At 51.1% G+C, this 46,974-nt stretch carries 34 protein-coding genes; 18 read left to right on the forward strand and 16 right to left on the reverse strand.

The genetic code is table 11. The annotated features are described in order from the left end of the window. The first annotated feature begins 60 nt into the window (after positions 1 to 60). The gene (locus QEH52_RS07225; protein ID WP_308949427.1) at positions 61 to 1,035 is read left to right on the forward strand and encodes a vWA domain-containing protein; all 975 of its coding nucleotides are present in this window, start codon (positions 61 to 63) and stop codon (positions 1,033 to 1,035) included. Between the two features lie 78 nt (positions 1,036 to 1,113). On the opposite strand, the gene QEH52_RS07230 is transcribed toward QEH52_RS07225, so the two are convergent. Genes QEH52_RS07230 through QEH52_RS07245 form a run of 4 tightly spaced genes read right to left on the reverse strand, consistent with a single transcriptional unit; the run spans position 1,114 to position 5,429 of the window. Further along, complete coding sequence (locus tag QEH52_RS07230) at positions 1,114 to 2,304, reverse strand: Gfo/Idh/MocA family protein (RefSeq protein ID WP_308949428.1); 1,191 nt, start codon at positions 2,302 to 2,304, stop codon at positions 1,114 to 1,116. Between the two features lie 29 nt (positions 2,305 to 2,333). Continuing rightward, entirely contained in the window at positions 2,334 to 3,110 is a 777-nt protein-coding gene (locus QEH52_RS07235; protein WP_308949429.1) for a helix-turn-helix domain-containing protein, read from the reverse strand. Further along, the gene (locus QEH52_RS07240) at positions 3,110 to 4,627 is read right to left on the reverse strand and encodes a sulfatase family protein (RefSeq protein WP_308949430.1); all 1,518 of its coding nucleotides are present in this window, start codon (positions 4,625 to 4,627) and stop codon (positions 3,110 to 3,112) included. Before QEH52_RS07240 ends, QEH52_RS07235 begins: the two co-directional genes overlap by 1 nt. 58 nt (positions 4,628 to 4,685) lie before the next feature. Further along, positions 4,686 to 5,429, reverse strand: coding sequence for a DNRLRE domain-containing protein (locus tag QEH52_RS07245; RefSeq protein ID WP_308949431.1), 744 nt, complete (start codon positions 5,427 to 5,429; stop codon positions 4,686 to 4,688). Positions 5,430 to 5,774: 345 nt separating this feature from the next. Here QEH52_RS07245 and QEH52_RS07250 point away from each other — a divergent pair, with 345 nt between their 5' ends. Then, positions 5,775 to 8,957, forward strand: a complete 3,183-nt coding sequence (locus tag QEH52_RS07250) for a CBM96 family carbohydrate-binding protein (RefSeq protein ID WP_308949432.1) — start codon at positions 5,775 to 5,777, stop codon at positions 8,955 to 8,957. Positions 8,958 to 9,172: 215 nt separating this feature from the next. On the opposite strand, the gene QEH52_RS07255 is transcribed toward QEH52_RS07250, so the two are convergent. From QEH52_RS07255 to QEH52_RS07265, 3 genes are all read right to left on the reverse strand, one after another. Then, a complete protein-coding gene (locus tag QEH52_RS07255; protein ID WP_308949433.1) occupies positions 9,173 to 10,582 on the reverse strand; it encodes a sulfatase-like hydrolase/transferase in 1,410 nt (469 codons plus the stop codon). Between the two features lie 289 nt (positions 10,583 to 10,871). Then, on the reverse strand, positions 10,872 to 12,356 hold the full coding sequence (locus QEH52_RS07260; RefSeq protein ID WP_308949434.1) for a right-handed parallel beta-helix repeat-containing protein: 1,485 nt from the start codon (positions 12,354 to 12,356) through the stop codon (positions 10,872 to 10,874). 456 nt (positions 12,357 to 12,812) lie between these two features. Next, a complete protein-coding gene (locus tag QEH52_RS07265; RefSeq protein ID WP_308949435.1) occupies positions 12,813 to 13,097 on the reverse strand; it encodes a hypothetical protein in 285 nt (94 codons plus the stop codon). Positions 13,098 to 13,517: 420 nt separating this feature from the next. Here QEH52_RS07265 and QEH52_RS07270 point away from each other — a divergent pair, with 420 nt between their 5' ends. The 4 genes from QEH52_RS07270 (at position 13,518) to QEH52_RS07285 (ending at position 18,372) form a co-directional block, all read left to right on the forward strand. Beyond that, positions 13,518 to 14,246, forward strand: a complete 729-nt coding sequence (locus tag QEH52_RS07270; RefSeq protein ID WP_308949436.1) for a DNRLRE domain-containing protein — start codon at positions 13,518 to 13,520, stop codon at positions 14,244 to 14,246. Between the two features lie 123 nt (positions 14,247 to 14,369). After that, positions 14,370 to 15,347 (forward strand): PEP-CTERM sorting domain-containing protein, encoded by a 978-nt coding sequence (locus tag QEH52_RS07275; protein WP_308949437.1) that lies wholly within the window; start codon positions 14,370 to 14,372, stop codon positions 15,345 to 15,347. A 448-nt stretch (positions 15,348 to 15,795) separates the two neighbouring features. After that, on the forward strand, positions 15,796 to 17,289 hold the full coding sequence (locus QEH52_RS07280; protein WP_308949438.1) for a coiled-coil domain-containing protein: 1,494 nt from the start codon (positions 15,796 to 15,798) through the stop codon (positions 17,287 to 17,289). 285 nt (positions 17,290 to 17,574) lie between these two features. Next, complete coding sequence (locus QEH52_RS07285) at positions 17,575 to 18,372, forward strand: hypothetical protein (RefSeq protein ID WP_308949439.1); 798 nt, start codon at positions 17,575 to 17,577, stop codon at positions 18,370 to 18,372. A 252-nt stretch (positions 18,373 to 18,624) separates the two neighbouring features. Here QEH52_RS07285 and QEH52_RS07290 read toward each other — a convergent pair whose 3' ends face one another. The 4 genes from QEH52_RS07290 to QEH52_RS07305 all read right to left on the reverse strand — a co-directional run bounded on the left by QEH52_RS07290 (position 18,625) and on the right by QEH52_RS07305 (position 21,729). Beyond that, the gene (locus tag QEH52_RS07290) at positions 18,625 to 18,750 is read right to left on the reverse strand and encodes a hypothetical protein (protein WP_308949440.1); all 126 of its coding nucleotides are present in this window, start codon (positions 18,748 to 18,750) and stop codon (positions 18,625 to 18,627) included. A gap of 592 nt (positions 18,751 to 19,342) precedes the next feature. Further along, the gene (locus QEH52_RS07295; RefSeq protein ID WP_308949441.1) at positions 19,343 to 20,155 is read right to left on the reverse strand and encodes a PEP-CTERM sorting domain-containing protein; all 813 of its coding nucleotides are present in this window, start codon (positions 20,153 to 20,155) and stop codon (positions 19,343 to 19,345) included. 360 nt (positions 20,156 to 20,515) lie between these two features. Continuing rightward, positions 20,516 to 21,199, reverse strand: coding sequence for a DNRLRE domain-containing protein (locus tag QEH52_RS07300; RefSeq protein ID WP_308949442.1), 684 nt, complete (start codon positions 21,197 to 21,199; stop codon positions 20,516 to 20,518). 158 nt (positions 21,200 to 21,357) lie between these two features. Then, positions 21,358 to 21,729: a hypothetical protein gene (locus QEH52_RS07305; protein ID WP_308949443.1), complete on the reverse strand. Its 372-nt coding sequence runs from the start codon at positions 21,727 to 21,729 to the stop codon at positions 21,358 to 21,360. 82 nt (positions 21,730 to 21,811) lie between these two features. Between QEH52_RS07305 and QEH52_RS07310 the strand changes: the two genes are divergently transcribed. Beyond that, on the forward strand, positions 21,812 to 22,054 hold the full coding sequence (locus tag QEH52_RS07310; RefSeq protein WP_308949444.1) for an FAD-dependent oxidoreductase: 243 nt from the start codon (positions 21,812 to 21,814) through the stop codon (positions 22,052 to 22,054). A 6-nt stretch (positions 22,055 to 22,060) separates the two neighbouring features. Here the strand turns inward: QEH52_RS07310 and QEH52_RS07315 are convergent, their stop codons facing one another. Together QEH52_RS07315 and QEH52_RS07320 are read right to left on the reverse strand one after the other, a co-directional pair. Then, on the reverse strand, positions 22,061 to 24,469 hold the full coding sequence (locus QEH52_RS07315) for a sulfatase-like hydrolase/transferase (protein ID WP_308949445.1): 2,409 nt from the start codon (positions 24,467 to 24,469) through the stop codon (positions 22,061 to 22,063). 102 nt (positions 24,470 to 24,571) lie between these two features. Beyond that, complete coding sequence (locus QEH52_RS07320; RefSeq protein ID WP_308949446.1) at positions 24,572 to 25,279, reverse strand: hypothetical protein; 708 nt, start codon at positions 25,277 to 25,279, stop codon at positions 24,572 to 24,574. 100 nt (positions 25,280 to 25,379) lie between these two features. Between QEH52_RS07320 and QEH52_RS07325 the strand changes: the two genes are divergently transcribed. Further along, positions 25,380 to 26,399 (forward strand): LacI family DNA-binding transcriptional regulator, encoded by a 1,020-nt coding sequence (locus QEH52_RS07325; protein ID WP_308949447.1) that lies wholly within the window; start codon positions 25,380 to 25,382, stop codon positions 26,397 to 26,399. A gap of 46 nt (positions 26,400 to 26,445) precedes the next feature. Continuing rightward, a complete protein-coding gene (locus QEH52_RS07330; protein WP_308949448.1) occupies positions 26,446 to 27,675 on the forward strand; it encodes a sulfatase-like hydrolase/transferase in 1,230 nt (409 codons plus the stop codon). Here QEH52_RS07330 and QEH52_RS07335 read toward each other — a convergent pair. Further along, on the reverse strand, positions 27,672 to 29,114 hold the full coding sequence (locus QEH52_RS07335; RefSeq protein ID WP_308949449.1) for a right-handed parallel beta-helix repeat-containing protein: 1,443 nt from the start codon (positions 29,112 to 29,114) through the stop codon (positions 27,672 to 27,674). The genes QEH52_RS07330 and QEH52_RS07335 overlap by 4 nt on opposite strands. 102 nt (positions 29,115 to 29,216) lie before the next feature. Here QEH52_RS07335 and QEH52_RS07340 point away from each other — a divergent pair, with 102 nt between their 5' ends. From QEH52_RS07340 to QEH52_RS07350, 3 genes are all read left to right on the forward strand, one after another. After that, on the forward strand, positions 29,217 to 30,074 hold the full coding sequence (locus QEH52_RS07340; RefSeq protein ID WP_308949450.1) for a PEP-CTERM sorting domain-containing protein: 858 nt from the start codon (positions 29,217 to 29,219) through the stop codon (positions 30,072 to 30,074). Between the two features lie 84 nt (positions 30,075 to 30,158). Beyond that, complete coding sequence (locus tag QEH52_RS07345; RefSeq protein WP_308949451.1) at positions 30,159 to 30,809, forward strand: PEP-CTERM sorting domain-containing protein; 651 nt, start codon at positions 30,159 to 30,161, stop codon at positions 30,807 to 30,809. A 99-nt stretch (positions 30,810 to 30,908) separates the two neighbouring features. Then, the gene (locus tag QEH52_RS07350) at positions 30,909 to 34,652 is read left to right on the forward strand and encodes a polysaccharide lyase family 8 super-sandwich domain-containing protein (RefSeq protein ID WP_308949452.1); all 3,744 of its coding nucleotides are present in this window, start codon (positions 30,909 to 30,911) and stop codon (positions 34,650 to 34,652) included. A gap of 88 nt (positions 34,653 to 34,740) precedes the next feature. On the opposite strand, the gene QEH52_RS07355 is transcribed toward QEH52_RS07350, so the two are convergent. Further along, the gene (locus tag QEH52_RS07355; RefSeq protein ID WP_308949453.1) at positions 34,741 to 35,898 is read right to left on the reverse strand and encodes a glycosyl hydrolase family 28 protein; all 1,158 of its coding nucleotides are present in this window, start codon (positions 35,896 to 35,898) and stop codon (positions 34,741 to 34,743) included. Positions 35,899 to 36,143: 245 nt separating this feature from the next. On the opposite strand from QEH52_RS07355, the gene QEH52_RS07360 reads away from it, so the two are divergent. From QEH52_RS07360 to QEH52_RS07385, 6 genes are all read left to right on the forward strand, one after another. After that, a complete protein-coding gene (locus QEH52_RS07360) occupies positions 36,144 to 39,881 on the forward strand; it encodes a hypothetical protein (protein ID WP_308949454.1) in 3,738 nt (1,245 codons plus the stop codon). Positions 39,882 to 39,894: 13 nt separating this feature from the next. Then, positions 39,895 to 40,578, forward strand: coding sequence for a hypothetical protein (locus QEH52_RS07365; RefSeq protein ID WP_308949455.1), 684 nt, complete (start codon positions 39,895 to 39,897; stop codon positions 40,576 to 40,578). A 4-nt stretch (positions 40,579 to 40,582) separates the two neighbouring features. Then, complete coding sequence (locus tag QEH52_RS07370; protein WP_308949456.1) at positions 40,583 to 42,391, forward strand: glycoside hydrolase family 2 protein; 1,809 nt, start codon at positions 40,583 to 40,585, stop codon at positions 42,389 to 42,391. 64 nt (positions 42,392 to 42,455) lie between these two features. Continuing rightward, complete coding sequence (locus QEH52_RS07375) at positions 42,456 to 43,325, forward strand: tetratricopeptide repeat protein (protein ID WP_308949457.1); 870 nt, start codon at positions 42,456 to 42,458, stop codon at positions 43,323 to 43,325. Positions 43,326 to 43,342: 17 nt separating this feature from the next. After that, positions 43,343 to 45,184: an ABC transporter substrate-binding protein gene (locus QEH52_RS07380; RefSeq protein ID WP_308949458.1), complete on the forward strand. Its 1,842-nt coding sequence runs from the start codon at positions 43,343 to 43,345 to the stop codon at positions 45,182 to 45,184. A 129-nt stretch (positions 45,185 to 45,313) separates the two neighbouring features. Then, positions 45,314 to 46,042: a PEP-CTERM sorting domain-containing protein gene (locus tag QEH52_RS07385; protein ID WP_308949459.1), complete on the forward strand. Its 729-nt coding sequence runs from the start codon at positions 45,314 to 45,316 to the stop codon at positions 46,040 to 46,042. 122 nt (positions 46,043 to 46,164) lie between these two features. On the opposite strand, the gene QEH52_RS07390 is transcribed toward QEH52_RS07385, so the two are convergent. Beyond that, positions 46,165 to 46,878 (reverse strand): 3-keto-disaccharide hydrolase, encoded by a 714-nt coding sequence (locus QEH52_RS07390; RefSeq protein WP_308949460.1) that lies wholly within the window; start codon positions 46,876 to 46,878, stop codon positions 46,165 to 46,167. Positions 46,879 to 46,974: the final 96 nt, after the last annotated feature.

The following is a 46,974-nucleotide window of genomic DNA, read 5'->3' on the forward strand; positions in this document are numbered from 1 at the left end:
AGGGGCTCTATGCTTAGATTCGCAATCACCTCTTCATACTCAACCGATGAGCATTGAAAAATGAACATTAGCAATACCTATACCCGTAACAAAGCCCTTTTCACCGTTGTCGCTGTCAGCCTTGCTTTGCATGTTCTTGGGCTGCTTGGCTTTGGCGCCTTTAAAATCGTTGAAAACATCACCCGCGAAGAGCAGACCTTTGAAGCGCCACAGATCGTGGAAGTGCCACAAGAGCAGCCCGAATATCAAGTCAATTTGGAGCAGCGCAACCGCTCGAGTGCGCCGCCACGCCCAAATCCGATCGTGGTGGATGCTCCAGATGTCACCATTCCCGCGCTCAATATCGACGTGAACATTGCGAATGCTTCGAGCTACGGTCGTGGCTCAGGAGGTTTCGGAACCGGAGGTGGTGTGGCTGAAATGCGTGAAATGGTGGTTGCGGATCTCGACTTTTTTGGCGCTAAAATGCAGTCTGACGCTCAGCGCATTCTTTTCATTATTGATATGTCCGGCAGTATGGTGATGGAAGGGCGCGGTGTGGATGGATACAAGGTGGTGGTCGATGAGATGGTCGCCACTTTAAAGCCCCTGATTGGTGTGGGCACATTCAATGTGTTAGCCTTTGCCAAAGATGTCGAAAAATTCCGTGGCTCGACGTTCAAGTCGGTGACCGAAGATAGTATCAAAACCGCGCAAAAATGGCTGATGGATCGTGACCCTGCTGAAGCGACCGATCGCAAGCAGGCAAAGAGCTATGATGTGTTTAAAACCTATAAAAAAGGGCGCAACCTAGGCACACGCGCTGACCTCGCTCTCGAGGCAGGCTTCAAGATGAAGCCCAATATGATCATCTTTCTCTCCGATGGCGATCCTACCAAGATGGAAGCGAAGGAAGTGCTCAAGCTGGTGAATGAGGAGTTACAATCCGATCCCAAAGTGCCGATCAATGCCGTATCTTATAAAAGCACCAAGGGGCGCAAGTTCCTCAAGCAGCTAGCCGCCAACAGCGGAGGCACCTATACGGAAGTCAAATAAGAGCTATACGCCGTAAGTGATTCGGACGTACCGTAGCCTCCGAAGTGATTCGGATGATCATCGGCGTGTCCGCCGATATTACGGAATTGTGACGGTGCTGCTGGTGCGGGCCCAAGAGAGTTCGCCCAGCTCGGAAAAGAGCTTTTGCTGCTCGAAGCTTTTGTGTATCGCCTCGGGTAAGCTAGGCACGTAGAGCAAGCTTTGGTCGTCCTCCAGTTCTTGCTTCACTATGTCGGCATCGTCAAAGTTCGTGACCTTTACTTTTTGAAGCGCCTCGACGCATAGCGTCAGCGCGGTGGCTGATTCTACACTGCAGATCGATTCGCGCGAACTCTTTGCGCGACACTGCCGGATACAAAATGCGAGTTTGCGCATACGATTGGCATCTGGATTGCCGTAATTTTTCGTGCGGCCGTCTGCAAATGTTGCGATAATGTCGCCCAGGTTTGAATAGTCGATTTCCGCGTGCTCGAAGATGTACTTGAATACGGGGCCATCGTCTTTTGGCACCGCGTGAGTGGTGTAGAATAAGATGTCGGCTGCTGCTGCAGTTTTGATGCGACAACAGGCGGTGTCGTAATTTTCGATCGGGTTGGCGCGGTAGCACTCCGCGCTTACAGATTTGGGGCGAGTGGATTGGTTCATCTCTTCGCCGAGAATGTAGAGCATGTTGTTTAGGTAGTGCGCAGTGGCATTGCCTACGGGGCTGTCATTGACGGTTTGGCCCTGCTTGTTTAGGATGCAGCCGGCCCAATTGTTACGACTGTAATAGGCACTGTTTCGACTCCATTCCACACGGGTCATTAAAGTTTTTGCAGCCCCGAAGACGCCGTCAATGATGTCTTTTTTGAGGTCCTGAATCGCCTCACTGAAGCACCATTGGTAACCAATTTCCAGTAAGCGCCCCGTTTCATCGCGTGTTTGCCGCATTTGCTCGGCATCTTCCACTGTGGCGGCGATGGGCTTTTCGCACAACACGTCGATGCCTGCTTTCATGAGCGCGCAGCTTTGCTCGGCATGGAACGAGATTGGCGAGGACACAATGGCTAAGTCGACCTCAATGCCAGAGGCTAAGAAATCCTGAATCGATGGGAATATTGGCATCCCCTGTGCCATTAGCTCGGGCCCTAGAGGCGCCTTTTCGGGCATCGGGTCGACGATTGCGGTCAGCGTCCCTTCCGACTGTTCCGAAATGCTTTGTAGGTATCGATTCCCGTAGCCGCCAATGCCGACCATGAGAAGTTTGATGTTTGAAGAGCTGTCTTTCATGCAAAAAAGGAGTGGGTGTTTTATCTAAATCAGGAGCTTGAGCTTGAATTCTGCGGGGATGCTGTTGAGCCTGACAAACGCATGGCTGCCTCAGATAAGGCCGAGATTAAGCAGTCCGATTTACTGTGAAACGCATCGACCGTTAGGCAATAGAATATTGCGCCTACTTGTTGCTCGTGTTCGAAGAATTTTGCCGCTCGGCAAATGCCGGGTCGTGCTTGTGAGCGATCAATATAGACGCCGGAAAGTTGCTGCATCTCGCTTTGTATTTTTTTAAAGCTATATTTGGCTGGGAAGCGACTATAGCTGCTTTGCAGACAGGCCTTGCGCTGCGCGGCTGGTAAGGCACTCAACACCGCCACGGCTGCAGCGTGGTCGGCTTCAAAATGTAGTCGCTCGCCAGCTCCCAGCACTTGGATCCCTTCATTGATCGTGCGGGAACATTGGGTGCGCAGACAATTATCGTGCAGCAGTACGACCGCGGCGGATTCCTGCGCCAGTTCGGCGAGCTGATCGATTTCTTTGATCGCTAAAGTGGCGAGGTCTGGTTTTTTTTCGCTAAGATAAGGGCTCCAGTCACGTAGCTTGGCAGTGATGCTGTAACCGAGTTCCGCATCGCGATGCAGATAGCCATAAGTTTCCAAAGCCTTCAGAATGCGTGATAAACTAGAGTCCTGAATGCCTGAGAGTCGCTCGCGGAGTTCGTTATAGCGCAGGGGCCCTTGACTGCGAACGATCTGGTCCAATATGTGTAGACTGCGATCTAGAGCCGGAAGCGCCGATTTTGTGCTGGCTTGCTTCGGCATTATGCGGGGGCAATGCGAGGCATACTCAACACTTCTTTGGCCATCTCCGCTTGTAAGAAGCGTTGCAGTAACCGGATCTTAATGTCGGCGTAGGCAGGATCGTTAAAGCGGTTTTCAAACTCACCAGGATCATTCTTTAAGTCGTAGAGTTCGCCATCGTCGAAGGTTCGGAAGACGGTGAGCTTATAGTCGGCTTCGACATAGGTCTTGTGTTCGCAAATGCCTGGTTCGTGATTATTTTCCACGATACACCAATCACGGACCTTGTCTTTTTGTCCCGCCCAGACGGGGCTTTGGTCGAGGCCAGTCATACGTTGTGGCTTTTCGATGCCAGCGGCGGCTAGGAAACTTACGGGCAGATCGACTAGACTTTGTAAGGCTTCAGTACGCGTGCCTTCTGGAATGTGTCCAGGCCAAGCAGCGATCATCGGAACTTTGACACCATCTTCGTAGTGATAGGGCCCTTTGGCTATGAGCCCGTGCTGACCAAAGTAGTGGCCGTGGTCGGTGGTGAATACGACTAAGGTGTTGTCTGTCAGACCGAGCTCATCTAACTTGTCTAAAGTCTTGCCAATGTAGTGGTCCATGCAGGAGACCATGCCGTAATAAATAGCCATGTCCTTGCGCTTCCTTGATTCTGAGCGTAAGTGGCTTTGCACGCCATGCATCCATTTGCCATCACCAAGACCATACGCAGCAAGGTCAGGGTTTTTCATCTGTGTGATCTTGTGAAAAATGGTGTTTTTTTCGTGTTCGCCCTCGCGCCCTGTAGGCAAGCTGAGGCTGTCGGGATCATACATGCTCGCCCAAGGCTCTGGGACGGTGTAAGGTGGGTGTGGATCGAAGTAACTCGACCACAGGAAGAAGGGCGTCTCGTTTTGCGCGTAGTCTTCTAAGATCGCGTTGGTTCGCTCGCTGATCCAGGTGTTGTAGTGGTATTCCTCGGGAATATTCCATGCCCCATACTGCCTGCCGCCAGTGCCGGTCGGGGCTTGGAAGCATTTGCGCCAATCTTTAAAGCCTTTCTCTTCCATCCAGATGGCATAGTGCTGACCGGCGTGGGCTTCGTCGGTGTGGTTGCGCGCCAACTCGAATCGATCAAAACCATAGAAGGGGCCGTCGTAAGACTTCCAGAATTCAAGGTCTTGTAATATCGGGTAGGACTCTAGCGAGGGATACTCTTCGGTGGATTGGAGAGGCTGGAAGTGCGCTTTGCCCACTAATGCACTTTGGTAGCCCGCATCGTGCCAAGCGTCGTTCATGGTGGGCACCTTCTCGTCGAGTTTGGTGCCTAAGGTGTGCGCGCCGTGCTGGCTTGGATACTGTCCAGTCAAAATGCTGGCGCGTGTGGGGGTGCAGGTCGGGTTGGGGCAATAAGCGCGATCAAAGATCATGCCGCGTGCGGCCAGGCGATCTAAGTTTGGCGTCTGAATTTCTGGGTTGTTGTAGCCCATCGTCATCCAGTGTTGTTGATCACTGGTGATGAGCAGTATGTTGGGGCCTTGGGATGGTGTCATGCTAGCATTTATGATATTAAATATCTTTTATGCAAGTAGAACTTGAGCCTGATGCAGTTTATACTCGCTGGCGCCGGCGAGTCACCAAGAGGGATGCGCCTAGGCCCATCAACAGTGCAGCTGCGCTGGGCTCGGGGATTTGAGTGAATTCAAGTGTGGGGCGGTAGCTTATAGTCGAATTCTCCTTCGAGCCGAAGCCATATTGAGTCGTGTCGGTCCAAGAGATCATGAGGGTGACTGTGTTGTCTGCTTGGACGTAATCTCCTAACTCTGAGATCGTGATCGTGTAGCTTTTTCCGACATCCGAGCCGTATTGATTGCCCGCCGTATAGATCAATGAAGTCGTTGTTGCATCAAATCCAGTGTCTATGTTGGTCGTGCGATCATTACCTGGTGCATTGCTCCAAGTGAGCGCAGTTTCGTCCCAATCAGTGCCGAGTTCACCAGTAGGGGCAGTGAAGCCCGCGTTGAGACCGTAGAAATAAAATGTGCGATTCCCGTTTTGGTTGGCTGAACGATAGCTGATGGTCGGCGTGAAGGTCGCTGCTGCACTTAGGTCCGCATTCAGACCTGTCAGATCAAATTTGAAATAAGCTTTGCGGACATGATCGTTGTTTGCTGCGTTATCTCTGCGAACATAGAGATCTTCGCTGATACCACCATCTTGCACAGTTGTGGATTGGCCCTCGCGGATATAGCCATCGTCTGAGGTGGTGATGGTGAGACCATGAGATATGCTGGAGGCGGCGAGTAGCAATGCGGGGACTGTCAGGCTGGTACGAATTTGGCTTGGTGTTTGCATTTTATTTCAGGGGGTTGAGGTTAGACTTTTAAAACAATTATTCTTTTACACAATTTTTCCACCCTGTGCTAATTGAACGTATTCAATAATCTGATTCATTATTTCTATTGAATAGATTCATTTGGAACGAGCTAGGAAGGGCTGCTAATTTGTCTCATAAGTAGTATGCCACGCTTCGCGATGGCTGGGATCTTCCCCATAAGTATTCATCCCCAACAATATACCCCTATGCTTGATGCTATGAAAATATGGCGAGCTTGCGCTCGTCTAAGTGTATCCCGTGTGCTGTTATCGGCAGCTGCGTCTTTATCTATTATTCATTCTCTGCAGGCCGCTGACTATTATATGACCCCGAGTGGATCGGGCGATGGTTCCGGCTCTGATTTCTCAAACGCGCTGGCGAAAGGAAATTTATCCGCGACCTTGAATACCACTATGGTGGCGGGCGATACGCTCTACGTTGGATCGGGTAATTATACCAATACCCGAATCTATATTAACTCCGATGGTACTGCAGCTTTGCCGAAGTCTATTATTGGTGTAGATACAGGTGGAGGGCGGCCACATTTTAATGGGGATCCTGGCTGGAGTCGTAGCGATCCCGATTCAGGTATGGATCATGGGCTCTATATCATTGGCGATCATTGGCTGGTTGAGAATTTAGAGATCAGTCGTGTGCGGCACGGCATCAAGAGTTCTTCTTCATCCTCGAATGCATCCAATTATATCACGCTGCGCAATTTGTTTGTGCATGATGTGCGGCATGGCATGTATGTGTATTACATCGACAATGCGCGCTTTGAAAATCTTGTGGTTCAAGAATACACCAAGCAGGGATTTCGCTTGGATCGTGGTTGCGATAATGTGACCTTTACTAATTGCGTCGCCGATATGACCGCAGGCGACGAAAGCTGGTGGGATTATGGCGAAGCATTTCCTTTTGGTTTTGTTTCTTATGGCAATGGCAGTGCCAATTCAAATCTCATCTTCGAAGATTGTGTGGCCTTGAACAATCGCATGAACGGACAAACCAAATCGAATGGTGATCCGCAAACGTATTACAACGGGGATGGCTTTGTGCTCGAGGATAATACCAATGGCACAACGCAGTTTATCCGATGCATTTCTGTGAACAATGAAGATGCGGGTTACGATCTCAAAGCCGCCGCATCTTTCGAAGGCTGTGTATCGGTTAAAAATTATCGTGGCTTCCGACTTTGGCACACTGCGAAGACGCTTAACAACTGCGTGGCGGCATATCCATTTCGTCGCACTTATAGTAATGAAATAGGAGGCGAATCCAGCGGTGGCTCTGGCATCTGGACTCAGAATGGGCACTCGACTGTGACGAACTACACCTTCTACGCGAATAAAGGGCGAGGCTTGGATGAAGCAGGGAGCGGCAGTTTGACTGTGTCTAATAGTATCGTCGCCTTTAGTGGCTCGGAAGGCAGTTATAAAACTGGGACTGTCAGTTTTGATGCCAGCACGGTGCAATACCGTCCGGGGAGTGGCACTGACCCTGCACTGATCAATCCATCCATCGCTTGGAATGGTATTGGCGACGAGTTGGACAGTCTCACCTTTGGTCAGACTAAGGGCTACCATTCGCTTTCGACGCCTTACGAAGCAGAATCGCTGATGGTGACGGATTCAGGTGAGGGGCATGCGCTCGTGGCCGATGCTTCGGCGAATGGTGGTGAGTGGTTGCGCTTCGATGCAGACAGTGTGGGCGACTATGTGGAGTTCAATCTGCCGTATTTACCGGCGGGCACCTATTCGGTCTACGTGCAAGATCAGACTGCAGGCGATCAGGGCATTTACCAATTGAGCGTCGACGGTGTCGATGTCGGCCTGCCCGTGGATCAATACAGCGCCAGTGTCGCTAATGGTGAAGTCGCGATCGGAGAGCTTACTTTGGCTGCGGATACTTCAGCAGTGTTCCGTTTTACCGTGACTGGTAAGGATGCCGCGAGCAGTGATTACAAGCTGTCCATCGATACGATTCGCTTGGCACTCGTCGGCTCTGTGGTGGAAGAAGATAGTGAATTTTACGATGTCTTGCCAGAGGCAGACACTTTTGTGCACGATGATAGCCCTAATACCAACTTTGGTACGGATACGCGTTTGATCGTAAAAGATGGAAACCCAGACTACGATCGCGTTTCTTATTTGCGTTACACCTTGCCGGCGGAAATCTCAGAACTTGTGGGGGCGAAGTTAAAGTTGTATGTCGAGTCGATTGGTGGCGAAGGTAGTGGCGCCCGTACGATTGAAATTCGGCAGTTGGCCAACGATGTCTGGGATGAATCCACGATGACCTGGAATACCCGCGAAGCTTCCAACGGCACACTCATCGCAAGTATCGACGCGGGCAGTGCAGGTAGCATTTACGAGATCGATGTCAGCGATTATGTGGACCAAGAGTTGGCTGGTGATGGGACTGTTTCCTTTGTCTTGGTCCAGCCCACGGGAGCAAATCGCATGGTAATCTTCGGTAGTCGCGAGAATGTAGGCAAAGAGCCAATCCTTGAATTGGAAACACCCGTTGTGAGCTCGACGGTCTCAGACATTATTTCTGAGGCCGATACCTATGTGCGTGACGGCACTCCGACTACCAACTATGGCAGCGACCTTGGTATGGCAGTTAAAGATGCAAGTTCCGGCTATGATCGAATCGCTTATGTGCGCTTCCCGCTCTCGTCGATTTCCGGCTCAGTGCAGAGCGCAACACTGAAGCTCCGCGTGAAAGCCATCGGCGGTGAAGGCCCCGGTGCTCGCTACGTCGAGGTGCGTCAATTGGCTGATGATGCTTGGGATGAGTCCACCATGACATGGAACACACGCGCATCGTCCACTGGCACGCTGATCGAAACGATCGACGCACGTACGGTGGGTGAGGTGCATGAGATTGATGTCAGCGCTTATGTGGCTCAAGAGGCAGCCAGTGATGGCTATGTCTCCTTTGCGCTGACACAGCCGACCAATCATGTCATGTATGTCGTTTTCAATACGCGCGAAGAAAGCGGCTACGAGCCCACGCTCGAAGTCGAAACTTCAACGGGTGGCGCAGGTGCCATGGTTTTTGAGCCCAGTGACTTTTCGGACTATGCGGCTCAATCTGGATCGGGTGCGATGACGCTCGGTAGCGGCAACACTTCGATTCAATTGACGGGCAACTACTGGCGGCGCTATGCATTTCCTTATACCGTCACCGCTGATACTGTAATCGAAGTCACTGTGGATGCTTCGGATGTCGGGGAGTTAACTAGCATTGGCTTCGATGCGGATAACGACTACACGACAGGACTCAGTCATGTGAAACTAGCTGGTAGCCAATCTTTGGATCAATATTTTGCGCCGATCAGTCCCTTGTATACGGCTGGATCCGGTCCCGAGACTATTATTATTCCGATCGGTTCGTATTTCACCGGCACGATGACTCACATGACCTTCGTCGGTGACGATGACGCAGACGAAAGTATCAACGTGACCTTTTCGAATATTAAAGTCTACGAGTCGCAGTAGCCACTGGCTGTGTGAACAGCCGTCGCGTCAGGACTTGAACTCAAGCGCCACCGTAGCCCGGTGGCGCTTTTTGTTAGGCAACAAGAATTAGCCAGGCTCTTAGCCACGCTTTGCGCGCGATTAGGCGAAGTTCTTTTTGTGTCATGTCCGCTTGCGGACGCTTGCGTTGTGTCGGGCACACTGGCCGTCCCAAGCGACGACGCCACAAATGACCATTAGCCGGATCCAACTTTTCCTGGAGCGTGATAGCCTGCGTTCAGGTAGTTTGGGTCGGCCTGGGGGCCGTAGCCGAGTTCGCTGAGACGCTGGCGAAACTGCTGCATGGCTTCGCGGTATTCCGGATCTTCGGCATAATTACAAGTTTCACCCGGATCGACTGACAGGTCGAATAAGACTTCGGGGAATTTTTCGCCGTAGTATTGATACTTCAGAGCGTCTTGCTTGATCATCACGTAGTGATCGCCGCGGTACACTTGGGAGACTGTCTCGTTGGACCAATCGCAAGGCCCGCCTTGGAGTAATGGTACCAAGCTGCGGCTGTCGAGCCCGTCCGGTACTTCGATCTCGCAGAGCTCACATAGAGTGGCGAAAAGGTCGCAGAGGTTGACGTTGGCGTCGATGCTTCGTCCGCCCTCGAAGCCTTTCGGCCATCGAATAATCAGCGGCACTTTTACACTGGCTTCGTAAAAACGGGTCTTCTCCCAGATGCCGTGCTGGCCGAGCATTTCTCCGTGGTCGGAGGTGTAGATAATGATCCAGTCGTCGAGATCTTCTCCCAGCGCTTTGAGCTTATCCAATACCTTGCCGTAGTGGCAATCGACTTGGTCGATCATGCTATAATAGCAGGCGGTGGCTCGGCGAATGTCGGCGTCATTGACGTTCACCGGCTTATTGAGCTGGCTCAGTGAAAGTACCGGATGATCGCAGGGCTCTTCGGAGTAGATCGGCACTCGATCGTGATAGTATTCGAAGCGCTCTGGATCGGTGAAGTAGGGGTAGTGCGGCTGCACTAAGCTCAGCTTGAACAGCAACGGCCGATGGGATTGGGGGCGCTGGTAGAGTGGGTCTTTAAAATAGCGTTCGAGGTAATGGATGCCTGCCTCCACCGCCATGCGGTCTTGAAATTGGTAGGGGCCTTCATGATTGTAGACTGGGCGGCTTTCTTCGACTTCCCGTTGATTGGACCATTTGCCAGTTCCGGGCGCCTTTGAGTAGCGTTCAAACTCTTCAGCGATGGGATCGTCCACATATTTGTCGTCGATGTGCGTGTCGGCTGCGATGCGTTCGCGCCAGCCCATCATTTGATCTTGCCCCATGTGGTGAAGCTTGCCGCTGCAGCAGGTGTTATAAGCGTAGCGCGAAAACTCGCGTGCGAAGGTGCGGTAGCCCGGTTGCAGGTCCGTCCAACCTTCGCAGCCGCAGGTTTTAGGTAGCTGGCCCGAAGCGAGGCATTGGCGTGCTGGCACACAAATCGGGGCCGGGGTGTAGGCGTTGGTAAAGACCACGCCAGTACGCGCTAGCTCGTCGAGCACTGGCGTGCGCACGACCTTGTTGCCGGCAAAGCCCGCTACATCGGCCCGATGCTCGTCGCTCATTAGGAAGAGAATGTTGGGGCGCTGTTTCATTTTGGGGACTGTGGTTTGAACATGGTTTTGCCATTAAGAATAAGACAGGTATTTTTGACCCAAGCTCTTATGCCGTTATGTGGGTGTAAATATGAAAGTCTTTGTAACGTGAATGTTTTTGCCACATTTTCCCGTAGCTCGGACCCGCGGTGAATGTCTTTTGCGTAGTCGCCTTCGCCGATTCCATTGGCATGAAAATAGGCGATGCAGACATAGCGGTTGACGGTATCCAGACGGGTGAACTCAAAGCTGTTGCAATGAGAAGTAATAGTCTGGAAGTCGAATCAGTTTATTGCGAGAAGTCCCGGGGCAGGCGCTCGCGGTCGGCTTTGGCGATGAGTTCTGCCCAAACAGGGAGGGGGCTGGGTGTGCGCTTGGAGTGGTAGCCCTTTTCTTTGCCGTATTGCTGGCTGTCAAAAGCGCTGGCGGTGTCCGGTTCGGCCCAGGGGCGCCAGGGTTCGACAAACTGGGTGTATTGCGGGGCGTTGGTCAGGTCCGCGGTTTCGTCGTAGCGGTAGCTGCGATCCTCGCTCTCTCCGAGCAGGTCGACATTGCCGCCCGCACCACTGTAGCCGCCCATGATCGAATTCTTGCGATACTCGCTATTCGATTTTGCCCGGGTGACGAGACAGTTTTTCAAAGTCGCCTGATTAATGCCGCGCTGGCCGCGTTCGATCCAGATAGCCGCGCCGGTCCCATCGGTGCCAACATGGAAGGTGCAGTGTTCGGCATTGAGAATGTGGTTGGGATCTTCCTTCTTGCCGATGAGCATGACGGTGTTCCCCCGGGTTTCAGCGGCGATGCAGTTCGTCATGGTGCCGTCGTTCCAGATCTTGAACCCATTACCACTGCGTAGCGCATAGCAGTCTTCGAAGACCTGTTCTTCGCCTTTCATGTCGTAGGCGCCCTGTTGATTGTCGTAGGAGAGGCAGCGGCGGAAGGTGAGGTTGCGGTTTCTGAACTCGACCATGAAGCCGTCGCCCTGTTCATAATCGCCGGATTGGGGCGTTTGTTGGCGGTTGTTGCGGGTCACGCAGTCTTCGACCAGAATGTTGGTGTTATAAGGATATTGGCTGCCTTGACTGGTGTGGAAGTAAAATCCGACCGGGTTGGCGTGGCGCCACCATCCGGCGTCGGGTTCATCGCCGGTGCCGCTGCAATCGGTGTAGCATTTGCGGAGGATCACATCGTCGCAGGAGTGGGCCAGATGGATCCCATAGCGGTCATAGCGTTCCGCTTTGCAATTGACGACATAGAGCTGGTCGCAGTCGTAAAAGCCGAAGCCGTTCACTGTATTATGAGTATAGACACTGTCGATGATCAGGCGGCGGTTTTCACCGTCCGTTTTCAGGCCCCAGCCGCGCCGGTGGCTCTGCAGGTTCTTCACCGTCCAGAAGGACGCGCCTTTTCTCAGCACGATATTGGCGCCGGCGTTGGTGCTCCGGCTCTTGCCCATGAAGGTGGGGCGGGGGAAGCCGGGCACGCCGCGATCCACGCCGATCAACTCCATACGTGCTGCTTCCGTGCCACTGCTCTTGATTTCCAGCGTATCGGATCCGTAATTGTTGCCCTCCAGGTAGAGCGTGTCGCCCGGCTCCATGGTTTCGTTGATGACTGTGTCCACTTGGGCAAAGGCGAAGGCGTTTTCCCAACTGCTGCCGTCTGCTGTGCCCGCTCCTTTCAGGGCGACATAGTAATCGGCCGCATGGAGTGCGCTGGCACCGAGTAAGAGCAACTTGAGGCTTAAACGTACTGTCTTGGGGATGTGTCTCATGAAGTTTTTCGTGAATGAAAGGGGGGAAGGGTGAACTGTTAGCGAGTCAGTAGTCACGGACTGCGATAAAAACCGGACCGCGTATTGAACCGAGTGTGCAGTATGGTATGAGCACTGATCTCGTATAATCTTACTGGATGGGGCCTTATATCGTGAATATAAGTTTCGTTTAAACTATTCAAAGGTGTTGAACAGGGTGGATGTGTCGAAAGAACTTTCGCTTGAGTCCGAATGGCCAGTTGTATCGGCTAGATTTTATATCGACACAAGCTTATCCCAATATGATCCGCCAGCACCCAGGGGCTCGAAGAGATTCAGGCCGGGCAGGGGGCCGACGTCAGCGCGACAGCCAGAACTTTCCCGCCGCCAACTTGCGCTGGGGCGTCGATCTGCCCGAGGGCAGTTATACGCTCAAAGCCATCGGCTACGCGCAGGACGGCACCGTCGAGGATGAGATCACGCAATCCTATCAGACGCAAAGCTGGGGGCGCCGCATCCGTTCGTATCAGTGCTCTGGATACCTCCGATGGCGTGGCCTCCGTTCGCTGCCAGATCGTCGACGCCGAGGGCGTGCCCTGCCTCGATGCCAAAGACTTCTATCATTTCTCCCTCGCCGGGGATGGCCGCATGATCGACAACAATCAAGGCTGCGTTCGCGCCAGCCTTGATTGTCGGCGCCTGCAACGGACGTGCCCAGATCTCGGTCGAGCTCCGCGACGGTGTCAGTGTGCTGGCCATCACGGTGCCCGGTCTGCCGACGCAGCTTTGTGACCTTGTCGGAGGTGTCGTGATTCGGAGCGGGGACACTCCTGTCCCTGGAAGCGCGGAGGCACGCTGAATGTCGCTACTTTAAGCTTATTGTCGTAGTCGCGACTTTCCTGGCATGAGCGAGTCGAATGCAGTCGCCATCGAGTCGAGGTGGCTTAGGATGCTGCATATGGCGTCTATAAGCAGCCACTACGAGCCACGCTTTGTTGTAATAGGAATTCTTCAATTTGTCCTTAAAATGGTGCCATTCGAGGCGCGGGGCAGAGTGCATCCAAATCGTAGATCGGGTCTGTTTTTTGTTGAATAGATTAAGTTATATTTGATTGGAGAAGCATGCTAGGGGCGGGTTAATTCTAGTCTCAGCATACTACAACCTATCACCTATAATACCCCATGAAGAATCCACAAAAACTTCTTTCGATGAGTGCATTGGCTCTGCCTCTGATACTCGCCTCTCAATCCGTTCAAGCGGCTAGCATTGTCGCATCGGATGATAATTTTGTGCTTAAAGTGAATGGCAATGCAGGAGCGACCAACACTGTCCAGAACGAGAATGGTGACCTTGTCATAAAGAACGCCACGAATAACATTCGGGAATCATGGCTCAAATTCGATCTTACCGGACAGAATGTCGATTTCTCACAGTCGGGAACGATCACTTTGACACTTGCTTCCAATTCGTCTTCAGATGCGACGTTTGATATTTCGCTCTACGCATTGGATGACACGGGAACCACTGCCCCCACCTGGACCGAAAGCACCATTCACTGGAATAATGCGCCGGGGAATGATACAAGCGGAAATGGTTTAGAGTCTGGCGAAACGACCTTTCTCGGCGCAACGGGAACGATTGCCACTAGCACGGCAGCGGGCACCCAATACCAATTCACCATTACCGATTGGTCCGATTATCTGCAGAGTGACAATACCATCACGACGATTGCCATTTCGACTATTAACTCGACTGGACCTTCCATCGTTTTCGCCTCTTCTGAGAATGCCACCGAAGCCTGGCGTCCGACGCTGACCTTCACGCAAATTCCCGAGCCCGGCAGTTTTGCGCTGCTTTCTGGAATGCTCGCACTGACTTGGGGTGCCCTCGGTCGACGCCGTGTTCAGTAGGGCCTGACTCGCTCGGCTTAAGCCGAGCGGTTCGAACACCTTGAGCTGACAACAAGCCTCACGGCCTTGAGGCATCGCAACTAAATCAATCCTGTGACTTATCCTTCAACCCCATTCGCAATTATGAAACTACCTCAAAAGCCTGACTTTGAGCTCACATCATCCGCTCCAATTTCCTACGCTATCAAGTGTTCAGCACTCGCCATGGCCGCCTGTGGGCTTGCCGCTCCGATGCTGAACGCGGCTGACGTCACGCAAGTGCGCAGTGTGTCCCAGGGAGACCATTGGAATGAAGCGAATACAGATGGAGGGGCTATCTGGAGTGATGGTAATGCCGCGAGTGCCGCCAACGATTATTTCGTTTCGGGATTCACGCTGAGAACCACGACTTCAAGTTCCACCTTTAGTGGTAATTCTTTGACGCTGCAATCCGGCGGCTCGCTTTTGCTCAAGCCGGGCGAAGCCAACCGGATATACACGATCAACAACTTGATCCTCGATGGTGGTACGATTAACCATGGTCAGCCTTCGAATTCGAATACCTTTATTGCGGGAGCCATTACACTCCTTTCGGATTCTCTATATACCGCCACGGGATCCTCTTACCGCAATGCCACCATCTCGGCTTCAGTGTCGGGGAGCAGCGTATTCAATGTGAACTTAGGAACGAGTGACGATCTAACGATCTCGAGCGCTTCCAATTCATTTAGTGGCGAATGGCGGGTGACCCAAAGCGACTCGGGCAGCGTCAGCGATTTCTTCGCGACGGGCAATGGGGCACTTGGCAATGCCGACGTGACGATTGGTAGCGGCATCAAGTTCGACGTGGATTATGACATTGCCAGCTCCACAAAGACATTGGCTTTGGACGGCATTATGATTCTGGATCAGAATCACACATTTGGGATCGTTCAGATCGACGGCGACACGCTGGCAGCGGGCACATACTCATTTGCCGATTTGAATACCGCCTACGATGCCTTCTTTGAGGATGGCGGCACAGGTAGTATCACTGTGGTGCCGGAACCGAGCGTTTATGCGCTGCTTTCGGGGCTGTTGGTATTCGCTTGGATTGCGGTGCGCCGCAGTGTATCCGAATAATCGATACGGCGACCGATATGGATTTCAGGGTTATTTAGGTGCCCGCCACGCAAGCATTGCGTGGCGGGCACCTATATTGGACTATGAATAGCGATTGAAGCCAATCGGATCCATCCTGATCATTGTTTCGTCGCCTCCGTTTGCCGCTCATCGAGCTTCCATGCTTCGCCTTAAGGCTACGCAGGACACAGTCGTTTCTCTGAACCGGGGTCGAACGGTTACAACCCCGAAACTTCTTTGGCGCGCTCAGGACATAAGAGTTTCGACCTGTCCCGCCGTAGCCTTCTTGACCTCCGAAACCTGCGGCGTTAGGGGTGTAGGCGGAGGCTACGATTCTAGTCAGCTTTCAGAATGCAGGTTGATAGGTTTGGTATTAGGTAAATGAATCTGTGGAGTCGGCTTTTATTGCCTTGAGCTGTGCCGTTGGAAGATGGCATAAACATTACCTATGTTTATGCCATTAAGACTTCTACCCGGCCTCTCAATGTTTCTGTTGTCGTTCTCTTGTCTGTCTGCGCAGGCGCTCGATGATAGTTTGCGCATTCTAGATGAGCTTATGTTGCAGGCGAATCAGGTGAAGCAAAGTTGTGATGAGCAATTGAAACAGATTAATTTGAATGATAATGAGCAAGATCGATATGCTGCGCAGCGAATTGAGCGACAATTGACTGAATTACAATCGCTGTCTTTACAGCTCAAGAAAGCTCGAATATATACAAAGAATTCGAATTACCGTGAGGCGCTACAAAGCCTACAGCGTCTGGAGTCGAAGGTGGTGGCCTTGCTTGTGTCAGATCAAGCGCTCGAAGCTTATATTGAGTTAATCGGTGAGTTGCAAACCTTGCAGCAGCAGGCATATCAGGTTTGGTATGCGCGAATTGATTCGCTGATCAGTGAAGCTCGCAGCATTTGTCTTCAGGCGGAAACTTCCGCTGATCTTGACCCACTCATGCTTCAACTGGCTGCGTTGGAAATAAAACGTCCAAGCGCAACGGACAATATTGTCGTCAGACGTGGCGCGGAAAAGCTACGTGGCACGGTGAGTGCCTTGCACATCTGGATGCGTTATTTGGATCAACGTAGTGCTGGAAATGCTAAAGCAGCGAATGATTTTCTCAAGCAATTGGAGCTCAATTCATCGAATTTTCCACTGCACACTCGTGAAGAACTCTCTCAGAAATGGCTGAAGGAGGAGAAAGCTGTCAGTCCAGAGGCGCTTGCGGCTCAGATATTGTCTGAAGTCTCAACAAATTCTGATAGTATTATGCGAGCGATTGAGCGCTTTGAGGTGGCTGCGAATGATCCTAAATTAAACGGTGCGGAATATTTTTTGACAGATATTATCCCCAAGCTAACCGCCTTTAAGGAGGGGTTTGCTCAATTGGAAGACAAGGATTATGAGACGGCACGATCGCTTTCCAAATCAATTTCTGGGAATTCGGGTCGAACTTATTTGCGGCCGTATTTCGATGCTTTGCAGAAACGTCTCTCGCATGGTGTGATCGCTCTGAGATTGGAGCAGTTGACTGGGCAATCGATCGATGCTGAACAGTCCATCGAGGCGCAAATTGACAAAGCTATTGAACAGCTTTGGGCAGAAGGAAAATTACTGGATATTAAGGAACTCCTACAATTGAAACCTGTGGCTAGGAACTCAGATGCCTGGCGTCTTATCCACGAGTCACAATCAGCCATAAAGTCTTATTTAACCGCTCAACAATTTGAAGAAGCGGGCGACGTGGTTTCCGCCTATCAAGATTACCGTAAAGCCTTGAGGTATTCTGGAACCGAGCATCCGCTCAATCAGTTAGCCATTGATGCGATGAAGCGGTTGCGGGAAACAGCCCCCGATCAGATCAGCCGGTTTGATGAGAATGCTCTGATTGAACAAATGGATCTGCTGTATGATGCGTTGAGAAAGGCACGATTGCGTCGGTTTTAGTCATTTATGGATACGCTCGCACGCTTACTGAAATCACTGTTTTGCTGTTTTTTAGCGATTAGTTTATTTACGCTCCATTGTCGGGGCGACAGTCCATTACCTCGAACATGGTTCGAGGCCTATGAGCGGTTGAATCGATTCAGTGAAGCAAAGGAAAAACATTGGCCAAGCTCGCATCTGAGCATTCAAGCAGATGGGGCAGTTCATTGTCTCCTTCCGAATGATGGGGAATTTGTGCGGCTTGGCATTGATATCGTTAAGTATGAGTCTAGCGGAGGTGGTTGGATGCTCTCGAGGGTTCTCAACGCGCCCAATCCTTCGCTCAATGACCGAACGATTCAGTTCGAGCCTGGCATTTATGCAGGCATGGTTTCTTCGACAGTAGAGCGCGTTAGCAGGTATCATGCGCCTATTGTCTGGTTCGAAGTTTCAATTCCCGACAAACTAGCCACATCTCGAAATTCCAAGTCGGCTCGTGTTTTTAATGAGATTTCACCGCCTAAAGAACCTAGCCTGCTTTGGCCCAATCAGCGCATAGTGGATTTTATCGATTTGGCAGGACTGTTTGATCGGCGCGCGCCTATGGAACTTTTAAAGGAGAATAAAGTGGTGTCCCCGAGCGCCACACTTCGCATTCGAAATGACGGGGTTCTAGAGCGCGAGCTATTTAGCGATCCTAAATTTGAAACAGCTCTACGTTTATATATCTATAGATATAATGAGCTGGTTGTGAACCGTCCCGCTGCGGGACAAACTAGGTTTACCTTAAAAAATGAGGGCTATGGGAGTTACCGTGCCTTCCTCTGTGTCGAGGGCCCTCACGGAGCGATGCCTGTGAGTAATCTTCTAAACTTCCCATTGTTTCCTGATGGCGAAGGTCAGATCCACTGTATCCCGGATGATCGAAACCAAAATAAAATTCCTGATTTCTTTGAAGGTTCAGACATGCCTCCTCGCGAGTATCAAGAGCTTACAGTTTTATGGAAAAGATGGTGGTATAGTTTGAATAGAAATCTTAATCGAGATTCGGTCGATGGCATGTGGCTCATTGTGCATCCGGCTCTACAGGATCGTTCGGAGTAGGACTGAAATGCCTCCAAAAAGGCCAGGAGCTCCTAGCTGACATGCACCAAAGGGGCATTTACGAGTGATCCGTACTTCGCTGGTATAAGCTTATGCTTCGCAGGGAGAGTTTTTACTCTCCTACTTAACAAGCGGGGTGGCTCGCGAAGCAATACGGTGTGGTGCTTTTCTTCTCAACTTGATTGAATATGTTATGAGTCTGCCGGATCTCTTCAGTTTGCTGTATTTAAGAATTTCGGCATGATCTCGGGGCTACCGTCGCATTGGCACCCAGAAGTCCTCGTGCTGATCCTTGCGAGTCACGTCTTCCATTGTGACTCTGCCGATCGAGCCGTCGTAATAGACGACGGTGGCTTTGCCATTATAGCGATAGGCCATCGCCATCTTCGAATACCGCTTGTTTCGCGGTCAGATAGACCCCGTGGTTATCCTGGGCGAACAACTGATTGGCGGCCGCAAGTTACTGGAGGTTTTAGAGACGTAGGCATTGATCCGCACGTTCAGGATCGCGGCCAGAAAGCCGATGATCGCAATGACGACTAGCAGTTCGAAGAGGGCACTTTGGGGCATCAATTATAGGGGAAGTCATTTCACTGGGGCAATGTAGGCTGTGGAGAAGCGCCACATTATAAATTAAGATATTCGCAGTGATGGGCAAACGCCCTGTGAGTTGACGTATTCAACGGGCTGTATGCTGCAAACGGCAACATCCTGAGGTAAGTGCGATGGGGGGTGCAGTGGCGCGCGACCTAGGTCGCGCCGGTGTTGATGCCCCTTGGCCACGGGCAAGATCCTGAAACGTATTCTTCGCTGCCCTGAGGCTCAATTTTATTTATTTAGCAAAGGCAAGGACTCGTCGAGCGCCAACCAAGCCGTCCGAGTGGGTGCAGTGTCGCGTTTGCCTGCTAGGACCCGGCGCGACCAAGGTCGCACGCTACCGGGAATGCGGTTGAATCACGACCTATTCTATTTAGCGACGCCGACGACGGAGCAGTGCTACCATCGCGATCGCGCCGCCGAACAAGAGCGCTGATGAGGCGGGTTCGGGGATGAGGCCGAGGACGACAGCCTCATTATCGGTGATGGTGAAATTATCGTAGTAAATTTCCTGTTGAGCGCTGCTGAAGGTTTGGAAAAAGAAGGAATCCAGGGTTTCGCCGGTGGAGCGGAACAGGACATCACTCAATACCAGAGAGCTTGAGCCGGATGAGTCGGTTAGCCAGACGTCGTAGCGGTTGTTGGCCAGTGCTTTGCCCTCGTAGTTGACTGAGGCGCCGGATTCGTTGCCGACAATGTCCATCGCGTAGGACGAGTCCAAGGCGTAGGCATTGGAAACCGCGGCGACGTTGGTGGCATTGAGGGTGCCGTTGTTCAGGCTGATATCCACGGCGGCATTGTCGGAATTAGTGTCCGCGCCCACGCGAACGAGAATACTGTCATCGAGACCGTCCCCGCTGGGTTCATAAAAGAGAAAATTAATGCTGAACAGACCCCCGTCGAGAGCGCCTGCAGTTGGACTGTTCACCAATCCAGCGACCGCGCCGTCATCGCCATCCGCATCCCGGTGGATGACATACTGATTGCCCGCTCCCAGCGAGAACGGGTCGCCGGCCGTCGAGAGCGAGACTTCGACTTGGGATTCATCGTCTGCGCGGTTGAACGCACCGTCGGTGACATTTGTGAGGCCTTCAAAGTCCTCTTCGACGAGGACTGCAGCCGTGAGTGGAGTTCCGGACAGGACTACAAGAAGAGAGAGTGGGGGGATGATTTGGGGTAGTTTCATAACTTTATCTCCTTATTTATGAGCATGTTTACTATATTTCTTCAGTGATCAGATGCTAGGGGAATATGCATTTCAGTCGGGGTTGAGGGTTCGTTTGACATGGGGCACATTCATTCGAACGGTCGGAATTCCTGACTGGGGCTAAAGCGCCCAGCTCCGTTTGCCTGTAGTTTTACATCACTTGGCAGGGGGAGATCCTATTCATGGGGCAAACGCGAGCCGCAACGAGACAGGAGCGGCATACGCCGGTGACTGCACGGGATGGTATGATTGGGGCATACACTGTTTGCTGGTTGCACAAAAAAATCCCCCGAAGCTTTGCGCTTCGGGGGATTCGGATGAAATGAGGAAATCTCGCGATTAGCGGCGTCGGCGAAGGCCTACAAAGGCCAGTGTCGACAGCCCCAATAGGATGCTTGCTGCGGCGGGCTCGGGGACTGTGGCGAGAACAAGGGTCGGACGGAAGGACTCGGTCGTGGCTTCACTGGAATGAAAGCTGGGGTTGTTGTTTGTGTTGTCCAGTTTAGGTCCGGAAAGGCGAAATGTGATCGTATTGTCGGCCTGAATATAGTTGGCAATATTCGAGAAAGTGATCGAGTGCGGCACATCGCTGGCGTTATACGACCAATTGTAGTCAGTGCCGAGATCTGTAAAGGTTCCTGCGGGGCGGCTGCTATAGGTCACGGTCGTTTCGGACCAGTCTGCTCTGATTGGGCTGTCATTCGACAAGGCCTCGAAAGTAAATGTTGCATTGTCGCCGCCGCTAGCGTTCGTGACTCCCCGAAAAGTCACATTCAGGGTGGCGTCTTGACTGGTGTCCAACGAACCAATTACGGAGGATAGATCGAACTTCATAAAGCCAATTCTGGAGCTGCTATTTGCAGTCTTAACGGTGATAGCAGGTGCATCAAATTGGTAATTAGTTGAGCTAGAGCTGGAATACACATAATTATCGTCCGATGCGCTCAGTGTAATCGAAGCCGACGCTTGAGTAATTGTTAAAGCAGAGAGGCATGCTATAGTTAGGATGTGTGCTCGTTTCATAATAGATGGGGGGCGGTGTGTATGTTGAAAATTGTAGGAATGCTTTAGTAGAGCCGACGCATGGTTACAGTTTTTAGTTGGGGCAAATCGGCTATGGACTAATTAATATTGATTAAAAATTGGGGCGATGCAGTGAGTTCTTAATTGAACCTATTCAATCAGATTGCCCTTCCTTGTGTGTGATCCGTATTCGACCACGGTGCGCGACCTGACTCTTGGCGTTGGTGCGTCGATAATTCGTGTGAAGCGAGCGTTCTTGTTTTTTTTTGAAAAGATGCCTCTTCAATGTGGTGTCTGCCCAAAGGGGATGGTATCAGCTCGTCGGCGCGTGGGAGGTAGCGCAAGACGCCGTCGCGGGAGAGGAACCATTCGCCGGGGGCATCCAGTGCCGACGGCAGGTTTTCCAGATGATATCGGGTGCCGGGGTTGCTGTCATTCCCGTCTGGTGAGACAAACCAGTCACTTCCGGAGGCTTTTGTTGCCAGGATCAGCTCGAGGCGGACGTTGTCGATGTAGATCGGTACGGGCATCGAAGCGTTGGCGCGGATGTAGAACCCGGCGAAGTTTTCAAAGTTGGGTTCCGTCGCGCTTGCTTTCAGTTGGCTGAGAGGAATGTGGATTTCCTGCCATCCAGTGACTGTCTTTACTTGGAATCTTATCCATCCTCAGCAGTTGTGCACATTTGAGTGGATCGGCGCCATTCCCGGAAAGCGTGAGAGTCTCCGCTTTGAGGGGGATTGCATGATGAGCCAATCCGACATCCTCGACCAGAAGTGTTTCGAAGATGTGGTATCCTTCCGGAGGGTGGGCGATCGGCGAATGGCTATTGAAAAAAAACTGATGCTTACCCGTTGAAGGACTTTACAGTCCGGAAACTTCGACTTTCAAAAAAAGTTGATCATGCCCGATCTCGCTTTGCTTTTGATAGCAGACTTCTTCGATCGTTCCAAGATCAGTGACTGATTCTACGTTGAATCCGGTGCTATGCCATTGGTTCAGGTTGACCGACCACTTTGGGGTGTAGCTCAAGCTGGTATCGTATTTTTGGCGTTTGAAGCTTATTTGGCCAGCGCTAGGGGATGTGACGACTTGAAGCTCTAAGAGAGGGGCCGATTGGGGGGAAGTGGGATCGCTATTAAAGGCATATTCGATGCCGTTGGAACTGGAGTCGCCATCGTCATCCTCATTGGGAGTCGGGGAGGCCGATACCCAGTTATCAAACTGCGTCTGCCATAAGTCGAAGCGAGTGCTTTGGAGCGCGAATTCTACCCAGTTGAGATTAAACTTCTCACCACTGCCGCTGCAGCGTAGCACGAGCTTGCGTCCTGTGCCGCCGGGTTGCACCTCCACATTCGAGAGCGTAACTGTCTGCCAGTTCTGCCAACCACCCGTGGCAGGAGCGACGACTTTTCCGAGTAATTGCCCTTCCAGATACGCTTCGATGCTAGCTAGGTGACTGCTGTTGTTGGATGCCAGTCGGAAATGGAGGTCATACACGCCAGCGGTCACGTCCACACTGTAAGCCAACCACTCTCCGCCATCAAAGCCTCCGATATTGTAACCGCCGCCTGTATCGCTGCAAAGGGCGATATCCACATCGTCATCGCGATAATCCGTCGCGGAAAGGTTATTTCCGGAGCTGACATCGTGATAGGCGGTCAACTCGCCACCTTCGTCGTAATTCTCGGCTTCGATGCGCCCGGGAATTAGATGGGGGATGCCGCCATAGGCGCGACTGTCTACGGTGCCTGGAAACAGGTTGATATGCATGGTCGCTTGTGCCTCCGCAATGCGTTGTGTCAGGGCGGCATCGAGATCTGCAATGAGCGTTGCGTGACCAGTTGGATCAGAATAGGCTAGGTTGTTGAGCTCCTGTGGATCTGAAAGATGGTCGTAGAGCTCGATGTTGTCCGCACCGCCGCCCTGCCACCGGGTGTAGCGATAACGTTCGGTGCGCAGGGTGTAATTGTCGTCTTGCTGAGTGAGCGCACTGTCGCGGAGCTCGCTGGTGGCGTCATTTAAGATGGGGTTCAGACTGATGCCCGAGGCGTTTTCCGGTTCGGGTAGTCCGGCAAGTTCGGCCAGCGTTTTGTAGAGGTCGACAAATTCCGCCAGGGATTGAGTGGACTGCCCCGCGGTGGCCATGCCCGGCGCAGAGATCATGAGCGGCGCGCGGGTGGCATCTTCAAAGAGGGTGGTTTTCTGATACTTATCGTGCTCGCCCATATGATAGCCATGGTCGGATAGAAACACTACGATGGTATTATCCCGTATGCTATCGCTGTGATCGCCGTCACCGTTTGGATCGTCGAGAGCGGCCAGCACACGCCCCACTTGTGCGTCCATGAACGAAATGGTCGCATAGTAGGCGTGGATCGTCTGGCGGGCGAGCGTCGCATCCAGTCCGTTTTCATAACTTCGTTCACGCAGCGTGGCGACGGCTGCGGCCGGCAGCGTCGAATAATAGTCTGCGGGCACTGTGGGCACGACGATGTCATCCGGATCGTAGAGATCGAAAAATGACTTGGGTGCGACGAAGGGAGTGTGCGGTTTGAAAAAGCCCACTGCGAGGAAGAAGGGCTGCGCGTTCTGCGTGTAATCGTCGATCAGCGAGATGGCCTTCGTCGCCACCATACCGTCGGTGTGGGTGAGCGGGTCGCCCTTGTCCACGCCGTCTGAAGTCGTGCCCTCGGCTGCGAGATAGCTCAAGCGAGCACCCGTGCTAGTCCATCCACCGCTCTGCCACGCGCTGCCATTCCGGTTTAAAATCTTAATCTCGTTGCGCACTTCGCTGCTGTTATCGACACCCGCCGGATTGAATCGTTCGTCCCAGGATTGCGCGTCATCTTCACCATTTTGCCCAATGCCGTTAGGGTTATTCATATGATAGAGCTTACCCACGCGCGCGGATTGATAGCCGTGATTCTTGAAATACTGCGGCAGCGTGACCACTTGTGGTAGAATGTCTCTGACGGAAGTTTTGAGGTCTTTGACCCCATTCTGATCTGGGTAGAGGCCTGTGAGAAAACTCGCGCGCGACGGTCCGCAGACCGGCCATTGGCAATAGGCGCGCTCAAATCGCAAACTCTGAGCCGCTAAGCTGTCGAGTTGTGGCGTTTGCACTAAAGGGTGCCCGAAGGCGCCCATGTTTCCGTTTAAGTCGTCTGAAACGATCAACAGCACGTTGGGCGTTTCGGCCAGCGCTGTTAGTTTTAAGAGTAGGCACAGCAGAGTGACGGCACTCAGTCGGGTGATTGACGTAGATCTCATTATAGGTGGCATTGCCGAAGCTGAAGGGCAAAAAAAATGCCAGCTTGGAGAATCCAAGCATGGCATTGAGAAAAAGCGTTAAGCATGACGCGTTGCCTGTGCTTATCGACGCGTAGGCCGACGGCTGAAGGCCAGCAACAGACCGGCTGCGCCAGCTAGTAATGCGAAGGCCGCCGGTTCCGGCACCGAGATGACCTCCAGGGTGTTCCAGTGAGCGGAGTCATTGACGGAGCCGCCGTCTGGATTGTTGGACCAAACAATTTGTAGGGTGCCGCTGGCATCGGCTTGCACACTGCTCAAAGTGACGGTGTCGCCTGTATAGTTTCCAGGATTCAAAGAGACAGAGTCACTGCCGACCGCCCAAGTTGTATTTGAACGGTCATTGGTTGGCACGCTGGCAAAGAATGAGAGATCATAGAACCCGTTGGCCTCCAAATCTCTTAATTCAAAGGTGACCGAGATAGAATTGTTCTCGCCCCGATTTAAGAACATGGTATCGCGGGTAGCGGAGGTCGCATATCCAGTTGAGGTTGCTACATTGTTGTCCGCGCCACCGATACCGGATGATACATTGATACCACTGCTCTCGCTTAGATAGACTAAATCGACGCCAGTGTTGGCTCCGGTTGAGTCGATCATATCCGTCAGCATTGTATTCGGGGGGGAGCCGAAGCGATATGTATCCAATTGTGCAAAATTGTTCCAGTTGCCGGTAGTTTCCTGTCCGGTTTTACCGAAGTCGACCAGTATGGTCTGGGCGCTGAGTTGAGCGCTGACGCAGAGTAGGAGTAAAGGAGCTAATTTTTTCATAACTATATAAGGAGTGGGTTTTGATGGTTTAACTGATACTCATTAAAACTGCAGATTCCTCTCGACATCGCAAAATAGTTTATACTTTTATTGTAAAGTAATGAGGGTGACTCAACGGACTCTAGCTGCCAAATTAGGTATTTCTGCGAATGCGGTATCGTTGGCATTGCGTAATCATCCTTCCATATCTGAAGCGACGCGGGCGCGGGTTAAGGCGATGGCGGAAGAAATGGGCTATCGGCCGAATCCGTTGGTGGCGGCGTTGACCGCCGACCGGAACAACGGGCGGCGAAGCGATGTGACAACTTTGGCCTACTTGACGACCTGCCATCACCTGCGCAGTGATATTAAAAGCATTAGGCAGTTATTTTACAAGGGAGCTTTTGAACGGGCGGAGGCCTGTGGTTTTGCGCTCCAAGAATTTTGTTTGGCAGAAGCGGATTTTAATGAAGCCATCTTGCAGCGAATTTTACTGAGCCGTGGGATCCAAGGGGTATTGATTGCGCCGCCGTCCGATCCGAATCTATCGATTCAGATGGATTGGGAGTATTTTGCGGTTGCTGCTTTGGGGCACAACTTGGCGCACCCCCGTGTGCACCATGCCGCCGCAGCTGCCTATCAAGATACCTTTAATATGTTGAGTGAGCTTAAAGCGATGGGATATCAGCGACCCGCTGCTATTTTAGGGAGGCGGAATGAACGCAATCAGCATTCACAACGTTGGGCGATTTTTGAGCATCTGTCCCGGCAACTTTGGGGGCTATCGCAGCCGTATGTATTTGTATGCGATGATGCATTGACGGAACGCACTCAGGTGGAAGCTTGGCTGCGTGACGTTCAGCCTGATGTGGTCATTTCAAGTTATCATCAGTTTAAAGCTTCGGTTGCCACAGTGTTGGGTGAAGTGCCTGCCGACGTAGGTTATGTCGCGATTGAGAATTCGGCAAGCGAGGAGGATGCGCGCATTGATTTCGTGCCTGAAACGGTGGGCGCGGTAGGGATCGATTTAGTGACCGCTCAGCTCTATAGAAATGAGCGTGGTATCCCATCTGTGGCAAAGGCTGTTCAAGTCGAGAGTCCGTTCGTGCGCGGTTCGAGTCTACGGGTGCTGACTCCGTAAGCCTACGCGGTTTTTTATAAATACGATTCCTTATCTTATCAATATTATGAAGCCTAATCTCCTTATATTGCTCGCTGACCAGCACCGCGTCTCTGCCACTGGATATGGGGGGAATCCCGAAGTGCGGACTCCCGCTTTAGACCGCATGGCCGGGACTGGGGTTTCGGTTGCTCAGTGTGTCTCCACGCATCCGTTATGCGCTCCCTACCGCGCCTGTCTACAGACCGGGCAACCCGGATCGGTCAATGGTGTTTGGGGAAATCAGGATACGATCCGGCGGGACTTGCCGACTTTGCCCCAGCTATTTCGCGATCAGGGATACTCGACTGCCTACTTTGGTAAGTGCCACTGGCACGAGCCGATGAACGGTTCGATCTACACACCACCGGATTGGCGGCTGGGCTGGGAGCACTGGAAGGGCTGGCAGAACGGACACGAGGATTATGACCTACCGGAATTTGATGCAGATGGAGTCCGACTGCATCCCCATCGAGGCCGTTTCGCACCAGAGGTGCAGGTGGAACAGTTTCTCGACTGGCATGCCAGTGCGGAAGGTCCCTGGCTGGCTCAGCTGAATTGGGGGCCACCTCACAACCCATCGATATCAACTGAGGATCTCGATCGCCTGAGAGAGCCGAGTATGCAAATTAACGAGGCCTTGGGACTGGGGCTACAAGAGCAACATTTTGAAACCCCCTGGTGGTATGTGCAGAGTTTTCCGCAGCACTTGGTCACCGATGTCGTGCCGCAGCGTTATTTGGATATGTTTGATCCGGAGGCCTTGAGCGCTCCAGATAATGTGCATGCCGACAATAATCGATTGATTCAGTATCAGCTGCGCGAATACTACGCTCAGATTGCGGCCTTGGACGATCTGAACAGCCGAATTTTGAACGAGCTGGAAAGGCGAGGGGAGCTGGACAATACCTTGGTCATCTATACCTCGGACCATGGCGATTGGGTGGGGAGCTGTCGCCAGCCAGATCAAAACTGTCGGGGGAAGGGCAACCCCCAAGAGGAGAGTATCCGGGTTCCCTTTCTCGCTATGGGGCCAGGGGTGGCGCAAGGGCGTTCGCTGGATATGCCGCTGTCGACAGTTGATTTGTTGCCTACGTTTTGTGGATTAGTGGGCTTTGATGCCGGGCCGGGATTTCCTGGGGAGGACCTGTCCCCAGTGCTTCGGGGAGAACGGGAAGTGCCGGAACGCACGGTTGCACTCGAGATGCGGGGCTGGCGCGCGTCGTTTGACGGGAAGACGGTTCAGCTTGAGTCCTAATCGATGACTCTGCGGCTACTGTAACCTTTTGCCTGACCGAAGGTGCGGTTGTCGAAGTTGTTACCTTGTCCATACCAAGGAAGCGTTGGGGCGACATAGAGCGGTGGGTTCTCCGGATCGGCAGCGTTCTTGAGTGTTACCGAATCGTTGAGGACGAGTTTACCGTGGCCCGCCTTGAAAGTCTTCTTGTCGGTCGCGAAAGAAAGGATGCAGTCTTCCAGTACAGCTGTAGTGCCCTTCGACTCAAAGCCCACGATGAAATCAGTTTTTTCGGTGCCGTGGAAGGTGCAGTTGCGCGCAGTGATGGTGCGCTCGCCATCGCCAGTGGCGGGTAGCATAAACTCGCGGCTGCCATGGCCGACCGACACGCAATTGGTCAGCACGCCATCATACCAGAGCTTAAAGCCGTAGCGACTATTGGAGATCGCTTTGCAGTTCTTTAGAATTTGATTGTCTCCTTTTAGGTCGTAGCCCGCATCGCGGTTGCGGCTGGTGAGGCAACCGTCGAGTGTAATGCCTATATTCTTACGCTCAAATTTAATACCGTCGCCTTGCGGGTATTTACCCTTGGTTTCACGGTTGTTCAGTGCGATGCAGTTCTTCATTAAAATGTCGGTATTGGGTGCGGCATCGCTACGCTTGGAGTGAAAGTCGAATCCGACAGGGTCGGAGAGACCTTTCCAGTGCCCCGGATCATCTTTGTCGCGGGTCCCCGTGCAGTCTGCCAAGCAATCGATGATTTGAATGCGATCGCAGGAATGGCTGAACTGGAAGCCAATCTCGGAGTAGCGTTCGGACTGGCAGTTGCGGATAATGCTGTCGTCGCAATTGGCGAAGACGAAGCCCGAAGCGCGGGTGCTATACACTGAGATGCCTTCGATCAAGAGCTCTTTATGTTCGGTTTCATCTGTGGTGAGCCCATATTCGCGGTGTTCGATACGCAGGTTTTTGATCGTCCAATAGCTACTGCCTTCGGTCAGTCGGAAGGTCGCGTAGCTGCGTACTTTTTGTTTGCCCACAAACTTGGGCACGCCAAAGCCGCGATCCACACCGATCAAGGCTTTACGCGCCTCTTTGGTGCCACTGCTACTGATACTGCCGCGCAGATCGCCATAGTGAGGAGCGTCCTGCGATTCCGGACCACTCAGATACAGATTGTCGCCAGGGAGCAAGGTCTCATTCAAAATCGAAAATAAGTTCTTACTGGCAAAGGCATGTTCCCAACTGCTGCCATCTTTGCTGCCAGCCCCATGGACCGTCATGTAATAGTCAGCGGCTAGGGCTGAGCTGACACTCAGTGAAAAGAGCAGTCCGAAAATTACGGACCGAAGGAGGCTTGTGGGGGGCTTGCTATTCAAAATGTGGAGCGTGCTGGTGAGCGTTGGCGTCTCGGTAAAAGTTATATAATAAGTGACAATACACTCTCGTAAATGATCCATCGAGTGAAGCTATTCAACTTTTCTGTGCATATGTTTTGTTGAGTTACGAATAACGCATCGACTGCCTTGTTTTCTTTCGGAGTGTGAACTACTTTTCCGAGTATGGATTACTTCAAGATTGCTCCCTCTTTACTCCTTGGCTCATTTGTGGTCAGTTCTCTCTCCGCTCAAACAGTTGCTTACTATGATTTCGAAGGCGGCTCGTTTTCCAGCACGGGTGGCTCTGCTGGGGATTTAACTTCTGTCGGAACGAATAGTAGTATAAATACCCCTTTTAGCAATATTAGCTTCGGTGGCGAGGATGCCAATAGTAACGCTAAGGTGCTCTATGCAGATAATAGCTCCAATGCGTTTTCGGCCGATGCTTTCACGATTGAGGTGTTATTCCAGTATCAAGGGCAAAGTGATGTGCTGGCCTCTACTTTTGATTCTGTAAATTCGACATCATCCGGAACGGGGATCGGTTGGCTTTTCGGTACACGTGGGGCGGAGAATGGTTTGTGGTTCGCCTACAGTAGCAATGGTTCTGATTCGCAGCGGGTGGATATCTATTCGGATAACGTCTCCAATAATACCCTGAACATGACAAATGGGAATTATTATTACGCAGCGCTAGCGGTTGATCTTAGTGATACCTCGGCTAGTGGGATTAACTTTTTTCTTCAAGACATTACAACAGATGGAAATTCCTTGTTAAGTGTTGGAGCCACGCACGCCGCCAATCGCAGTTCAATATACGATACTGGCACCGAATTTACCATCGGTGATATAGCCAATGTTACAGTTCTTGGTGGTAGCGCTTCTGGAGTGAACTATACTGGGCCAATTGATGCCGTTCGTTATTCAAATGCACAACTAGGCGTGAGCGATTTGCTTGTCAATGTGCCCGAGCCGTCTTCCTTTGCTTTGATCGCGGGTGCTCTCGGGCTGGCTTCGGTGATGCTTCGCCGTCGTCGCTAGGCTTGTGAATATATTAAGTTAACGATCTTTTGATTATATAGACGCGAACTATTGTTTCGATGAAACTATTTTACCTAACTAACTATGAATACATATAAACTTATACCATCCCTACTTATAGCATCATTTATTTTTAGCTCTGCATCCGCGCAGACAACGATTGATGATGCGCTCGACCGCAGAATTGATGATACATCCGAGAATAATACCGGCGATGCACTCCGAGGGAGTGGTGACCAGCGCTTGGTGGGGGATTCGGGAGATAATGATCGTGTTTTTGCGACAGCTTGGACTTTTGATATTTCAAGTTTTACAACAGAGATTGATGCCGCCTCGACTATTATGTTTTCAGTCGAGCTGAATTCGTTTGGAGGGGCGCCTCAGTCAGTTTTTCCAATATTGGATTTCTTTTCGTTGGAGACTCCCAGTAGTTTGACTGCAGACGATTACGAGAACAGTACGAACCTATTGGGTACTATCGATATGACAGGATTTACTGCTGGCGACACCGTCGAGTTTGATGTGACTTCGATCGTTAAAGCGGCTACTGACGATGTCGGTTTTATTATGAAAGTTCAAAACCCACTCGGCGCAAATAATGAAAATGGCAATGGGGATGTTTATATTTTCACTGGAAGTTCCGGACAGTTATCTGTCATTCCCGAGCCGTCTTCCTTTGCTTTGCTCGCAGGTTGTCTTGGGCTGGCTTCGGTCATGCTTCGCCGTCGCGGTTAGATTCGAAAGTCTCGACTGCTGCAGTTGATTATTTTTATCAGAGGGGCCTCTTTTGGAGGCCCCTCCTTGCTTTCATATACCCCCTTTTGTCTATATTTTATGAGTCATCTAATTCGTTTCCTGTTGTTTTTTTTGCTAGCGACGCACGCGCTATTGGCCAGTGAGATCGATACACTGCGTCTGCGCATCCACGCCGACTTTGTTGCTAAGACGGATCGCAGTGAAGCAGCCAACTTCTTGGCCGACCAGCAAGTCGATGGTTCGTGGGCGGACATTAATTACTCGGATCGTGACCGTTCGCGATGGACGCCAATCCTCCATCTGCGCCGTATCCGCGCTATTGCGTCGGCTTACTACAGTTCGAATCATGCCTTGTATCAAGATGCGGTCGCCTTGGCTGGCATCGAAGCTGGCCTCGGCTATTGGCTCACAACTCCGGGGATCTATTCCGACAATTGGTGGCATCAAGAGGTGAATACCGCACAGCAACTCGGTGCGATTCTTATGATGTGCTATGACGATTTGACGGCACAAACACTCACGGATGGAGCCGCGGAGCTGGCTGCCTTAAAGGCGCTGCGCTCGGATAATTATTGGTCATCCCAGAACACGATTTATACTTCATTTAGTCGGATCTATTTGGAAATTCTGAACCACGATCAGACCGCTTTGGAAACACAGTTGAATCGCATCAAAGTGCAAGCGGCCTACAAAACTGGCTTGGGACGCACCTCGGTCACCAATAATAATTCGAAAGAAGGCGTGCGCGTGGACTACTCCTTTTACCAACATGGCGCGGCTCTGTATAACGGTTTCTACGGTGCGCACTATGTTACAGATATGGGCTTCTGGATCGCGATGCTAGAAGGGCTCTCCTTTGAATTTAGCGATGAGCAAATTGAAGTCATACAGGACTATGTGCTGGAAGGGCATCAGTGGACGAATCGTTATGGGGTGTTGGACCCCAATATCACCAATCGAAAGATTTCGCATGACAATTACGATTACGTGACGCTGCGTTATCACGATCCGATTGTGTATGGTCTGGAGTATTTACGTGCATTGGCTACGCCCTTGCCGCGTGCAGCAGAGCTGGAAGCTTTTTACCAACACATAGTAAACGATGGTCCGAGTCAAATCGCCGGCAACCGCGAGTTCTGGAAAACCGATTTTATGGTGCAGGCAGGCGATGGCTATCAGGTGTCGACCAAACTCTGGAGTTATCATAATGAGGGCACTGAATATATCAATGGCGATGGCCGCCAAGGTCAGTTCTTATCTGTCGGAGGTACCTTTCTGATGCAGGATGCTGAGGAGCATTTAGAGATTTTCCCCATCTGGGATTGGGGCCGTGTGCCCGGCACCACTACCTTGCATCGAGATCCGGCAGGGGCTCCTTCTGGAAATCTCGGGACGCAGAAATTTGCCGGTGGCATTAGTAACGGTACCGAAGGTGCGATGGCCTATGATCATGCATACGATAGTGTTACGGCCAAGAAGAGTTGGTTCTATTTTGACGACGTGTATGTCATGCTCGGTGCGGGCATCAATGGCGGTAACGGTAGTTTAAATGTGAATACAACAGTGAACCAGATATTTCTCGAAGGCGATGTCAGTATAGGAATCGCTGCCGGGGAGAGCTTGCTCGGAAGTGGTGAATTTGCGCCGACAGATCTGGAGTGGGTGCACCACGATAACACAGGTTACCTATTGCCTGCTGGCGGCGACGTCCAGGTGGCGGCCAAATCGCAATCGGGTAGTTGGTATGAGATTAATGACAGTCTGCCATCGACCACTCTCACGGATGACGTGTTTTCACTGTGGTTTGATCATGGTCTAGCGCCGGTGGATGACAGCTATGCCTGCGTGGTGGTGCCAGCGGTCGATAAGCCGGAATTTGATAGCTGGCGTGGAGCCAACCCCATCGAAATCTTGGCCAACACTGCGCAGCTGCAAGCGGTGCGTCATGCCGAGCGCGAACTGATGCAGTTTGCCTTTCATGTGGCAGGCAGCTTTACTACGCCCAATGGCTACTTCCTCGAGGTCAATCATCCTTGCCTGGTGATGCTGGATGAGACAGAGGAGCCGGCATTAATCACAGTGTCGGATCCGACGCAGGAATTGGGCAGCTTATTGGTGAGCCTGGAAGCGCCTGATGGCACGCCACGCAGTTTATACTACGTGCTGCCCGCCGGCGATGAGGCCGGACGCAGTACCAGTGAGAGCTCGGCTTATAATGTCGGCTCCGTCGATCCGATTGATATGTCTGGCTTCGCGATGCAGGCCTATCATACTGATCAAGACAATGCGGGTGGGGCCACGGTTTCAGCCAACGGTTTGGAAATCCATTTTACGGGCAACACTTGGCAGGCCCTGAACTTCGTCTATACCATCACGTCAGACACTGTTCTGGAATTTGAGATCGAGGGATCCGATGTCGGGGAGCTGGTCTCCATCGGATTGGACGAAGACCTGACAGTCAATAACGCGCCACGCATCTTCGTAGTGGGCGGCAGCGAAAATGCCAGTGCCGCGGCTGGCTGGAACTACACTCCGCGCTACAGCGCAGGTGCCGCGAGCATGACTTATCAAATACCAATTGGGAACTACTACACCGGAACCACAAACTACCTGGTGTTTACCGCCGACGACGACGCAAACGCCTCCATCGACGTGAGCTTTAAAAATATTAAACTCTACGAGAATGCCGCCGAGCCGACTCACTACAGCCTCTATATTTTGGCTGGGCAGTCCCACGCCAGCGGGCGCGCGAACTTTGCCGGCAATGTCGCTGATAGCGAGGCTGACGCACAGGTGATCTATTATTACGATACCGATACGACAGGTGCTTCTGTGGGGCTGCGCGATTCCGGCGGCACCTTTACGCAACTCGGGCCGACTTCCAACGACGTCTTTGGGCCTGAGATTGCCATCGGACGCACTTTAATCGAATTCGATGAAGCTAGTCCCGCCATTGTTAAATTCTCTCGCGGAGGCACTGACTTGTTCTACGATTGGGATCCGGATGCGGAGACTGGGATGCAGCTCTACAGTCAGTTGCTGAGCGAGGTCCAGACCGCCACTTCGGTGTTAGTCAATGCGGGGCACACTTACGATTTGAAAGGCGTATTTTGGATCCAAGGGGGCAGCGATAGTAACTCCGAAATGGCCGACGCCTATCAAGCCAATTTGACGGCGTTTATTAGTCGCTTGCGTACTGATCTCGACGCGCCAGAGCTACCAATTATACTTGGAGTGAATGCACCCGATGATACCTATCGCATTGTTGTCAGAAATGCTCAGATCGCAGTGGCCGATGCGGATGCTGCGGTTGATTGGGTGGAAACCTCTGATTTTGGGCGCTTGCCAGACGGATTGCATTACGATGCCGCAGGGAACCTACTATTGGGCGAACGACTCGCACGTGCCTTTCTGCGGCAGACAGATGGTTTTTACAGTAACTGGAGTGAGCACTATGATTGGGATGAGACTCCGCTCAACCAGCGTGCCCCCGAAGCTGATCCTGATGGCGACGGTTTAAGTAACGCTGCCGAACGTGCGCTCGGCGCCGATCCGTTGCTCGCAGATGCACAAAATGCAATTCGTAAAGTCATCGATGTGCCCGAAGCGGGTGGGGTGCAATTTCGGCTAGCCTATCGAAAAGGCGCCGCTGAAATGTCGTATCAGCTTAAGCACACAGTCTCCTTGCAGATGGATTCGAGTTGGAGTGCCGAAGGTGTGAGCGACGAGGCCTTTGACGATATTCTCGGAGAATATTATCAAACATGGACAGCTCCAGCGTTGCAGGACAAAGCCTTCGTTCGCTTGTTGATGACGGATTAGCTTCTTGTGCGACTCTGAACCTATACCGATATTTAGAATTGTTTGATCTATAGCAATTAATCGGTGCCCTTGCTCTGCCTAAGGCTTTTTATGCCTTCGCCCCGTTAACTATCAGCGAGTTAAATCTTTCGACGAAAGATTCGTAGGGTGGATTTGGGTCGAGCAGGTCTTGTCCGGGAATGGCTTGCTCGTCCAGTTGAGCGGATGGTAGCACAATATGATTAAAACGTAAGCTCGGGGACTCGGGGGATTGATCCTGGCCCAGCACGCGTTGGAAGTTTTCAATTTTAAGATTCCAGCAGCGTTCGTGGATGTCGATCAGCGCGTGCTTGCTCTGGCTGGCCTTCCATACCGAGACGTCGGAAATGTGAATGTCTTCAAGAATGCCCACGCCATCAGAGAAGGGTGGATTGGCTTCGTCGAAGACCGGGACGCGGCAACGGCGTGCACCGTCGGCATTGATGGCGCAATTCATACAGCCGCCATGGAGGCCGCGAATGCGGATGTTGCGAATGGGGGAGGTCACACTGAGGATTCGGACAAAGGTGTGGCAGCTTTCCGCATGAATGTCTTCGATGAGGATATTCTCAATCGGTCCATTGCTCATACCGTGTACCTCGGTGCGTTGCAACGCGTCGTCAGCATTGAGAGCCACCATGTCGTCGCCTGTTACGGCGGGGCGCAGCGCACGAATGTCGCGGATCACGCCGTCGCGGCAATTGCCTCCGAGGTGAATGCCGTCGTTGTTCGGGCGCACTCTGTCGGAGTCGAAACGTATCTGCTCGATGTGAAAATTACGAACCTTAGTGAAACGTGCGTAATAGGCTTCAGAGTTCGTGAAGGTGATGTTCTTTAAAGAGAAATTGCTTACATTCTCGAAGTGTAAGCTCGCGCCGCTGTAACCAGCGTCTAATAAGCCTTCGGGGCGCGGGTTCCCGTTTTGGTTCCCATCAAATGTGCCCCCTTCTATGTGAATGTCTGTGTTGCCGCCTTGTAGATCAGCATTGCGGATCAAGTAGTGCTCGTTGCGTGTCGCAGCTCCATCGGCGAGTCGTAGCACGGCCTTCGGATCAAGCTTTAGGTGCGTGCCGGAGGGAACTTTGAGCGCATCTTCTAGAGTATATGTGCCGGCGGGGAGCACCCAATGACTGTGCTCACTTTGTAGGCGAGCGTTGAGGCTCGCAGCACAGGGAATGCTGCCGTCGCTTAAAATTCCAGAATCAGTTAGATTACGATATGTAGACATTTTATTTAGAGTCAGGTTTGGGATTTATATAGATCATTTGGCGTCGTGTGCCTAAGGCAACTTGTTTATTGTAACGAGGGCTCTCCGAGGATGATTTGTTGCTTTATTTGTGCGGTTTAATAGGTTAACTGCGGCTGACATTTTACGTTCAATGAATGTTGCCTAGCTTCCATGACTCGGTACTTAATTTTTTCTGTGAATACCCTCTGCCGGTCCCCCTTTTTTAATACCACCATCTCGCTACGATGAATTGCCCCTCTACAAAGCACGCCCGCCATAGCGGCCGATCTCGCTTACTCGTTACTGATTCAGTGACGGGGCGCTCGTCGGGCTTTGCCTTAGTTATATCACTATCGTTGATGGCCTTTGTCTTGCTGATCCTATTGGCTTTTGTATCTTTGGCTCAGGTCGAAAGCGCTTCGGCTAATCAGAGTAAACAAATGATGGCTGCGCGGCAAAATGCCTATTTGGGCCTCATGGTAGCAATGGGGGAACTGCAAAAGTCAGCAGGGCCTGACCAACGTATAACTGCCCGTGCAGATATTTTGACAGGTGATACGGGGATCTCGGTCGATGCGATGGAGAACCCGTATTGGATGGGGGTCTGGGATACGACGGAGGCGGATTGGGATACTTTAACCGCGGAGGAAAAAATGTCACGCGCCAGCTGGATGGTCTCAGGCAATCAAGGTTTGGAGCCCGCAGATGAAGCAGTGCAAGCGCCCAACGATGAATTAGAAACTTCGATTGAAATGGCATCGTCAAATTCCGAATTTGACGTGAAAGCTGTAACAGTTCCACCTAGTTTGTTGAGTGATGGTTCGGGCGGTGTGGCAGGTCGCTTCGGCTATTGGATTTCGGGTGAGAATTCGAAAGCACTTGTCAGTATTTCTGATCCATACGCTAGCTCGGATGAAGCGAATGCGAATTTAAGAGAGCAGGAGCAACTGCGTTCTTTCTTGGTTCCACAACGAACTGGCGTCGAGGCATTAGACAGCTTGGCTAATTATCCAGTGAATGACGATTCTTTGGAGCGTGTTTTCGCCTTGTCTTCGCAAATGAGCGATTGGCTTTCCGACGGTTCCATCGATGCAGGTGATTTTACGTCAGTGCGTTCGCATGATTTGACTACTTGGTCAAAAGGTTTGCTAGTGGATGTTAAAGATGGTGCACTTAAACGTGATTTGACGCAGGCCTTTGAAGTTCTGGATTCATTCGAGCTGCATTTCCCAGATACGGTGTTTAAATCTCAGGCGCTCTCAGATGTAGCAGCAGCGGATCCGATGACGCCCGAGCCGTATTATTTTGTCGGGGATAAGCTCATCGCTGATCAAATTGCCAACTGGAGCGGTCCGAACTGGGAGATCTTTCGTGATTACTATCAGCAATATTGGCCTGCTAGTGACACGTCTAGAATTAAGGATGATTACATTCATTTTAGATTGGCTAAACGGGAATTGCCGGGCAAGAGTGAGCAGCCAGTTTTTACCTCGCATTGGGAAGGTAGTACAAAACGGCATTCTGATCCATATATAAGTTCAGGTATGCCGTATCAGTATACTTCGGATACTAGCTTTACTGCAGGAGATAATTATCAAGCTTCGAGTTTAGCGACACCGGTTATCTCTCAACTCCGTATTTCATACGCACTAGGACTAGTGGATCCAGAGGACGGAGGGACTCAGGTTCCAGTCATTGTGTTTAAGCCTGTTTTGTCGCTCTACAATCCTTATAATACTAGGTTAGCTGGGAGTGATTTCAGAACTGTGGTTACACTTAATCCTAAAATTACGCTCACTCTGCACCTTCGTGGAGGCAGTGTGGATGTTGAGTTCTATTTGATGGAGTTACAGGATGCGAACAATCAAGGCTTTCACCTTTTGGCGATGGCCGATAGTACGATCGGGCCGGGGGAAATATTGCACCACTCGTTCGACGGTTTCAGTTTTGCTAAAACCCGAAAGAGTAAATATAAAACCAATAATCTGTCTGTGAAATGGGATGTTGTAGGAGGGCTTTACTTCCCATTAAGTAAGGTGTCAGATGAGTTTTATCCTAACCCCGCAGGTGTTGCTGGTGCCATTAGTGTGGAGCAGGCTAAAAAGGACAGGGGGGATAATGAGTATGGTTGGCATCCGCAGTGGGGACTCACAACCAATACGGATGACGTAAATGACGAGGGTGATCTGGAGCCTGGTAAGCCGGGGGAGCAAGAATTCTTACTTGAAGCAGTACGCGATGGAGTTCAGGTGGACCTCAAGATTGAGTATGAAGATTTTGGAGCTATACGTAGTTACACGAATTCGCCAGCTGCTGGCCAAACTTATAATAAAATTGTAGATGTTTGGGAGCAGGGTAGTGGCAATCAGCCGGAGACTTATGAAACCAGCTTCCAAAATTTCCAAGATGCGGCTAAACAAGATTCGTTTGGAACTTTAGTAGTTAATTTACGCACAACTGAACGGCAAGGTGGGGAGGAGACCGATGCCCTTCGTAATTTAGTCGATCTGAATATGCGTGCGCTGCATATCAACTCCGCATGGGATGGTGATAATGGGAGCAGTCGTTATCTCAGCTTATATGAAGTTGAGGCTTTGGGGCAAAATGATGTGCCGCCAGAATATGTTCCAGGCTTGGACTCAGATGTGAGATATGGTTACTGGGGGCGTAAAAACAACAAGACGAATGGGGGGCAGCGTTCTGTTGTGTTGTTTGATCGTCCTCGTGAGCCACTCTTGTCCCTCGGGCAGTTACAACATGCCAATCTGGGACGTTATCATTTCGATCCGACCTACATTGCAGGCACCTCCTATGCAAATGTTCGTATCCCGCTGGAAAAAGAGCGTTTTAGGGGCTTTGATGATCAGGGCTTCGATGGTGTCGAGAATCTGACTTATTTTGATCTACCTTATTTGGTCAATCAGCAGCTGTGGGATGGTTTTTTCTTTTCCAGTATTGAAATGCCTTATACAGAAGAAGCACGCGATATACTGCGGGAGGCTCTTGCGAAGGACGACTCAGAAGAGGGGAGTAAAGCTCTCGCAGATGTAGTGTTAAACCCTCGGTTGGAGTTTGTTGCATCGGCCGAGGAGGATATTGACCGTTATAATCGTATCGCGCTATATGATACAGCCGATGATGATTTTGAAAATGCCATTTATCGTCCAGCATCAGAGATGTGGGTGAATGGAGCGTTTAATGTCAACTCCACTTCGGTACCGGCTTGGAAAGCGGTTTTATCCAGCACGTCGAATTTAGAAATTCCGATTAGCGATTACATGGAGGACCCCGCAAGGCTTCATACAGAAAATGATGCGATCTACTCGCGTATGTATTATCCTTATTTTGAGGGCTTTAACAAGGGAGATGCTAGCACGAATGATCGGTTTTGGAATGGCTATCGTCGATTAAGCAGTAGTGAAGTAGACCAGCTCGCCGAATCTATCGTTAGTCTTATCAAAGAACGTGGCCCTTTCTTGTCTCTGGCTTCGTTCGTGAATCGGAAATTGGAAGACTCTGAAGCGGGTAAAAAAGGACTGCTGCAAGCGGCACTTGATGGCACCTCTACGCTGGATGGTGTGAACAGTAATCTTCCATCAGGCGTATCAGGCGAGCCCGTTGTAGCCTTTGACTATATTTCAAACTTTTTTGTAGATAATTTATCCAGTGGCGATCATAGTAGCATGGGTTTTCCTGGGTATCTACTGCAATCGGATCTACTGCAGCATCTGGCGCCTATTTTAACTGTTCGTTCTGATACATTTACCATACGGTCCTATGGTGACGTGGTGAACCCTGTGACGAATCAAGTGACGGGCCGCGTCTGGTGTGAGGCCAAAGTGCAGCGTGTTCCAAACCCTGTGAAGAATGACGAGGTCGCGGTCGACGCAGATCCGATGGATGAGTGGATTCAGCCGAGCAGTTCGTTTGGACGTCAATTTAAGATCATATCCTTTACTTGGTTGGATCCCGAACAAATTTAATGCAAAAAAATATATGATACGAAGAATCTCTTTTACATTCTTATTAGTAGTCGCGTTTTCCTCAGTTGGAATGACTCAGCAGCCAATTCAGAGCGCTGAGTTTTCGACTCTTGCTTGGAGTCGCACGATTAAAGACCTACATTACCAAGGTGTGGATGGTGAACTGGTGAAAATGTGGATACCGAATGGCTCACCGTCGAAAGTCTATGAATACCGTGGCACCTTTCCTGTGCAGTTTTTTCGTATTATTGGTACCGACGATGCCGGAAAGCCAATCAAAGAATTAGCCGCGGAGTATATGCCTGCTGGTCGTTTACAAGAGCAACTGCTGATTTTTATTGCAGACCCGGCCTCGGAGCAGAATCGCTACCGTTTGTTACCGTTTAGATTCTCTAAAGATGAAGCGCAGGAAAATACGTATCGTTTCATCAATCTATCTGACTTCCCAGTTTTTGTTAAATTTGGATCGGAACGGTTCAGTGTGGCTAAGCATAGTGAAAAATCAATGACGACGGGTATCACTGCTTCGGGAGGGCAGTCGATCGCTATGGCAATTCAAGTCAGTGAGCAGCCAAACGATTTGAAGCTTGCCTACTCGTCATCGTGGTCTGTGCGTTCTGGGCGATCAGCCTTGGTTTTTGTTACTACCGAGCCCAGTGCCGATGATAAGATTGCGATCAAAAAACTTTATTATTAAACATATGTCTTCAAAAAAAGTAAATGAATGCTGCGACGCCGGCTACTTACAACTGAATGATCGAGCCAGTCGCTTGTTAGATGGTGAGTGGGGCTTTTTCGCAGATAATATGGGGGCCTTTGGGCTCAAGCGCAGTCGGAATGTTTTCGAAGGATTGAAACCAGAAGAGGAAGATCGTGCGATTGAATATGATATCGATGGCTTTGATCGTATTTCTGTTCCAGGCGATTGGAATACTCAGAAAGAAGAGTTTCTGCTCTTCGAAGGTTTCGGTTGGTATGCTCGTAAGCTTGCGATTTCAAGCGTAGAAAAGGAGGCCCTCTTACGAGGGCAGCGTTTGTTTTTACGATTGGATGGGGTGAATTATGCCGTGGATGTGTGGTGGAATGGGCAGCAAATCGGTTCTGCGGAACTGCCTTTTCTACCCTTGAGCTTTGAGATCGATTCAGAGCAAGTGCAGGATGAAAACCTTTTGGTCATACGGGTGGATGCGCGACGCGCGGAGCACCGCATTCCTTCGGAGCGCTATGATTGGTTTAACTACGGTGGGCTGATTCGCTCGGTGCGGTTGATGACGATGCCCGGTCGTTTTATTGCGAGCGCTGCGTATCACTCGACGCAAATTTTGCGCGGTGAGGGAGAGCTGACTGTTGTTAATGGACAGTATGCTTACGAGTTACAAGCAAGTGACCGCAAATGGCCAGGGCATACATTGACACTGGAGATTCCAGAGCTGGACTACCAGCAATCGATTTCAGTCGAGCAAGCGAGTGGGACCTTTGATTTAAGTGAATTGGCCGTTGAGCTATGGCAACCAGGCAAGGCGCGCCTATATGCGGCCCGTATGAGTTTACGCCAAGACGGTCAGACAGTTGACCAAATTGAACAAGAAATTGGTTTTAAGCAGATCGAGTGTATCGGCACGGAGCTGCGTGTGAACCAAGCGCCTTTTTATTTAAAAGGAGTCGCCTTGCATGAAGAGCGCCTAGGTGCGGAGGGAGGCAAGCCAAGGAATCTACAGGACATCCAAGATTTGCTGGATCTAGCTCAAGAGACGGGGTGTAACTTTATGCGACTTGCGCATTATCCCTATGATGAAGCCTGGTTGCGGGAATGCGATCGTCGCGGGCTACTGGTGTGGGATGAGATCCCCGTGTATTGGGAGGTAACTTACAACGATACACGGACGGAGTCCATTATTCGGCAGAGTGCCAAACGCATGGTGGAACTTAGCCGTGGGCATGCGTGTATGCTTTGTCATGCGCTGGCGAATGAAACCTGGGAGTTGCCTGGGCGGGGCCGCGTTATGGGGGCAGCCTTTAAAGAGATCAAGCAACTGGACCCATCCATTCCGGCCACAGCCGCTTTCAATGCTCCTTTTCAGAATAATCAATACGATGTGGAATGTGTGGAACATTCCATCTATGAGCACGTTGATGTGGTTGGCTTGAATGAATACGGAGGGTGGTATAATCCGCCGGTGAAGGAATTGCCGCAGGCAAACATAGTCGTCGGCAGTAAGCCACTTTTTGTGACTGAGTTTGGCGCTGCGGGGCCTTTAGGTCGTCATGGCGCATCGGATGAACTTTGGAACCTAGATAGTCAAAAAGCTATTTACGAAGAACAAATCGCAATGTTTGAGCGCTGCGAAAAACTGAGCGGCTGGACGCCATGGGTTTTAAAAGATTTTCGCAGTACACTGCGCGCCAATGCATTTCAGAAGGGGTGGAATCGTAAGGGACTCGTGGGGCCTGAGGGCGAAAAGAAACCTGTGTTCGAGCTAATTCAAAATGCTTTTAAACAAGAAAAATAAGGTAATGAATTGTCACTTTTATAGAATATTGCGCTCGCAAGCTAGGAGCTTGTGCTTTGGTTTCATGCTTGGAGCCTCTTTGCTAGTTGGTTGCGGCGGGCCCGAGGCCTCTGAGCTGAGTGTGGAAGAGCAAGTGCAAGCTGGAGTTAAAGCCTTGCAAATTTTTGATTTTGAGCAGTCACGCGAGATTTTACTTCAAGCGCAGCCTAAAGTAGATGTTTCCGATGAGACGTTGTGGACACTTGCCACATACAGTTACGCCTTGTCTGCATGGCACGACAGTCCACCCGTGGAAGAGAATGTGCTTGTGGCCAAGGCTGCCTTACAAGAGCTGATCGAGCGCTATCCTCAATCACTTTATGCGAGTTGCGCCTTAATTGATTTAGGCCGTATGGCAGAGATCAAAGATTTTCCGCATGATGAACCCGATGTCGAGACGGCGCGTGGCTACTATCGCCAGGTGATACAGGAATTTCCCGATTCGGATATGGCTGTCAGGGCGACTTTAAATTTGGCACAAACCTACGCTCAGGAGCTGGAGGAGTCTTCAGTGCGTCAAGCGATACAACTCTTGGAGGAACGGTTGCCAAATTTAGACTCCGGCTGGGTGGGCCTGTATGCACAATACATCGCTCAGCTATACGCTTTTTATCTGAAGGATCATGATGCCGCGATACAGCCTTATTTAAAGGCCGTCGATGCCGGTCTGCCACGTGCCTCCGATGGTGATGTATCTCTGTGGCAGCTGGGCCTTTTGGCAGAAGACGTCGGGCAGGCGATGACAGCAGCTCGCAGCTATGCCAAACTCATCGATGCCTATCCTCGCAGTGTTTATACGACTGTTGCACGGCAGCGTCTGCTTGCGATCGCCGAGCAAAACCCGGCCGCAGAAATCACGATTCCTGAATTACCAGAAACGACTTTTGGGCGTTAAGGCCTACTGTAGAAAAAATGAGTAATACATCTAGAAAATTCAATCCGAGCTGGATTGCCGTTATTATCTTAGTGGGCGCCTTCGTGGTGAGCGCGATACGCTTCTTTCTGATTGCATCCGAAGGTGGCTCCAGTGATGAAGCGGGGGGCTTAAAAGTTATCCGCGTGGCGCACTGGCAGTTAGAGCCAGGCTTTCGGGAAAGTATGCAATGGGCCATGGATACGTATAATGCCTTGCCCCATGTGCGAGAGGCCAATGTGCGCATCGAGCAAGAGCCGATTCCAGAGCGTGTCTTTAATCAGGTTATGAATGTGCACCTCATTAGTGGCACCGCACCTGATATTGCGACCAAGGGCGAGACGACTATTATTCGAGGCAATGCTTTGGCACGGTTTTATGCGCCGATTGGAGAGTTTGTGAACGAGCCGAATCCTTACAACCAGAAGGCTTATCAAATCCAAGACCTGTCCGATGAGCTCTCGCAATCCATTGCCAGTATGCCTTGGCGGGATACCTTTTTTGATGGTTTAGAAGGCGGTTACGTGGAGAGCTTGAGTGATTTCTTTGCGATTCCTGTCAGCACGGCTGGGGGGAACCGAGTCTTCTATAATATGGCTATAATGGAGGCGGTAAAGGCCTACGCGCACCAGGCATTTGCGCGCGAGGCTCTGCCAGAATGGATGACTGACTTAGATCGCTCATTGGGGCAGCCCGATGGTTTTTTACCACTCGAGCGTGCCAAGCAATGGGTGCAGGGCCCCTCGATCCCCGAGACGATGGGGGAATGGATCTTTTATTGCGCCGCAGTGCAGGCTTATGCCGAGGCTGAAGGGCTTGAATATCTAGTCCCAATCTCAGCGAGTATCTATCCACATAATAATGTAATCTTACGCTACGAAAGTGAATTTTTTGCCAACCACTGGAAACGTTTGGATTTCGATCTTGGCACTACACTCAGTTCGATTGAGGTGATTTCAGGCTTTGATCGTAAATTATGGGATTTTGAAGATAGCACTTTTCAAGCGTACTTCGATTTCATGCAGACGATCGTTTCGTTCTACCCGAAGGGCTTTTTGGGGCTGGACCGTGAGCAAGCTCTACGTCGTTTCGTAATGGGCAATGCAGCTATGATAACGACTGGCGGGTGGGATGCGCAGAGTATATTGTCAGGTATTGCAGGCCGTGATCGTCCGGAAGATCGCTTTGAGGTTGAACTTGGTTTGCGCCCCATGCCTGCTGAAGATGAGCGCTGGTATGCGCAACTACCGATGCGTATGACTGAGGCCAACATTGGTGGTGGGGTGCCGCTGGCGATCAATAAGCAAACCCCTCATTTTGATTGGGCTTTGGACTTTTTGAAGTTCCTGTCCTCTCATCGCATTAATGAAGAATTTAATCAACGCGCAGGCTGGCTACCGGTGATTGTGAATACCGTGCCGCCTGACGCGATGGATGCATTTGTGCCTGATATGCACGGTGCCCCAAAGCAGTTAGCGATGCGTTTTGACAGCAGTGACATCCCTTCTTCCATTCGCAATACTTGGGCTTCGACCATAAAGTTGTTCATGTCAGGGGATATTGACTACACTGGCTTATCTCAGCGTATTTCCGAAGTGTTGGACAACCCTGACCTAGGAGTCTCCCGTGCGTGGAAAATTAGTCTGCAGAAAGCTCAAGATGCTTCACGTGCCAATGATCGTGTGATCTCGGTCGAGCGTTTAAATGCGACCTTGGGAGTGGAGAATGCACTCTCGCGAGAGCGTTCGCTTCTTTATAATAGTATGAATAGCGATGAGGGCATCTCTGTGCTCCGTTGGTGGAAGGAAACGAAGCCCAGCGAGCCCTTTCCCACATATTAAATGCCTGCATGCTGTTGATCTCAGCTTAGGAGAGTCGTTGAGCGCAGGTGAATTTGAGTGAATAGCTTAACTTGCGCTGCGTTTGAAAGAATAGAGCATGCGCAGAATGTTTAGATCATGGATTTTAGGATGACTACTTTAACTCTGTTCGCGACTGCCTCTATCGCCAGCGCCGACATATTGATTGACGAAGGTTTCGAAAGCTACACTGGCGGTGCTGTCAGTGGTTGGACGCGTGAAGGCGATCATGATTTCTCATCAGTTGCGGGGCTAGATGGCACGACTGCGGCCGTTCTATTAGGAAGCGCTGGTAGCGACAGCTCGACTGCCCTACGAAATACTTTTTCATCAGAGGGTACGATTACGGATACATTCACCTTCGCATTTGATTTTCAGCAGTTGACGACTGGGAACTCTTCGAATTCAGGCGACCGTATTATGAATTTCACTTTGCGCGAGAGTGGACAGTCTGTGGTCAATTGGCGTGTTTTATGGGATGGTTCAGCGAACGGAACCATGCAGTATTATGATGGTGCGTGGCAAAACATGGCTACGCAGAATGAGCTGATCAATGAATCAGATGTTTATCGAGTGACGCTCTCGGGGGATTTGGATGCGAGCTATTCGATCACGGTCAATAATCTAACGGACAGCACAGTTGTCGGCGGACAAGTTGGTATTACTGGTCTGCAGAGCGGTTTCACTGCGCTCAATGAACTGCGCTTCGAACGTGGTCGCAGTGCGCAGGATTTTATTATCGATAATGTTTACTTGTCGAACGTTCCGGAGCCTTCTGCATATGCGCTGTTAGCTGGCTTACTTGCACTTAGTTGGGGCATGGTTCGTCGCCGTCAGTAATTTTAGGGTAATAATAAATAGGGTAAAAGCGGAGATCTTCGGATCTCCGCTTTTTTATTGTTCATTGAACTAGTGAACGATGCACCGTATCGCTTATATTGGGCGATACGGTGTCGTTGGAGTTAAATCGGACGCACCCAAATATTGCGAAAGCGCACTGGGTTTTTGTGGTGCTGCAATTGTATACTACCTGCAGATGGGTGTGCGGTATAGTGAGGTAGTTCGCCTGGTTTGATTTTCGTGTCGCCCAGGACCTTTGTGTGCGATTGTACAAGAACACCATTTAAGAGAATTGTGATATAGGCAGCTTTGACTAAGCGGGCACCGTCAAAAACCGGAGCATGCCAAATAATGTCGTAGCTATTCCATTCACCAGGCTTGCGAATGGAGTTTACCAAAGGCGGGTATTGTGAATAAATTGCGCCTACAGTGCCGTCTGGATAGGTCGGGTTTTCGTAGTTATCAAGTATCTGTACTTCGTAGCGATCATCGCAAAAGAAGATGCCGCTATTGCCGCGTTTTTGACCGTCGCCTTCGATTTCGGTGGGCGAGGCAAATTCCAAGTGCAATTGCACATCGCCAAAAACTTCTTTGGTGAAAATGTTGCCACTGCCGACAAGTACTTCGGCATAGCCATCTTTCACGGTCCAGGTCGCAGGAGATCCATCACGCATGCGCCATTGGTCCAAGTTGCTGCCATCGAAGAGCACGGTCGCATCGCTCGGTGGCTGTGTTGCGCTTCCGGGGGCGACATAGTTGGGTTGTGTGCGATCTCTGTCTTGTGAGACGTGACCAGTTTCTGGGATGATATATTTCGGTTTTTCTTGATTCGACATACTAGTTTTCGGTTGATGTGAGAAGTTCGTCTAAGCGAATGGTGCGTTTCATTTCAGCTGACTTAGAAAGCGCGCTCAGCATTTTCATCAGTTGAA

Origin of the sequence: Thalassobacterium maritimum (genome assembly GCF_031127805.1) — a bacterium.
GTDB lineage: Bacteria > Verrucomicrobiota > Verrucomicrobiia > Opitutales > Coraliomargaritaceae > Thalassobacterium > Thalassobacterium maritimum.

Coding starts and splice junctions, on each gene's coding strand:
- QEH52_RS07225 (WP_308949427.1), top strand. CDS start 61: ATGAACATTAGCAATACCTATACCCGTAACAAAGCCCTTTTCACCGTT.
- QEH52_RS07230 (WP_308949428.1), bottom strand. CDS start 2,304: ATGAAAGACAGCTCTTCAAACATCAAACTTCTCATGGTCGGCATTGGC.
- QEH52_RS07235 (WP_308949429.1), bottom strand. CDS start 3,110: ATGCCGAAGCAAGCCAGCACAAAATCGGCGCTTCCGGCTCTAGATCGC.
- QEH52_RS07240 (WP_308949430.1), bottom strand. CDS start 4,627: ATGACACCATCCCAAGGCCCCAACATACTGCTCATCACCAGTGATCAA.
- QEH52_RS07245 (WP_308949431.1), bottom strand. CDS start 5,429: ATGCAAACACCAAGCCAAATTCGTACCAGCCTGACAGTCCCCGCATTG.
- QEH52_RS07250 (WP_308949432.1), top strand. CDS start 5,775: ATGACCCCGAGTGGATCGGGCGATGGTTCCGGCTCTGATTTCTCAAAC.
- QEH52_RS07255 (WP_308949433.1), bottom strand. CDS start 10,582: ATGAAACAGCGCCCCAACATTCTCTTCCTAATGAGCGACGAGCATCGG.
- QEH52_RS07260 (WP_308949434.1), bottom strand. CDS start 12,356: ATGAGACACATCCCCAAGACAGTACGTTTAAGCCTCAAGTTGCTCTTA.
- QEH52_RS07270 (WP_308949436.1), top strand. CDS start 13,518: ATGAAGAATCCACAAAAACTTCTTTCGATGAGTGCATTGGCTCTGCCT.
- QEH52_RS07275 (WP_308949437.1), top strand. CDS start 14,370: ATGAAACTACCTCAAAAGCCTGACTTTGAGCTCACATCATCCGCTCCA.
- QEH52_RS07280 (WP_308949438.1), top strand. CDS start 15,796: ATGTTTATGCCATTAAGACTTCTACCCGGCCTCTCAATGTTTCTGTTG.
- QEH52_RS07285 (WP_308949439.1), top strand. CDS start 17,575: ATGCTCTCGAGGGTTCTCAACGCGCCCAATCCTTCGCTCAATGACCGA.
- QEH52_RS07290 (WP_308949440.1), bottom strand. CDS start 18,750: ATGGCCTATCGCTATAATGGCAAAGCCACCGTCGTCTATTACGACGGC.
- QEH52_RS07295 (WP_308949441.1), bottom strand. CDS start 20,155: ATGAAACTACCCCAAATCATCCCCCCACTCTCTCTTCTTGTAGTCCTG.
- QEH52_RS07300 (WP_308949442.1), bottom strand. CDS start 21,199: ATGAAACGAGCACACATCCTAACTATAGCATGCCTCTCTGCTTTAACA.
- QEH52_RS07305 (WP_308949443.1), bottom strand. CDS start 21,729: ATGCCCGTACCGATCTACATCGACAACGTCCGCCTCGAGCTGATCCTG.
- QEH52_RS07310 (WP_308949444.1), top strand. CDS start 21,812: ATGTGGATTTCCTGCCATCCAGTGACTGTCTTTACTTGGAATCTTATC.
- QEH52_RS07315 (WP_308949445.1), bottom strand. CDS start 24,469: ATGAGATCTACGTCAATCACCCGACTGAGTGCCGTCACTCTGCTGTGC.
- QEH52_RS07320 (WP_308949446.1), bottom strand. CDS start 25,279: ATGAAAAAATTAGCTCCTTTACTCCTACTCTGCGTCAGCGCTCAACTC.
- QEH52_RS07325 (WP_308949447.1), top strand. CDS start 25,380: ATGAGGGTGACTCAACGGACTCTAGCTGCCAAATTAGGTATTTCTGCG.
- QEH52_RS07330 (WP_308949448.1), top strand. CDS start 26,446: ATGAAGCCTAATCTCCTTATATTGCTCGCTGACCAGCACCGCGTCTCT.
- QEH52_RS07335 (WP_308949449.1), bottom strand. CDS start 29,114: ATGGATCATTTACGAGAGTGTATTGTCACTTATTATATAACTTTTACC.
- QEH52_RS07340 (WP_308949450.1), top strand. CDS start 29,217: ATGGATTACTTCAAGATTGCTCCCTCTTTACTCCTTGGCTCATTTGTG.
- QEH52_RS07345 (WP_308949451.1), top strand. CDS start 30,159: ATGAATACATATAAACTTATACCATCCCTACTTATAGCATCATTTATT.
- QEH52_RS07350 (WP_308949452.1), top strand. CDS start 30,909: ATGAGTCATCTAATTCGTTTCCTGTTGTTTTTTTTGCTAGCGACGCAC.
- QEH52_RS07355 (WP_308949453.1), bottom strand. CDS start 35,898: ATGTCTACATATCGTAATCTAACTGATTCTGGAATTTTAAGCGACGGC.
- QEH52_RS07360 (WP_308949454.1), top strand. CDS start 36,144: ATGAATTGCCCCTCTACAAAGCACGCCCGCCATAGCGGCCGATCTCGC.
- QEH52_RS07365 (WP_308949455.1), top strand. CDS start 39,895: ATGATACGAAGAATCTCTTTTACATTCTTATTAGTAGTCGCGTTTTCC.
- QEH52_RS07370 (WP_308949456.1), top strand. CDS start 40,583: ATGTCTTCAAAAAAAGTAAATGAATGCTGCGACGCCGGCTACTTACAA.
- QEH52_RS07375 (WP_308949457.1), top strand. CDS start 42,456: ATGCTTGGAGCCTCTTTGCTAGTTGGTTGCGGCGGGCCCGAGGCCTCT.
- QEH52_RS07380 (WP_308949458.1), top strand. CDS start 43,343: ATGAGTAATACATCTAGAAAATTCAATCCGAGCTGGATTGCCGTTATT.
- QEH52_RS07385 (WP_308949459.1), top strand. CDS start 45,314: ATGACTACTTTAACTCTGTTCGCGACTGCCTCTATCGCCAGCGCCGAC.
- QEH52_RS07390 (WP_308949460.1), bottom strand. CDS start 46,878: ATGTCGAATCAAGAAAAACCGAAATATATCATCCCAGAAACTGGTCAC.